General features: G+C 40.7%; 61 protein-coding genes (2 of these 61 cut by a window edge). 49 read left to right on the forward strand and 12 right to left on the reverse strand.

The features are described from left to right. A protein-coding gene (locus MHB38_RS07470) for an aminotransferase class I/II-fold pyridoxal phosphate-dependent enzyme (RefSeq protein WP_017367175.1) crosses the window boundary here: on the reverse strand, positions 1–453 show its 5' end (the start). Its footprint begins 1,020 nt before the window's first position; the window shows 453 of its 1,473 coding nt (coding positions 1–453); it begins with the start codon at positions 451–453; the stop codon falls past the left edge of the window. Positions 454–643: 190 nt separating this feature from the next. On the opposite strand from MHB38_RS07470, the gene MHB38_RS07475 reads away from it, so the two are divergent. Continuing rightward, complete coding sequence (locus MHB38_RS07475; protein ID WP_008345089.1) at positions 644–913, forward strand: UPF0223 family protein; 270 nt, start codon at positions 644–646, stop codon at positions 911–913. Between the two features lie 30 nt (positions 914–943). On the opposite strand, the gene MHB38_RS07480 is transcribed toward MHB38_RS07475, so the two are convergent. Further along, positions 944–1,579, reverse strand: coding sequence for a DUF1054 domain-containing protein (locus MHB38_RS07480; RefSeq protein ID WP_008345087.1), 636 nt, complete (start codon positions 1,577–1,579; stop codon positions 944–946). A gap of 287 nt (positions 1,580–1,866) precedes the next feature. On the opposite strand from MHB38_RS07480, the gene MHB38_RS07485 reads away from it, so the two are divergent. The 6 genes from MHB38_RS07485 (at position 1,867) to MHB38_RS07510 (ending at position 6,093) form a co-directional block, all read left to right on the forward strand. Next, the gene (locus tag MHB38_RS07485; RefSeq protein WP_008345085.1) at positions 1,867–2,055 is read left to right on the forward strand and encodes a hypothetical protein; all 189 of its coding nucleotides are present in this window, start codon (positions 1,867–1,869) and stop codon (positions 2,053–2,055) included. A gap of 133 nt (positions 2,056–2,188) precedes the next feature. After that, entirely contained in the window at positions 2,189–2,995 is an 807-nt protein-coding gene (locus MHB38_RS07490) for an inositol monophosphatase family protein (protein WP_224563282.1), read from the forward strand. Between the two features lie 183 nt (positions 2,996–3,178). Beyond that, a complete protein-coding gene (locus MHB38_RS07495) occupies positions 3,179–5,032 on the forward strand; it encodes a hypothetical protein (RefSeq protein ID WP_341003008.1) in 1,854 nt (617 codons plus the stop codon). After that, positions 5,022–5,285 carry a hypothetical protein gene (locus tag MHB38_RS07500; protein ID WP_008345079.1) on the forward strand — a complete coding sequence of 88 codons (264 nt, stop codon included), beginning with the start codon at positions 5,022–5,024 and terminating at the stop codon, positions 5,283–5,285. The genes MHB38_RS07495 and MHB38_RS07500 overlap by 11 nt, the downstream gene beginning before the upstream one ends. Continuing rightward, positions 5,285–5,803 carry a sigma-70 family RNA polymerase sigma factor gene (locus tag MHB38_RS07505; RefSeq protein ID WP_029575466.1) on the forward strand — a complete coding sequence of 173 codons (519 nt, stop codon included), beginning with the start codon at positions 5,285–5,287 and terminating at the stop codon, positions 5,801–5,803. The genes MHB38_RS07500 and MHB38_RS07505 overlap by 1 nt, the downstream gene beginning before the upstream one ends. Next, complete coding sequence (locus MHB38_RS07510; RefSeq protein ID WP_008345075.1) at positions 5,800–6,093, forward strand: anti-sigma factor family protein; 294 nt, start codon at positions 5,800–5,802, stop codon at positions 6,091–6,093. The genes MHB38_RS07505 and MHB38_RS07510 overlap by 4 nt, the downstream gene beginning before the upstream one ends. Before the next feature lie 44 nt (positions 6,094–6,137). Here the strand turns inward: MHB38_RS07510 and MHB38_RS07515 are convergent, their stop codons facing one another. Beyond that, positions 6,138–6,773, reverse strand: coding sequence for a hypothetical protein (locus MHB38_RS07515; RefSeq protein ID WP_017359387.1), 636 nt, complete (start codon positions 6,771–6,773; stop codon positions 6,138–6,140). A gap of 273 nt (positions 6,774–7,046) precedes the next feature. Continuing rightward, positions 7,047–7,226, reverse strand: a complete 180-nt coding sequence (locus MHB38_RS07520) for a DUF5325 family protein (protein WP_008345070.1) — start codon at positions 7,224–7,226, stop codon at positions 7,047–7,049. Between the two features lie 113 nt (positions 7,227–7,339). Between MHB38_RS07520 and typA the strand changes: the two genes are divergently transcribed. Next, on the forward strand, positions 7,340–9,178 hold the full coding sequence (gene typA / locus MHB38_RS07525) for a translational GTPase TypA (protein WP_008345068.1): 1,839 nt from the start codon (positions 7,340–7,342) through the stop codon (positions 9,176–9,178). Positions 9,179–9,274: 96 nt separating this feature from the next. Continuing rightward, on the forward strand, positions 9,275–9,556 hold the full coding sequence (locus MHB38_RS07530) for a YlaH-like family protein (protein ID WP_045034298.1): 282 nt from the start codon (positions 9,275–9,277) through the stop codon (positions 9,554–9,556). A 29-nt stretch (positions 9,557–9,585) separates the two neighbouring features. Here the strand turns inward: MHB38_RS07530 and MHB38_RS07535 are convergent, their stop codons facing one another. Continuing rightward, positions 9,586–9,816, reverse strand: coding sequence for a YlaI family protein (locus MHB38_RS07535; protein WP_008345063.1), 231 nt, complete (start codon positions 9,814–9,816; stop codon positions 9,586–9,588). A 308-nt stretch (positions 9,817–10,124) separates the two neighbouring features. Further along, positions 10,125–10,742, reverse strand: coding sequence for a YhcN/YlaJ family sporulation lipoprotein (locus MHB38_RS07540; protein ID WP_008345059.1), 618 nt, complete (start codon positions 10,740–10,742; stop codon positions 10,125–10,127). Positions 10,743–10,882: 140 nt separating this feature from the next. On the opposite strand from MHB38_RS07540, the gene MHB38_RS07545 reads away from it, so the two are divergent. Continuing rightward, entirely contained in the window at positions 10,883–12,205 is a 1,323-nt protein-coding gene (locus tag MHB38_RS07545) for a PhoH family protein (protein ID WP_025207279.1), read from the forward strand. Positions 12,206–12,220: 15 nt separating this feature from the next. Here MHB38_RS07545 and MHB38_RS07550 read toward each other — a convergent pair whose 3' ends face one another. Then, a complete protein-coding gene (locus MHB38_RS07550) occupies positions 12,221–12,703 on the reverse strand; it encodes a hypothetical protein (protein ID WP_025207280.1) in 483 nt (160 codons plus the stop codon). A gap of 120 nt (positions 12,704–12,823) precedes the next feature. Here MHB38_RS07550 and glsA point away from each other — a divergent pair, with 120 nt between their 5' ends. The 5 genes from glsA (at position 12,824) to MHB38_RS07575 (ending at position 20,823) form a co-directional block, all read left to right on the forward strand. Beyond that, the gene (gene glsA, locus MHB38_RS07555; RefSeq protein WP_202734517.1) at positions 12,824–13,753 is read left to right on the forward strand and encodes a glutaminase A; all 930 of its coding nucleotides are present in this window, start codon (positions 12,824–12,826) and stop codon (positions 13,751–13,753) included. Between the two features lie 122 nt (positions 13,754–13,875). After that, positions 13,876–14,157: a YlaN family protein gene (locus MHB38_RS07560; protein WP_003212509.1), complete on the forward strand. Its 282-nt coding sequence runs from the start codon at positions 13,876–13,878 to the stop codon at positions 14,155–14,157. A gap of 205 nt (positions 14,158–14,362) precedes the next feature. Next, positions 14,363–15,574, forward strand: coding sequence for a putative lipid II flippase FtsW (ftsW, locus tag MHB38_RS07565; protein WP_007499829.1), 1,212 nt, complete (start codon positions 14,363–14,365; stop codon positions 15,572–15,574). A 79-nt stretch (positions 15,575–15,653) separates the two neighbouring features. Next, entirely contained in the window at positions 15,654–19,100 is a 3,447-nt protein-coding gene (gene pyc, locus MHB38_RS07570) for a pyruvate carboxylase (protein WP_283931319.1), read from the forward strand. 289 nt (positions 19,101–19,389) lie between these two features. Then, positions 19,390–20,823 (forward strand): cryptochrome/photolyase family protein, encoded by a 1,434-nt coding sequence (locus MHB38_RS07575; RefSeq protein WP_341003012.1) that lies wholly within the window; start codon positions 19,390–19,392, stop codon positions 20,821–20,823. Between the two features lie 39 nt (positions 20,824–20,862). Here MHB38_RS07575 and MHB38_RS07580 read toward each other — a convergent pair whose 3' ends face one another. Further along, positions 20,863–21,786 (reverse strand): COX15/CtaA family protein, encoded by a 924-nt coding sequence (locus tag MHB38_RS07580; RefSeq protein WP_008345045.1) that lies wholly within the window; start codon positions 21,784–21,786, stop codon positions 20,863–20,865. 389 nt (positions 21,787–22,175) lie between these two features. Here MHB38_RS07580 and cyoE point away from each other — a divergent pair, with 389 nt between their 5' ends. The 6 genes from cyoE to ctaG all read left to right on the forward strand — a co-directional run bounded on the left by cyoE (position 22,176) and on the right by ctaG (position 28,361). Beyond that, complete coding sequence (cyoE, locus tag MHB38_RS07585; protein WP_024720296.1) at positions 22,176–23,093, forward strand: heme o synthase; 918 nt, start codon at positions 22,176–22,178, stop codon at positions 23,091–23,093. Between the two features lie 279 nt (positions 23,094–23,372). Further along, entirely contained in the window at positions 23,373–24,440 is a 1,068-nt protein-coding gene (gene coxB, locus MHB38_RS07590) for a cytochrome c oxidase subunit II (RefSeq protein WP_024720297.1), read from the forward strand. Between the two features lie 188 nt (positions 24,441–24,628). Then, positions 24,629–26,500: a cytochrome c oxidase subunit I gene (ctaD, locus tag MHB38_RS07595; RefSeq protein ID WP_007499823.1), complete on the forward strand. Its 1,872-nt coding sequence runs from the start codon at positions 24,629–24,631 to the stop codon at positions 26,498–26,500. Next, positions 26,500–27,120 carry a cytochrome c oxidase subunit III gene (gene ctaE, locus MHB38_RS07600; RefSeq protein WP_007499822.1) on the forward strand — a complete coding sequence of 207 codons (621 nt, stop codon included), beginning with the start codon at positions 26,500–26,502 and terminating at the stop codon, positions 27,118–27,120. Before ctaD ends, ctaE begins: the two co-directional genes overlap by 1 nt. A 2-nt stretch (positions 27,121–27,122) precedes the next feature. Next, positions 27,123–27,452 carry a cytochrome c oxidase subunit IVB gene (gene ctaF, locus MHB38_RS07605; protein WP_003211520.1) on the forward strand — a complete coding sequence of 110 codons (330 nt, stop codon included), beginning with the start codon at positions 27,123–27,125 and terminating at the stop codon, positions 27,450–27,452. 30 nt (positions 27,453–27,482) lie between these two features. After that, complete coding sequence (gene ctaG, locus MHB38_RS07610) at positions 27,483–28,361, forward strand: cytochrome c oxidase assembly factor CtaG (protein ID WP_008345036.1); 879 nt, start codon at positions 27,483–27,485, stop codon at positions 28,359–28,361. 235 nt (positions 28,362–28,596) lie between these two features. On the opposite strand, the gene MHB38_RS07615 is transcribed toward ctaG, so the two are convergent. Then, a complete protein-coding gene (locus tag MHB38_RS07615) occupies positions 28,597–28,962 on the reverse strand; it encodes a YugN family protein (protein WP_008345035.1) in 366 nt (121 codons plus the stop codon). A 161-nt stretch (positions 28,963–29,123) separates the two neighbouring features. Between MHB38_RS07615 and MHB38_RS07620 the strand changes: the two genes are divergently transcribed. The 9 genes from MHB38_RS07620 to coaD all read left to right on the forward strand — a co-directional run bounded on the left by MHB38_RS07620 (position 29,124) and on the right by coaD (position 34,185). Continuing rightward, on the forward strand, positions 29,124–29,546 hold the full coding sequence (locus tag MHB38_RS07620; RefSeq protein ID WP_034646433.1) for a CBS domain-containing protein: 423 nt from the start codon (positions 29,124–29,126) through the stop codon (positions 29,544–29,546). Positions 29,547–29,668: 122 nt separating this feature from the next. Continuing rightward, positions 29,669–30,712, forward strand: a complete 1,044-nt coding sequence (locus MHB38_RS07625; protein ID WP_008345031.1) for a CAP domain-containing protein — start codon at positions 29,669–29,671, stop codon at positions 30,710–30,712. 109 nt (positions 30,713–30,821) lie between these two features. Next, positions 30,822–31,235, forward strand: coding sequence for a YlbD family protein (locus tag MHB38_RS07630; protein ID WP_046343473.1), 414 nt, complete (start codon positions 30,822–30,824; stop codon positions 31,233–31,235). A 19-nt stretch (positions 31,236–31,254) separates the two neighbouring features. After that, a complete protein-coding gene (locus MHB38_RS07635; protein WP_017359376.1) occupies positions 31,255–31,503 on the forward strand; it encodes a YlbE-like family protein in 249 nt (82 codons plus the stop codon). A 73-nt stretch (positions 31,504–31,576) separates the two neighbouring features. Next, positions 31,577–31,984, forward strand: coding sequence for a hypothetical protein (locus MHB38_RS07640; RefSeq protein ID WP_035392159.1), 408 nt, complete (start codon positions 31,577–31,579; stop codon positions 31,982–31,984). Positions 31,985–32,041: 57 nt separating this feature from the next. Beyond that, entirely contained in the window at positions 32,042–32,491 is a 450-nt protein-coding gene (locus tag MHB38_RS07645; protein WP_007499807.1) for a YlbF family regulator, read from the forward strand. A 65-nt stretch (positions 32,492–32,556) separates the two neighbouring features. Beyond that, entirely contained in the window at positions 32,557–32,829 is a 273-nt protein-coding gene (locus MHB38_RS07650; protein ID WP_008345023.1) for a YlbG family protein, read from the forward strand. Positions 32,830–33,141: 312 nt separating this feature from the next. Continuing rightward, on the forward strand, positions 33,142–33,699 hold the full coding sequence (gene rsmD / locus MHB38_RS07655) for a 16S rRNA (guanine(966)-N(2))-methyltransferase RsmD (RefSeq protein ID WP_007499805.1): 558 nt from the start codon (positions 33,142–33,144) through the stop codon (positions 33,697–33,699). Positions 33,700–33,702: 3 nt separating this feature from the next. After that, complete coding sequence (gene coaD / locus MHB38_RS07660) at positions 33,703–34,185, forward strand: pantetheine-phosphate adenylyltransferase (protein ID WP_007499803.1); 483 nt, start codon at positions 33,703–33,705, stop codon at positions 34,183–34,185. Between the two features lie 13 nt (positions 34,186–34,198). Here coaD and ylbJ read toward each other — a convergent pair whose 3' ends face one another. Next, positions 34,199–35,407 carry a sporulation integral membrane protein YlbJ gene (ylbJ, locus tag MHB38_RS07665; RefSeq protein ID WP_273544503.1) on the reverse strand — a complete coding sequence of 403 codons (1,209 nt, stop codon included), beginning with the start codon at positions 35,405–35,407 and terminating at the stop codon, positions 34,199–34,201. Positions 35,408–35,563: 156 nt separating this feature from the next. Between ylbJ and MHB38_RS07670 the strand changes: the two genes are divergently transcribed. Both MHB38_RS07670 and MHB38_RS07675 read left to right on the forward strand, forming a co-directional pair. Then, positions 35,564–36,343 (forward strand): patatin-like phospholipase family protein, encoded by a 780-nt coding sequence (locus MHB38_RS07670; protein ID WP_017367186.1) that lies wholly within the window; start codon positions 35,564–35,566, stop codon positions 36,341–36,343. Positions 36,344–36,347: 4 nt separating this feature from the next. Then, entirely contained in the window at positions 36,348–37,376 is a 1,029-nt protein-coding gene (locus tag MHB38_RS07675; protein WP_041092195.1) for a SepM family pheromone-processing serine protease, read from the forward strand. 33 nt (positions 37,377–37,409) lie between these two features. On the opposite strand, the gene MHB38_RS07680 is transcribed toward MHB38_RS07675, so the two are convergent. Then, a complete protein-coding gene (locus tag MHB38_RS07680) occupies positions 37,410–38,657 on the reverse strand; it encodes a nucleotidyltransferase (RefSeq protein ID WP_445661571.1) in 1,248 nt (415 codons plus the stop codon). 206 nt (positions 38,658–38,863) lie between these two features. Between MHB38_RS07680 and MHB38_RS07685 the strand changes: the two genes are divergently transcribed. The 3 genes from MHB38_RS07685 to gerR all read left to right on the forward strand — a co-directional run bounded on the left by MHB38_RS07685 (position 38,864) and on the right by gerR (position 40,255). Continuing rightward, positions 38,864–39,382, forward strand: coding sequence for a YceD family protein (locus tag MHB38_RS07685; RefSeq protein ID WP_008345010.1), 519 nt, complete (start codon positions 38,864–38,866; stop codon positions 39,380–39,382). 21 nt (positions 39,383–39,403) lie between these two features. Then, entirely contained in the window at positions 39,404–39,577 is a 174-nt protein-coding gene (rpmF, locus tag MHB38_RS07690; protein ID WP_008354700.1) for a 50S ribosomal protein L32, read from the forward strand. A gap of 138 nt (positions 39,578–39,715) precedes the next feature. Then, positions 39,716–40,255, forward strand: a complete 540-nt coding sequence (gerR, locus tag MHB38_RS07695) for a sporulation-specific transcriptional regulator GerR (RefSeq protein ID WP_017359370.1) — start codon at positions 39,716–39,718, stop codon at positions 40,253–40,255. A gap of 53 nt (positions 40,256–40,308) precedes the next feature. Here the strand turns inward: gerR and MHB38_RS07700 are convergent, their stop codons facing one another. Then, a complete protein-coding gene (locus MHB38_RS07700) occupies positions 40,309–40,788 on the reverse strand; it encodes an N-acetyltransferase (protein WP_007499784.1) in 480 nt (159 codons plus the stop codon). A 210-nt stretch (positions 40,789–40,998) separates the two neighbouring features. Here MHB38_RS07700 and MHB38_RS07705 point away from each other — a divergent pair, with 210 nt between their 5' ends. The 14 genes from MHB38_RS07705 to MHB38_RS07770 all read left to right on the forward strand — a co-directional run. Then, the gene (locus MHB38_RS07705; RefSeq protein ID WP_341003020.1) at positions 40,999–41,892 is read left to right on the forward strand and encodes a 2-dehydropantoate 2-reductase; all 894 of its coding nucleotides are present in this window, start codon (positions 40,999–41,001) and stop codon (positions 41,890–41,892) included. Between the two features lie 65 nt (positions 41,893–41,957). Further along, positions 41,958–43,577 (forward strand): bacillithiol biosynthesis cysteine-adding enzyme BshC, encoded by a 1,620-nt coding sequence (gene bshC, locus MHB38_RS07710; RefSeq protein ID WP_048002855.1) that lies wholly within the window; start codon positions 41,958–41,960, stop codon positions 43,575–43,577. A 127-nt stretch (positions 43,578–43,704) separates the two neighbouring features. Then, positions 43,705–44,136, forward strand: a complete 432-nt coding sequence (mraZ, locus tag MHB38_RS07715) for a division/cell wall cluster transcriptional repressor MraZ (protein ID WP_003211163.1) — start codon at positions 43,705–43,707, stop codon at positions 44,134–44,136. Between the two features lie 66 nt (positions 44,137–44,202). Continuing rightward, positions 44,203–45,135, forward strand: a complete 933-nt coding sequence (gene rsmH, locus MHB38_RS07720; protein WP_341003022.1) for a 16S rRNA (cytosine(1402)-N(4))-methyltransferase RsmH — start codon at positions 44,203–44,205, stop codon at positions 45,133–45,135. Positions 45,136–45,171: 36 nt separating this feature from the next. Further along, positions 45,172–45,519 (forward strand): cell division protein FtsL, encoded by a 348-nt coding sequence (gene ftsL / locus MHB38_RS07725; protein WP_008344998.1) that lies wholly within the window; start codon positions 45,172–45,174, stop codon positions 45,517–45,519. A gap of 7 nt (positions 45,520–45,526) precedes the next feature. Next, positions 45,527–47,677, forward strand: a complete 2,151-nt coding sequence (locus MHB38_RS07730; RefSeq protein ID WP_024720306.1) for a penicillin-binding protein — start codon at positions 45,527–45,529, stop codon at positions 47,675–47,677. A gap of 125 nt (positions 47,678–47,802) precedes the next feature. Beyond that, the gene (locus tag MHB38_RS07735) at positions 47,803–49,722 is read left to right on the forward strand and encodes a stage V sporulation protein D (RefSeq protein WP_017359366.1); all 1,920 of its coding nucleotides are present in this window, start codon (positions 47,803–47,805) and stop codon (positions 49,720–49,722) included. A gap of 211 nt (positions 49,723–49,933) precedes the next feature. Then, a complete protein-coding gene (locus tag MHB38_RS07740) occupies positions 49,934–51,409 on the forward strand; it encodes a UDP-N-acetylmuramoyl-L-alanyl-D-glutamate--2,6-diaminopimelate ligase (protein WP_048002854.1) in 1,476 nt (491 codons plus the stop codon). A gap of 136 nt (positions 51,410–51,545) precedes the next feature. Then, positions 51,546–52,520 (forward strand): phospho-N-acetylmuramoyl-pentapeptide-transferase, encoded by a 975-nt coding sequence (mraY, locus tag MHB38_RS07745; RefSeq protein WP_007499771.1) that lies wholly within the window; start codon positions 51,546–51,548, stop codon positions 52,518–52,520. 9 nt (positions 52,521–52,529) lie between these two features. Next, the gene (murD, locus tag MHB38_RS07750) at positions 52,530–53,876 is read left to right on the forward strand and encodes a UDP-N-acetylmuramoyl-L-alanine--D-glutamate ligase (protein ID WP_370648319.1); all 1,347 of its coding nucleotides are present in this window, start codon (positions 52,530–52,532) and stop codon (positions 53,874–53,876) included. A 59-nt stretch (positions 53,877–53,935) separates the two neighbouring features. Further along, positions 53,936–55,036 carry a stage V sporulation protein E gene (gene spoVE / locus MHB38_RS07755; protein WP_007499768.1) on the forward strand — a complete coding sequence of 367 codons (1,101 nt, stop codon included), beginning with the start codon at positions 53,936–53,938 and terminating at the stop codon, positions 55,034–55,036. Between the two features lie 198 nt (positions 55,037–55,234). After that, positions 55,235–56,329 (forward strand): undecaprenyldiphospho-muramoylpentapeptide beta-N-acetylglucosaminyltransferase, encoded by a 1,095-nt coding sequence (murG, locus tag MHB38_RS07760; protein ID WP_008344982.1) that lies wholly within the window; start codon positions 55,235–55,237, stop codon positions 56,327–56,329. Positions 56,330–56,359: 30 nt separating this feature from the next. Next, positions 56,360–57,271 carry a UDP-N-acetylmuramate dehydrogenase gene (murB, locus tag MHB38_RS07765; RefSeq protein WP_216895046.1) on the forward strand — a complete coding sequence of 304 codons (912 nt, stop codon included), beginning with the start codon at positions 56,360–56,362 and terminating at the stop codon, positions 57,269–57,271. Positions 57,272–57,407: 136 nt separating this feature from the next. Continuing rightward, positions 57,408–57,671 carry the beginning of a cell division protein FtsQ/DivIB gene (locus tag MHB38_RS07770; protein ID WP_035392138.1) on the forward strand. It continues 516 nt past the right edge of the window, so only the first 264 of its 780 coding nucleotides appear in the window; it begins with the start codon at positions 57,408–57,410; its stop codon lies beyond the right edge, outside the window.

A 57,671-nucleotide genomic window follows, 5' to 3' on the forward strand; every position in this document is an offset into this window, starting at 1 on the left:
AGCTGACTCTGGCGTGATGCCATGAGAGATGCCAAGCTCTTTGTCAATTTCCGGGTGAATAAAAACAGGTACTGCACCAGAAAATACAATAGCAGACATAATCGACTTATGGACATTACGTGGAACAATAATTTTGTCTCCAGGACCACAGACGGTCATCACCATTGTCATGATCGCGCCGCTTGTTCCTTGTATAGAGAAAAACGTATGGTCGGCACCAAATGCTTCTGCTGCAAGCTCCTGTGCTTCTTTGATCATTCCTCGAGGCGAATGTAAATCATCAAGAGGTTCTATATTAATAAGGTCAATGCTTAATGCATTGTCTCCAATGAATGCTCTAAATTCAGGGTCCATTCCGGCTCCTTTTTTATGGCCTGGAATGTGAAATTGGACTGGATTGGTTGAAGCGTGTTTTTTTAGTCCAGTGTATAAGGGTGTATCATGTTGTGACAATTGCTTTCCCACCTTCATCGAAATACCTGCTATTATTATCCCAATAACAGCAGATTTCATTGCATAAAACAAAAGAATTATATTATGAACTGATCGGAATGTAAAGCATAAAATCAATCGGATTCTGATCAAACAGATGCTATAATAAAAGTTCAAATAAGAAATGTGGATTAAAGTGAGGGACAAGTAAATGGAATATCAATATCCAATGGACGTCGACTGGACAACTGAAGAAAAGATGGCGGTCATTTCATTTTTTCAAGCCGTTGAAAAAGCCTATGAAACAGGAATTGCGAAACAAGCGTTACTAGAGGCTTATAAACGATTTAAAGAAGTTGTACCATCAAAAGCAGAAGAAAAGACGCATTGTGCGGCGTTTGAAAAGGGAAGTGGGTATTCCCCTTATCGAACAGTAAAAAGCGCAAGAGAGGCTGAAGAAACAGCTATGATACGGATGTAAAAAACGAGCCTATCTATATAGGCTCGTTTTTTATACAGATTCTTTTTGTGTAAAGCGGTATAGATAAGTTACTGTGCGGAAGGCATCTTCAATTTTTGATAAGAATTCTTCATTATTCATTTGAACAACTTCTTCTCTAGGAAGCTGGATGCCGCAAAGGAGTTCGGCCTTTTTGACTGTTTGAACACGTTCAAATAGTGTTCTCAGCTGTTCAGCATCAAGTTCGCTGTGGCGGAGGACGTCCGGTTTCATATGATCCTTAGACCAAACAAAGTCTTGCGGTATTTTCTTTTGGATCGTGTCCAGCTCTTTTTCGAATAGTTGCCCATATTCACCTTTTACTGGAGATTCATAAATGAGCGCAAACCATACAAATACATGAGTTTTCCAAAGCCCAATTTGAAAATGAGGGAGCTTTTTATACCCACGCTTACTGTTAGCGAAAGCCACCCAAGTGTCATTTGGCGGGTTGACTGATCTTCTTGCATGTTTTGCCACGTGGACAAACATTTCGTCTCCTGTAATAGAAGAAAGAAGCGGTGCAAAATGTTCACCAAGTGCTTCAAGCTTTGGTCGGACTCTCTCTTTTAATACGGTCATACGTTCATCTAAACCGTCTACTGTGAATGTTTCAAAATCTTCATCTCTAAAACGCATTTCACTCATGTTATGCCTCCTGTATCTTTTCGCTGATCATATTTTATCATAGCTTGGGTCAAGCTCAAAAAAAGATGCACTTTAAAGACAAAGATAGCAGGGATCTTGGTTCGGCGTTTAAAAACTTCGATTTTGTGGTACATAACAAATAGGTAAAAACACAATTTTCAGAATGTCGTTGCGGTTATGCGATCGCTTCATACGATATAAGCAAGAACCATTTCTCTTATCGATTGTATTTTTTATCAATGAAAACTGACAAGGAATGAATCATTCTCTGGAAGGGGCGTTGACCAATGAAGCAAATCGTGAAGCATGGGTATAGACAAGAGAAGAAGAATCGCATCGCTGTGTGGAGATTAGAGGTTGATTATGAGCTTTCTACGCTTCATGAAGCCATCGAGCAAAAAGATGATATCCAGGTAGAACGCAGCAAACGAAAGCTTGAGCGCCTAAGAAAAGAATGGGAGCAGCTTCAAGGGTAAAACAAGGTGAGGTAAAAACGAACCAATTCATCGGTTCGTTTTTGTATGAAGCTGCTTTTTTCTTGCTTTTACGTACATAATATCAGTATGCTAATACAAATAGGTACTACATAGAAAAGAGGTTTACAGTCCGATGACAAACTGGGTGGAAATTGACCGACTTGCAAAGCTTTGGGTAAAAGAAGCGGGTAGCCGCATTAAAGCATCCATGCAGGAAGGTCTATCAATTGAAACAAAATCAAATCCAAATGATCTTGTCACAAACATCGATAAAGAAACAGAACGTTTCTTCATTGAAAAGATACAGTCGACATTTTCAGATCATCATATTTTAGGAGAAGAGGGCCAAGGGGAAGAAGTGACCTCTCTTGACGGGATAGTATGGATCATTGATCCAATTGATGGCACCATGAACTTTGTCCATCAAAAACGAAATTTTGCCATTTCAATTGGGATATTTGAACATGGTGTGGGGAAAATCGGTCTTATTTATGACGTCATCCATGACGAGCTCTATCATGCAGTCAAAGGAGAAGGGGCGTATATGAACGATACCTTACTCCCGCCTCTAAAAGATGTCGCCATTGAAAAAGCCATTGTCGGCATTAACCCAACATGGGCGATTGAAAGCCCTCATTTTGACGCTAAGCCGTTTGCCCGTCTCGTACGCGATGTGAGAGGAACACGAACGATTGGGTCAGCTGCACTTGAACTAGCTTATATTGCAAGCGGAAGAAGCGACGCATATGTCACGTTAAGGTTAGCGCCTTGGGATTATGCGGCTGGATGTGTGTTACTTGATGAAGTAGGCGCTGTTTACTCGAATATTCACGGAGAACGCTTGACGTTTCTAGAGAAAAATAGCATTGTTGCTGGAAATCGATCCGTCTGTGAAAAAATCTTGCATGATTACATAAAGGGAAGCGGAAATAAACAATAAACAACATCACTTCATGAGAATGAAGTGATTTTTTGTATTTGATGAAACTTTTTGACAAGTCAAATGTCTATACGAACGAGGCCTTAATTTGAAGTAAAGGATTGTGTAGCGATGTTTGATTTGTTTAGTGATTTATCCCTCCATTTTGAAAGGTTTTTTATTTTAAATGAGTACAGTATCCACATGATTCAATGGTGTGTGCTTGGACTATTTGTCCTTTTTATTACACTTCCCATATGGAAAGAAAAGAAGAGTCGTTATGTATTTTATGCTGGAATCATATTAAGAGTAGTTCTGCTAGGGAGTATGACACTTGAGATGATCCACCAAGTGCTAGCTAGACAGTATACGATCGAAACATTTGAAGTGCTGACAGATTTCATGCAATTTCTCATCTATGGATATGTCTTGCTTGCATCACTTTTCTATGTGATTTCTCTTCCTTATTTAAAAAATAGGGGCATGTTTTTTGCGTTTGATTTATCTGTGTTACTTCTGCCTTTATGTCAAACGGTATTTATTGTGTTAGTTGAAAGCAAAAAGTTCTTTCTCAGCGGTGATACGGAGCTGGTATGGAGAGATTTAATCATCATTTTGCTTATGATTGGCTTTGCCGCTTTGGTACTTCACCTATTCTTTCGTTTGTTTTGGCATCAGAAGTGGAAAGAATTGCTGTTTTTCTATGGCCTGATTTTCGCTGCGCTGCTGTATATTTTTTATCCTTCTATCTCGAAGCATGAGCTGCAATCTTCGTTTAAATCCATTGTGATTTTAGTAGCGGCCGCAGGAAGCTTTATGACCTTACATTTGTTATGTGCGTTACTACAAAACAAGGTGAAGTTGAGACAGTGGGGTGCTTGGGGAATTGTCGTCTTTTTTATGCTGATGCTGAACCCGATCCTAAATCTCCCACATATCATGTTTCAATTTACTAAAACGGAACTGACAGATACTTTCTCAGAAGAATATCGCCCTTTATCTGAAGCAAGTGCAAAAGCATTCGCTTCAAAGTTTGTACCAGCGGATACTTCATTATATTCAACGGCTAGTCAACAGCCGATCTCTTATTACTACATGTTTGCAGCCGATCAGTATGAAGTGAATGTTTCTGCGTTTACAGGTGAATTAAACAGCTATTTTTATCATGGTCGCGCAAAGGGTCAGCATTTGACCGATAAAGAATATAGGGAAAAAACCATTGAATTTTTTGAAAGAAGCGGCCGATCCGTTGATCTAGACCGTATTCATGTAGTGATTGAAAAAGAAGACGGGGAGACAAGCGTTCTTCTTTTGCCAAAAATGTCTCAGAATAAAGATGAGAGCTTAGCGTTTGCCACCTGGCAAAAAGAGACGCTTCGACAAGCACAATATGGGAACGCCATCTTTCAATTGAAGGATGTAGACGGGATCAATTTAACAAACAAAGAAATGAAAACGAAAATTAATCGTATTTATAAAAAGTTAAATTTACAGCCACCAGCTTACCAGATCACAGACGTTGATGCTTTTTATTTTGAATGGCAGCATGAAGTGACGGTAAAGACAGCCGATCAATCTGAATTTCTGTTTAATGGTTCAACGAAAGAATTGCTGAAAATACAGCTATCAAAAGCGATTCTTCAACAGAAAAAAGGAAATATCAGTGACGAAGATTTGTTTGAAATGATAGGGGAACAGTCAAAAGACGTGAAGACAGAAACAGGAACTCGTGAACACAAACAATATACTTTTCACGGGTCATCAAATTTACTTCATGTGACGAGAGATGCCGATGGAATTGAGTTGAATTGGCAATCAGACTCTTCTTTACCGCATACGGTATCGAATCAAGAACGTGATGAAGTCTATCAGCAAGTTCTCAAAAAGTATGAACCTTATACCATCTATAAAAAACAAATCAAGCCGGTGAGAATGATCGACAAAGAGGGAAAAATGGGCATTTCGTGGTTTGTGATCATTCAAACCTTCGGATCGAATGAGCGGAAAATATATGAAGTAAATGAACGAACAAAAGAGGTGCAACGTTTTGACAGATAAAGAAAAACAAGCCATCTTTCAAGACTTATATGAATTGTATCAGGAAGGGGAGCTTGGAGAAGAGGCTTCTAACTGGATGAAGACGCATGAAAAGCAGTTTCAGCATTCTGTTAAGGGAAATGAGTTTGCTCCTGCCCACACTGAGGATCAGAACGATTATCTCGAATTAAAACGCATGAAGTGGTTTATTTCTTCGTTATACTTCTTTTTTATCGTTTTATCAATTTGGATGACTGTGTGGTTTTATTTTTGATGTCTAGACCGACCAATCAAATTGAAAAAATATATGAAGAATATTTTCAGGAAATCACCAAATATTTATATCGCAGAACGGGAAATGTCGAAACAGCCAAGGACCTTGCGCAGGATGTATTTATCAAGGCACTGCATGGATTATCCTCTTTTAAAGGACATTCAAGCATTAAAACATGGCTTTACACCATTGCTTATCATACATTTGTCAACGACTATCGCCGAAAAATAAAACGAACTTTTACGGATGTAGAAAATGCTGATTTTTTAGAGCAACAGATATTCATGACACCTGAAGACCATTTAGAAACTCAAGCTGATATTCAAAGGCTCTGGAGCCAGATCAATCAATTGAAGGATTCTTACCGAGAAGTCCTCATTTTAAGAGATATTCAGGAATTATCGTATGAAGAAGTAGCGGAAATTTTGAATTGGACTTTACCTAAAGTAAAGACAACCCTTCATCGAGCAAGATTAGAGCTGAAACGAAAGCTACATTGTGAGGAGTTCAACAAATGAGCTGTTATTTGATTGAAGAACTATTACCACTTTATATAGAAGGGGACACGAGTGAAGAAACAAATCAATTAGTGAATGAGCACTTACGTTCATGCAAAAAATGCCTTCATCTATATGAAGAAATGAAAGAACCAGTCTCTATTGCAAAGTCAACAGATTTCATACCGTTCATAGATGAAAAAGAAGAAAAAAGAAAGTTTGAAAAGCGCTACTATGGAAAACTGTTATTAAGGGCAAGTATCGTTTTTAGTATCGTCTATCTCATCATGCTCTTGATCTATTGGATATAAGAAAGAACCCCCATCTGGATGAACCGGATGGGGGTTTTTTGAGCTTAGTTCAATTTTTCTTTAGCAATTTGAACTGCATCATAGAACGTTTTTAATTGCTCTTGAGGAATTTTCTTAAGCAATTGGTTGAAAACAAGTAATTCAGTAGAGCTGAATCCAAGACCTTTAGCGATTTTAGAATCAATTACAACGTTTCCTTTTTTGTCTAGAACAAGTGCATCACCAGCAAGATCAGCAATTCTGATCACTGATTTGAAAAGCTTTTCGAATTTAGTTGCTTCTTCTTTAGTAAGACCAAGTTCAACAGCTTTTTCTGCATCAAAAACTAATTTTCCTTTTTCGTTTTTAGTGATGCTTTCACTGAAAACGATTGTAAGAACAGCTGCGCGATCTAAGAATTTCTCAGCAGTCGCCGCTTCTTCTTCAGTCAGACCGAGCTCAACAGCTTTTTTCACATCAAATGTGTAGTTGTTGTCTTCCTCAACAAATGAATTGATGAGAATGCTGATAACACGCTCGTTTTTCTCCAATAAATCTTTAATAATTTGTTGCTGCTCAAAAGGAATCCCTTTGAAAGTTGCAGCACTTGCTTGCCCAGGAGCTACTGTTGTGAAAGTAAAAATGATAGCTAAAGCGAAAAATACAACAGAGCTGAGCGATTTGCTCAAAAACTTCTTCATGCTTCTTTTCTCTCCCTTTTCTGTTAAATTTTGTTGCAATAACAGCATACCATGAGAAACTTTGTGGAAGAATAGGAAAAATGTAACTTTGTGTTTGATTTTGGAGAACTATAAAAGTTCTTGTCGAAAAATGGAGGAGTTCAGATTGCTTAGATTTGCCAACACTATATGAAATTTTTAGTTGAATCATTAGTGTTACATAGGTGGTTGGTCTTGTTTTTACCCAAAATAAAAGCCTTCTACATGTAAAATGTAAAAGGCTTTTCATAAATTTTATGATTGCACGTTTAATTTTCGTTTTAATGTAAATCCTGTACCCATGAAAATCATGGCGAACACAATACTTAAGCATGTTCCCAGTATGCTTTTTTCTGCAACAGACACTCCAATAAACGCCATACTGACGACGGCAAGTAATGCACATAATAATAGAAGCCATTTGATTTGTTTCATTTGTCTCCATCCCTTTTTTTAGAGTTAATATAAGTTTACAGAAAAACGATCGGCATTTAAAGGGGATTGTGATATAATATGAAAGTTATCTAATTATTTTAGGAGATGAAAATGTGAAACTTCGAAAAGACCTTCGCAACATCGCAATTATTGCCCACGTTGACCATGGTAAAACGACGCTTGTTGACCAATTGCTCCATCAAGCTGGTACTTTCCGTGCGAATGAAAATATCGCTGAGAGAGCCATGGATTCAAATGATTTAGAGCGAGAGCGCGGTATTACGATCTTAGCTAAAAATACTGCGATCCATTATAAAGATACACGCATTAATATTTTAGATACACCAGGACACGCCGATTTCGGTGGTGAAGTTGAGCGTATCATGAAAATGGTAGATGGTGTACTTCTCGTTGTGGATGCATATGAAGGTTGTATGCCTCAAACACGATTCGTGCTAAAAAAAGCACTTGAGCAAAACTTAACACCAATTGTTGTTGTCAATAAAATTGACCGTGACTTTGCTCGTCCAGCTGAAGTAGTTGATGAAGTCATTGACTTGTTCATTGAATTGGATGCAACAGAAGAACAGCTTGAATTCCCAGTTGTATATGCATCAGCAATCAATGGTACAGCAAGTAACGATGCTAGTAAGCAAGATGAAAACATGGAATCGTTGTTTGAAGCGATTGTCAACCATATCCCATGCCCAGTCGACAACCATGAAGAGCCGCTTCAATTCCAAGTGGCGCTACTTGATTACAATGATTATGTTGGAAGAATTGGAATTGGCCGTGTATTTAGAGGAACGATGCAAGTAGGACAGCAAGTTGCTCTAATGAAAGTGGATGGCAGTGTAAAACAATTCCGCGTGACGAAGATTTTTGGTTTCCAAGGGTTAAAACGAGTGGAAATCAATGAAGCGAAAGCTGGAGATCTTGTCGCAGTATCTGGTATGGAAGACATCAACGTAGGAGAAACAGTCTGCCCGGTAGAACACCAAGAGGCTTTGCCGATCCTTCGTATTGATGAGCCGACACTTCAAATGACATTTGTTGTGAATAACAGCCCATTTGCAGGCCGTGAAGGAAAGTACGTGACATCACGTAAAATTGAAGAGCGTTTAGAACAGCAGCTTCAAACAGACGTAAGTCTTCGTGTAGATCCAACGGATTCACCTGATGCTTGGGTCGTATCAGGACGCGGTGAGCTTCACTTATCAATTCTGATTGAGAATATGAGACGTGAAGGATTTGAACTGCAAGTATCGAAGCCAGAAGTTATTGTAAAAGAAGTAGATGGTGTTCGATGTGAGCCTGTAGAGCGTGTTCAAATTGATGTACCTGAAGAGCATACTGGCTCTGTTATGGAATCAATGGGTGCAAGAAAAGGTGAAATGATTGACATGATCAATAATGGTAATGGTCAAGTTCGCCTGATCTTTACAGTTCCATCACGTGGTTTAATCGGATATACAACTGAATTTCTTTCATTAACTCGTGGTTTTGGTATTTTGAACCATACGTTTGACAGCTACCAGCCGATGCAGTCTGGTCAAGTTGGCGGACGCCGTCAAGGTGTACTTGTTTCAATGGAAACAGGTAAAGCAACTGCTTACGGAATCCAAGGCGTTGAAGAGCGCGGTGTGATTTTCGTTGAGCCGGGTGTTGAAGTATACCAAGGAATGATTGTTGGTGAGCATAACCGTGAAAACGATCTTGTTGTCAACGTGAGCCGTATGAAACAACAAACAAACGTACGTTCAGCGACAAAAGATCAAACGGTTAGCATGAAAAAACCACGTATTATGTCACTTGAGGAATCTCTTGAGTACTTAAATGAAGACGAATACTGTGAGGTTACACCGGAATCGATCCGTTTAAGAAAGAAAATTTTAGATAAAAACGAACGTGAGAAAGCTGCGAAGAAGAAAAAGCTAGCAGGATTATCTTAATTCCATGAAGAATTAAAAAGATAGAACCCTGAAAGATAAGGGGAGGGAATCTTTTTGAATGATCAGGAAGTAAGTGAGAATCTATCCTTTTTCGCGATGCTGTTTCGTGTCGATGAAAATCCGCAAACAGGGATGTGGCTCCTATATGGCACCATCCTTGTTTTAGCGATTATTGTTTTTAAACTCGGCTTTGCTAGACGTTTACCGATTTTAAAAGCACTTGTCATTTATTTGTTTTTGATTTTTGGCTGCACGTTTCTCACATTTCTAGGAATCTTCTTGCCAGTAGCAGAAGGCCTGGTTGTGGCAGCTGTCATTTTGATTATTTATAAAATACGGCTGCATCGTGCGAAAAAAGAAGGAACAGTGAGTACGTAAAAAAGACCTGAACTTGTGTCAGGTCTTTTTTATGTCTTCTGTTCTTTTTTTCCTTTTTTCTTCTTTTTCTCTTTCGTCGCAGGATCTTGATAAAGAGAGAATCTGCCAGTTTTGATGCGTGCCTCTGTCTTTACTTTAATTCTTTCTTGGCAGTCATCGCACATATATGTATGAATCGGTCGATTTCTTAACCGTTTAGCAACAAGTGTATCATCATTAATGGTTTCAAGCTTTTCACATAATGAGCACTTCACTCTCATCATTTTCACCTCACTTTGGTCATGCCTTCATTATAGCATGTTTTTTGAACCACTTAAAATCAGCATAAAAAAGGCTTATATCACAAGAGATATAAGCCGCAGCGTGTAGGCAAACCCTCGCATTCGGTGTCAGTCCTGCGCTTCGGTGCTCACGAATGTCAAATTCGCTCCGCGCCGATGCTCGTCCTTCCTGGACTGCAAAGGTTTTCTATCACGCTGAAAAGAAGACAAAGAGCCAAAATAAAGTTCATTTTAGCCCTTTGTCAACAATCTAAAGCTTATATCACAAGAGATATAAGCCGTTCTCATTATTTCTTCTGATTCATATGATGGTTTGATTGATCGTTTTGGTTTTTTTCTAATTGCTTTTGATCTTGTTGTTTGAGCTGATGATTCGGATCATTCGTCGGATCTGTTTCGTTACGGTCGATTTCATTTCGAGGCATTTCTGGCATCACACGGCCCACAATGGCTGCTAGTTCGTCCATAATTCCGCTTACTGGCCTGCCAGCTTGTATTTCTTTGCCCATTTCCTTTAAACGGCTCACTGTATCTGGATCAGCGACGACAACAGCATTCGCACCTTCTGGATCATTTTTCAGCGCTTTGGCGACTGAATATTTAATGGTTTCCACTTTGCTTCTATCTAAATCATCTTTTACATCAATGCCGACGACAGCATACTTGCCGATGACGATCGCTGTTGCATCATTTACATCTGCTACATGCTCAGTCACATTCACTAGGTGCTTTGCCACATCTGTTGATGGGCGGGCTTTGTCAGTGTTTTTCTTGGATGAGTCTGATACTCTTACTAAATGCTTGTTTCCGTCTTGATGTTCTTGTGCCAAAGGCTTCTCTTGATGCTGGCAAGCGCCTAATAAAAGAATGGTTTGAACCATGAATAACGTCAAAAATAGTCGCATGTGTATTCCCTCCTTCACAAACTGCATGATTTGTTTTATTGTTGAATTAACCTTCTAACTTTATTCATGAAAACATATATTTTAACAATCGTTTTTGGAAAGACAAGGATGAATGAAACCCCGATCAGGAGGCGAAGGACCTGAGTAAAATTTATGTATTAGACACAAATGTGTTATTACAGGATCCGAATTCAATCTTTTCATTTGAAGACAACGAGGTCGTGATTCCGGCCGTAGTGTTAGAAGAAGTAGACTCGAAAAAAAGATATATGGACGAGGTTGGGCAAAACGCACGACGTGTCTCACGTTTAATCGACGGGTTGAGATCGAAAGGGAAACTGCATGAAAAAATTACGCTGGAGTCAAAAGGAACACTTCGTATTGAGCTGAATCATCGCTCTTTCCATGAACTTCAAGAAATTTTCATCGAAAAAACAAACGATAACCGGATTTTGGCTGTTGCGAAGAATTTGAGCTTAGAGGAAGAAACAAAACCGGATGGCCGGCCTGTTATTTTGGTCAGCAAAGATGTCCTGGTGCGAGTAAAGGCGGATGCCATTGGTCTGCAAGCAGAGGATTTCTTAAGCGATCGAGTGCTACAAAATGAAGACATTGATAACGGCTATCATGAGCTCTATATTCCGACTGAGCAGCTGAATACATTTTATAAGCAAAATCAGTTACCAATAAAAGACGTCACCCAAACGCCATTAAACCCTCATCAATTTGTTATTATGAAGGGAAATGAGGGTGGTTCTGCTTTGGGGATGCTTGATCAAAAAGCAGAGCATGTGAAACGGCTTATTTATGACCAAGAACATATTTGGGGAATTCGCCCAAAAAATGTCCAGCAAACGATGGCGCTTGAGTTACTTTTACGCCGCGATATTCCGCTTGTGACACTTATCGGAAAAGCGGGAACAGGAAAGACACTGCTTGCACTTGCTGCTGGATTAATGCAGACAGAGGACCTCGGCATGTTTAAAAAGCTCATCGTGGCGCGCTCCATTGTTCCTGTCGGTAAGGACTTAGGGTATTTGCCAGGCGAAAAAGAAGAGAAGCTCAGACCGTGGATGCAGCCGATCTATGACAACCTAGAATTTTTATTTAACACAAAAAAACCTGGTGAACTTGATGCGATACTAGCGGGCATCGGTTCAATTCAAGTGGAAGCTTTAACGTATATTCGCGGGAGAAGTATCCCTGATCAATTTATCATTATCGATGAGGCGCAAAACTTAACAAAACACGAAGTAAAAACATTATTAACGCGGGTTGGTGAGGGAAGTAAAATTGTGCTGATGGGAGACCCAGAGCAGATTGATCACCCTTATTTAGACAGCTTAAATAATGGGCTCACATATGTCATTGAGCGTTTCAAAGGGCAGCAAATATCTGGACATGTCAAGCTTGTCAAAGGAGAAAGGTCTGGACTTGCACAGCTTGCAGCTGATTTATTATAGTCCAGACCCGTCATCTTATGTAATGATTAACTCTTTGACGCCTTTAATCGGCTGAGTGATGTTGGACTGATCCTCGAAATAAACGTGGATTGGTCCTTCTTCTGTTATAGGCTTTCCATTTTGGCTGAAATGGGCAATGCTATCCATCGCCTTAGAGAGCGGAACAGCAATTGTTTCTGTTTCTGTGACAAATTCACACGTCTCCGCTTGTTCGAGCGGTTCTGCATTTTTTATCATATCGCCAAGTTTCATCCCGAAGCTGCCTGTGACAAGTCTTTCTTTTTCGTACTTTTTCTCTGTTTTTAATGTGGGTGGAAGTGTTTGACCTTCTCTTATGACCCGCTCTTGATCGAGTTCCTGATCTAGCTGCTGCTCTTCGTTTGTTGCACTTTTCTCAAAAAATGAATCCATTAAAAATTTACGGTCATCAAAAATCCATACACTCGGATCAATGGTGATCTTGTATTGTACGTTCCCCTTGATTTGAATAATGCTCATGTTCAAGACAACCCCTTTCCAACATAAATTATAGAAGTTTTCGCCCGCTTTGTCACTTTCATAAACATGCACTTCCTTGTACACACTACGATTAGACGAAAAATAGGGAGGATTTTGGGCATGGCATGTCGTGACAATAAAGAGCTTCAGCGATTTGTAGAAGAGGCAAAAAAGGTGGCCAAAAATGGAAAGGTAGCATCCTATATTCCGGCACTCGGTAAAGCGGATCAATCGGATTTATCTGTCGCTGTATACCATGTGAGTAATACGTGCCACTCAGCGGGAGATGTTGATAAACGATTCACCCTGCAAAGTATTTCAAAAGTATTAGCACTGGCGCTCGTGCTCTCAGAAGAAGGACCGAAAAAAGTGTTTCAATATGTTGGACAAGAACCGACTGGCGACCCGTTTAATTCGATGATTAAACTAGAGACAGCAAGCCCAAATAAGCCGCTTAACCCAATGATTAATGCAGGAGCGCTTGCCGTTACAAGTTTAATAAGAGGGGCAACGCCGCAAGATCAGCTGAACCGGCTGCTTGGTTTTATTAGAGAGCTTGCCAATGACACCACCATTACATATTGCAAAGAAACCGCTGCATCCGAATTTGAAACATCAATGATTAACCGCGCAATGTGCTATTATATGAAGCAATATCATATCATTAAAGGGAATGTAGAAGAGGTGATGGACGTCTATACGAAGCAGTGCGCCGTCATGATGAATAGCCTGGATTTGGCGAAGATCGCGTGTGTTTTTTCATTAGATGGCAGGCATCCAGAGACAGGAAAGCAAATCCTTTCGAAAGATGTTGCTAGAATTTGTAAAACGTTTATGGTCACATGCGGTATGTACAATGCGAGCGGGGAATTTGCGATCAATATCGGAATCCCTGCTAAAAGTGGTGTTTCAGGCGGAATTATGGGGGCGGCGCCATACGACTTTGGGATAGGTATATTCGGGCCTGCTTTGGATGAAAAAGGGAATAGTATTGCGGGTATTAAGCTGCTTGAGCTCATGAGTGAAAAATATGAGATGAGTATCTTTTAATGACGAATGGCTTCTTTTTATTTTTACAGAGCGAACTGTACAAATCTGCTTGCAATTTTGGGCGTTTCGCTTTATGATAAATAGAAGAATTAGGTACTCGCCTGGGGAACGGAGGGATACTTTTGGCGTCAGAAATTTTAGTCGATCATCGGCAAAAAGCACTGGCTTTATTAAAATTGGATGCAGATAAAATTTTAAAATTGATCCAAGTGCAAATGGACAACTTAACGATGCCGCAATGTCCTCTTTATGAAGAGGTTTTAGATACTCAAATGTTCGGATTATCGAGAGAAATTGATTTCGCTGTCCGGCTTGGATTAGTTGATCAACATGAAGGCAAAAAACTACTCGATAAACTTGAGAGAGAATTATCCGCACTTCATGATGCGTTCACAAAAAAATAATGATTGAAAACTCAAACTTCCACAACATAAGTTTGAGTTTTTTTGTCCGCCTTTTTATTTGATGCCAAACGGACTTGATTGTCTCATGAAAGACGAACAATATAAAGAGGTAAAACGGGATCAAACGGAGAAAATGTAGTAGAATAAGAACAGCTAAGAGAAGAGAATGTCAAGCAGTAGAAATAGACGTTAGGAAGAGGATTATATGTTAAAGAGAATGCTAAAATCGTATGACTACTCATTATTGTTCGCCATTATATTAATTAGCGCATTCGGCTTGGTGATGGTGTATAGCTCAAGTATGATTACATCTGTGATCAGATATGATGCTGCGCCAGATAATTTTTTCAAGAAACAGCTTTTATTTATGATTGTCGGGGCGGTCATCTTGATGTTTACAGCCCTCATTCCGTATCAGCTGCTCTTAAATAAAAGATTCCAAATTGTGATGCTTTTGCTATCTGTGTTTTCTCTCATTTATGTGTACTTTGGCGGTCACATTGCAGGGAATGCTAGAAGCTGGATCAAATTTGGGCCTTTTAGTCTTCAGCCAGCGGAATTCGTGAAGATCGTTGTCATCATTTATCTTGCTGCTGTCTATGCAAAGAAGCAGCATTATATTGACCATATTTTAAGAGGGGTTACACCTCCAATTGTGGTTGTCTCCATCCTATGCGGATTTATTATTTTGCAGCCAGATTATGGGACAGCTTTTATCATTGGTATGATTGCCCTTGCGATGATTTTATGCTCAGGGTTTAGCGGTAAAACGCTGGCCAAGCTGCTCGCTTTATTTAGTGCGGTGATGGTTGTTGTGACACCGTTTATTATTCTTTTTTGGGATAAAATTTTCACGCAGAATCGTCTTGGACGTTTTGAGAGTTTCCAAGATCCATTTAAAGACGCAGGCGCTTCTGGGCATCAATTGATTAATTCATATTATGCGATTGGATCAGGCGGCTTTTTTGGGCTTGGTCTTGGAGAGAGTGTACAAAAGTATGGATACCTTCCAGAACCGCATACAGATTTTATCATGGCAATTATCTCGGAAGAGCTTGGTTTTTTCGGTGTATTTTTTGTCCTTGCTCTCCTTGGTTTTATTGTCGTGAAAGGTTTTTACATTGCGAGAAAGTGTGAAGATCCGTTTGGAAGTTTGCTTGCAATAGGAATTTCTTCAATGATTGCCATCCAAACGTGTATTAATTTGGGCGGTGTTTCAGGTCTCATTCCGATTACTGGGGTCACACTTCCGTTTATCAGCTACGGGGGATCCTCTATCATTTTACTGAGTGGATGTATGGGAATATTGCTGAATATCAGCATGTTCACTGAATATAAAGAGCGTTATAAAAAGAAAAAATCAATCAGCAAACCATCGATTCAAAAAAATGGATTGCAGAAAACTTTGAATCTTTAGAAAACAAAAGTGTACAGTTTTCATTTCTTCCTTTATTATAGAGTACATATAAAATTTTAAGGGATATGGAGGAGTGAGAATGTCACAGAGAACAATTCAAAAGGTTCTAGTTGCAAACAGAGGGGAAATCGCTATCAGAGTCTTTAGGGCCTGTACGGAGCTCAACTTACGTACAGTGGCCATTTACTCCAAAGAAGACTCGGGCTCTTATCATCGCTATAAAGCCGATGAAGCATATCTAGTTGGAGAAGGGAAAAAGCCGATTGATGCCTACCTTGATATCGAGGGGATCATCGAAATTGCAAAACGAAATGACGTGGATGCGATTCATCCAGGATACGGATTTTTATCTGAAAACATTCATTTTGCAAGACGATGCGAAGAGGAAGGCATCCAATTCATCGGCCCAACTTCTCAACATTTAGATATGTTTGGAGATAAAGTAAAAGCGAGAGATGAAGCGAAAAAAGCTGGGATTCCAGTCATTCCAGGAAGTGACGGGCCGGTTGATTCGGTCAAAGAAGTCGAAAAATTCGGTGAAGAATACGGTTACCCGTTTATTATTAAAGCTTCACTTGGAGGCGGCGGCCGAGGTATGCGGATTGTCAGATCAAAAGAGGAGCTGAACGAAGCCTACGACCGTGCAAAGTCAGAGGCGAAAGCGGCTTTTGGAAATGACGAAGTATATGTTGAAAAGCTGATTGAAAATCCGAAGCATATTGAAGTGCAGGTGATTGGAGACAATCACGGCAATATCATTCATTTATATGAGCGTGACTGCTCTGTTCAAAGGCGTCATCAAAAAGTCATTGAGGTTGCACCAAGTGTGTCTCTTTCAGATCAATTGCGTGAAGACATCTGTGAAGCGGCTGTTCAGCTGGCCCAGAATGTATCGTATATCAATGCAGGGACTGTAGAATTCCTAGTGGCAAATGGGGAGTTTTATTTTATTGAAGTCAATCCTAGGGTCCAAGTGGAACACACGATCACAGAAATGATCACAGGGGTCGATATCGTCCAAACCCAAATTCTTGTCGCAAAAGGACATGACCTCCACAGCAAAGAAGTCGGGATACCAAAACAAGAAGATATCTTTACACATGGATTTGCCATTCAATCAAGGGTCACAACAGAAGATCCTTTGAATGATTTTATGCCAGATACAGGAAAAATCATGGCTTACCGTTCAGGCGGTGGTTTTGGTGTACGTCTTGATACAGGAAACAGCTTCCAAGGTGCGGTGATTACACCTTATTACGATTCACTGTTGGTCAAGCTGTCTACTTGGGCACTTACATTCGATCAAGCTGCGGCTAAAATGGTCCGAAATTTACAAGAATTCAGGATTCGTGGCATTAAAACAAATATCCCGTTTCTTGAAAACGTCGCAAAGCACGAGAAGTTTCTAAGAGGGGAATATGATACATCGTTTATTGATTCAACACCAGAGCTATTTAACTTCCCTAAGCAAAAAGACCGCGGAACGAAAATGCTTACTTATATTGGTAACGTTACCATTAATGGGTTCCCTGGTATTTCGGAAAATAAGAAGCCTCATTTTGATAAACCAAATGTGCCGAGACTTGCTGTCCATGAAACGATTCCTTCTGGAACAAAACAATTGTTAGACAAGCATGGACCTGAGGGGCTCGCCAATTGGGTGAAAGAGCAAAGCAGTGTACTTTTAACGGATACAACTTTTAGAGACGCACATCAATCCCTGCTTGCAACACGCTTTAGAACACACGACTTAAAGAAAGTTGCGCAGCCAACAGCAGGTTTATGGCCAGAGTTATTCAGTATGGAAATGTGGGGCGGCGCTACATTTGATGTGGCATATCGTTTCTTGAAAGAAGATCCTTGGGAAAGATTGAAAGAGCTTCGTCAAGAAGTGCCAAACACTTTGTTCCAAATGCTATTAAGATCATCAAACGCTGTCGGATATACAAACTATGCGGATAATGTGATTAAAGCATTTGTAAAGGAATCGGCAGAGGCAGGCATTGACGTCTTCCGTATTTTTGACAGCCTAAACTGGGTCAAAGGCATGACGCTTGCCATTGATTCTGTTCGTGAATCAGGCAAAGTGGCAGAGGCAGCGATTTGTTATACAGGTGATATTCTTGATCCATCACGTCCGAAATATGATTTGAAATATTATGTCTCTCTTGCGAAGGAGCTTGAATCCGCAGGCGCTCATATTTTAGGCATTAAAGATATGGCGGGATTATTAAAACCGCAGGCGGCTTATGAACTTGTATCTGCTCTAAAAGACGAGCTCACGATTCCAATCCACCTTCATACACACGATACGAGTGGAAATGGACTCTTCACCTATGCAAGAGCGATTGATGCAGGTGTTGATATTGTTGATGTTGCGGTCAGCTCTATGGCGGGGCTCACATCACAACCAAGTGCGAGCTCATTATATTATGCTTTAGACGGACATGAAAGAAAGCCCGAAATGAATGTTCAAGCGGTTGAACGTCTTTCTCAATATTGGGATTCCGTCAGAAAATATTACCATGAGTTTGAAAGCGGAATGAATTCACCGCATACAGAAATTTATGAGCATGAAATGCCTGGTGGCCAGTATAGTAACCTGCAACAGCAGGCGAAAGGAGTCGGCCTTGGCGACCGCTGGAATGAAGTAAAAGAAATGTACAGACGTGTAAATGACATGTTTGGTGACATTGTGAAAGTGACACCGTCTTCTAAAGTAGTCGGAGATATGGCACTTTATATGGTGCAAAACGATCTGACAGAAGAGGATGTTTATGAAAAAGGAGCAACACTGGATTTCCCAGATTCGGTTGTTGAATTGTTTAAAGGTTATTTAGGACAGCCTCATGGCGGATTCCCAGAAAAATTGCAAAAGCTGATTTTAAAAGGGGAGGAGCCGCTTACTGTCAGACCAGGTGAGAAACTGAAACCAGTGGACTTTGAAGAAATCAAAAAGCAGTTCAAAGAATCACATGACTTGACGTTAACAGAACAAGATGCCATTGCATATGCTTTATACCCGAAAGTCTTTTCTGAATTTGTTCAAACAGCAGAAAGTTATGGAGACATCTCTGTTCTTGACACACCAACCTTCTTCTACGGCATGAGACTTGGTGAAGAAATTGAGGTAGAAATTGAAAAAGGGAAAACCCTCATTGTCAAACTCGTGTCCATTGGAGAACCGAATCCAGATGCTACAAGAGTGCTTTACTTTGAGCTGAATGGACAGCCGCGTGAAGTGGTCATTAAGGATGAAAGCATCAAATCCTCCGTTCAAGAAAAAATGAAGGCAGATCGCTCAAATCCAAATCACATTGCGGCATCGATGCCAGGCACTGTGATCAAAGTGCTTGTTGAAAAAGGACAGAAAATTTCTCAAGGTGAGCATTTGATGATCAATGAAGCGATGAAAATGGAAACGACGGTACAAGCACCGTTCTCAGCAGTCGTGGATGAAATTCATGTCACGAATGGAGAAGGGATTCAAACTGGAGATCTGTTGATTGTCTTAAAACCTGAATAATGAGTGAGACACATCCACTGCGATGTGTCTCAGCGTGTAGACAAACCCTTGCATTCTTTGTCAGTCCTGCGTGCTGGTGCTCACGAATGTCACATTCGCTCCGCTCCAGTCCTAGACTTCAAGGGCTTTCTATCACGCTGAAAAGAAGACAAAGGGCTAAAATAAAGAGCGTTTTAGCCCTTTGTCAACAATCCAAGACACATCCACTGTGATGTGTCTTTTTTTGAGCGCATTAAAATGTGCAGCCGCCCGCTAGAGTGATTACACTATAGAATGAGGTGAAGAAAGAGTGGAAATTGTCGTGATTTGGTTTCGCCGAGATATGCGATTGGATGATCATATCGCCTTATCAAAAGCGATCACATATGCAAAAAAACATCAGTACCGATTATTTGCTTTTTATCATCTAGATCCGTTTTTTACAGAAATGGAACTGGATTTGAACAACGAACATTTCTTTCAAAACTTGGCCAATTTCGTCAAGGAAGCGAGAGAATCTCACATGTATGTTCATCTCATTCATGATGATATTTTGTCCGCTTTTCAAAAGCTCATGAATGCTTATGACATCAATGCGGTCTTTTTTAATGAGGACGAAGTAGGAAATGGTCGAACACGTGATGAGCAAGTGACCCGTTTCTTAGAAGAAAAGGGTATTCATGTGTCAAAGTGGCAAGATACGCATCTGCATGGGGCGAGAGATATTTTAAAAGCGGATGGGTCTCATTATCAAGTGTTTACTCCATACTATCAAGCGTGGCGGAAGCAGGAGAAGCAGTCTGTGATAAAAGTTGACAAATCATTTCTGAGCAGCAAGCATACGATTTGTGATGAGTCACTTTCTGAAAAGGGAGATGAGAAACTAAGGGACATCATCAAGAAATGTACAAGGAAATTCGATCAGATTGGGTCAGACAAAGCGAGAAGCACGCTAGACGGCTTTATTAAAGAAAGATTGACGCGTTATCACGAGAAACGAGATATTCCGTCTGTTTTTGGGACGAGCAAGCTGTCTCGGTTCTTAAAAACCGGGACCATTTCTATTCGCACGATCTTTCATGCTGTCAATGAGGAAGAACTTTTTGAAGATAAGGGCAAGGAAACATTTATCAAAGAGCTGGCATGGCGTGATTTTTATCATATGATCTTTGCGCATTATCCAGAGATGAAAGAAAAAGAAATCAACGCCTCCTTTCAACATATAAAATGGAATGATGATGAGACACTTTTTGAAGCTTGGTGTAAAGGACAAACAGGCTTCCCGCTCGTTGACGCTGGGATGAGACAGTTAAATGAAGAAGGCTGGATGCATAACCGTTTGAGAATGGTGACGGCTTCATTCCTGACAAAAGATTATTTCATCGATTGGAGAAAGGGCGAAGCGTATTTTGCGAGAAAACTTGTCGACTATGATGAGGCTTCGAATATTGGGGGATTTCAGTGGGCGGCCTCTGTTGGAACGGATGCGGTTCCTTACTTCCGTATTTTTAACCCAACGACCCAGTCGAAACGATTTGATCCAAGTGGAGAATATATTAGAAGGTATGTACCAGAACTAAAGCATGTGAATGAAAAATGGATTCATGAACCGAGTAAAATGCCGATAGATGAGCAGATGAAATCGGGGTGTGTGCTGGGGGATACATATCCTCTGCCTACAGTCGATCATCAAGAAAGACGAAAAAGAGCCATTTCGACATTTGAAGAAGCGAAACAAACATAAAAGAAATCCCCCTTTTCGGATGAAAGGGGGATTGTATGTTTATCTGAAAGGCTCTCTATTTTCATATTTAAACCGGGCAATGAGTAAGCAGAAGTAGCATAGTACCCCAAACAAACAAGAAATAAAGAATGAATGAGCAAGCGCATAACCGAGTGCGAGCTGAGAATAAACAGACATCACACCAGAGATCGCTTGAAGTGTAATCAAAATGGCTGAAATGATCCATCCATAATACAGCTGCTTTTGTTCTTTATAATGTTTAAGGGCATGGAACATCGCAACAAATATCCAAACGAATAAAAGAAGGGCTGCTGCTCGGTGAGACATTTGAACCCATTGATTAAAATACGCTGGAAGTGCGCCGTCTTTTGAACAAAATGGGAAGACAGAGCATGCAAGACTTGATTTTGTATGTCTCACATAGGCGCCCGTATACACCACAATATACGTATATGTGATCAACCCATAAATATGGAACTGCATTCTTTTGCCGATATGAAGCGGCTTCACAAGCTTTGTTTCAGATCTGGTGGCTTCAAACACAAGCAGTGCCAGCAGTAAAATGGAAGCAAAAGAAATCAGTGAAATACCGAAGTGCAGTGCCATGACAAGTGCGTTAGAACCAAACACAACGGCGAGTGCCCCTAACAGCGCTTGAAGCAGTAAGAATATAATGGACATGATGACCAAAAATTTGGTTTCACGGAATACTGGACTGATTTTTTTCCAGCATAAGACCGCCAGTGCCAATACAAGAATGGTGGAAACTCCTGTTGACATGCGGTGGCTCCATTCGATAATGGAAGCAGGGTTCATTTCTGGAAAGAAACGACCGTGGCAAAGGGGCCACTGTCTGCCGCAGCCAAGACCGGAGCCAGTTTTCGTCACAAGCGCACCGCCAATCAGAACGATCAGCATCACAAATGTTGTGACAACGCTCAATAACCTTAAAGCAAATTTCATCAAATGATTTCACCTTCTCTAAATAACTTCTGATCTAAATGAAAACCTCACATGCTCTCAAGTTTAAGCCAAATGCGTGTTCTGTTGCAATTCATAATGACCAAAGTTCACAAAAAAATGATATGTTAGTTCACAAAGTTTACAGATTTAGAGTGCTTGATCTTTCTTTGACAGTCTGATAGAAATAGAGGAGAGAATATTTCATTTTGCACCGCCTTCTGAAACGCACATCCTAATAAATTCACGAAAAGTTCACAAATAACTTCAAGTTTGTCGTTTATTATTTAATAGGATGTTTTTTTACAGCTCTTTATCTTGTATGATAGAGTTGTAACGATTTTACGTTTTATTCGTTCGTTTGAAGGTTTGGGCAAGGGAGGTTATACACATTGGCAAATTCCAAAACAGCCGCGGAAGCAGCTATTCATGGACAAATAGAAGAAACAACCGCTTTAAAAGATTTTCTTGCTCTTATTAAAATGGGCATCGTCAATTCCAATTTCATTACAACATTTACTGGAATGTGGCTTGCTTTTTATTTTACAGGTATGAGTTTCCTTGGGAATCTTGATATTGTGCTGTTAACAATGATTGGTTCTTCTCTTATTATTGCCGGTTCATGCGCCATTAATAATGCGTTTGACCGTGATATTGATATACTAATGGAAAGAACAAAAACAAGACCGACGGTGACAGGTAAAGTTCAGCCAGGTCAAGCGTATGCATTTGGTATTCTGCTTGTTGTACTTGGACTGATTATGCTTCTGATGACAACTGTTACATCAGCAGTGATTGGATTTATCGGTGTCTTTACTTATGCAGTTCTATACACGATGTGGTCTAAACGCCATTACACCATTAATACAGTCATTGGGAGTGTATCTGGTGCGGTTCCGCCATTAATTGGCTGGACAGCTGTTACAGGTACCATCGACACAACGGCTTGGGTCCTGTTTATGATTATGTTCATCTGGCAAATTCCACATTTCTTATCACTTGCGATTAAGAAAACGGAAGATTACCGCAAAGCAGGTATTCCAATGCTGCCAGTTGTTTACGGCTTTGAAGTCACAAAACGCCAAATCATCATTTGGACAGCATGTCTTCTTCCGCTTCCATTTTTCTTAGGTGGATTAGGATGGCCGATTGTCGCACTTGGCACATTGCTGAACATTGGATGGCTCGTCATTGGTCTTATGGGCTTTAAAATGAAAGATATCATGAAGTGGTCAACACTCATGTTCGTTTATTCATTAAACTACTTAACAATCTTTTTCGTTGCGATGATTATTATTACACTATTCTAGAGTGAAATACACTTTGATCACATCAAAACAATGGCTATATCTTATAACACAACATTTTCTTACAACTATGAAAGTCGCCTGATATTCAGTTCTATTTAGGCGGCTTTCTGTTTATACATAGATGGTATTTTGAGTAAAAACATCATTTTTTTATGAAAAGAGGAAATGTAAGTGCTTTTATAAGAGGCGGGGGTTATGGATGGGTGAAAGGTGATTTTATAAATAAGAGGTAAAAAGCGAAAGGCAAAGGAGATCAAGCAAAAGGGGTTGGGACAAATTATGATAAGAAAATGGCGTGTTTATTCACTGTTTCTTTTACTGACGCTCGTTTTGGCGGGCTGCGGTGAACCATACTTATCAACACTCAAGCCAGTTGGGGAAGTAGCAGATAAACAGTTTTTCCTAACGGTACTGAGTACACTTATTATGGTTCTTGTCGTTATTGTTGTATCGATCATTTTCTTTTACGTCATCATTAAATTCAAACGTTCTAAAGTGGGAGAAGATACGATTCCTAAACAGGTAGAAGGGAACCGTAACCTCGAAATTACGTGGACAGCGATTCCGATACTTCTACTCATTATTCTCGTTGTACCTGTTGTGGCATACACGCTTGAGCTAGGGGATACAAGCGCTATGGATAAGAAAAAACGAGATCCTGAAAAAACACTTGTTGTGAATGTAAGAGCCAGCTTATATTGGTGGGAATTTGAATACCCTGATTATGGGATTGTGACAAGTCAGGAATTGATTGTTCCAACTGATCAAAAGGTTTATTTTAAGCTGAAAGCATCTGATGTGAAACACTCATTCTGGATTCCATCAGCTGGGGGTAAAATTGATACAAATACAGACAACGAGAACAAGTTCTATTTAACATTTGACTCAAAACGAACGAAAGATGCTGGAGAATATTTCTATGGGAAATGTGCGGAGCTTTGCGGTCCATCACATGCTTTAATGGACTTTAAAGTTAAAACGCTTTCTCAAGATGAGTTTTTAGGCTGGACGAAAAAGATGGCAGATTATAAGAAGCCTGCATCTACGTCAGATCTAGCCCTTGAGGGTGAAAAACTCTTTAAAGAGAAAAACTGTTTAAGCTGTCACGCGGTAGAGCCTGGAGATGAACGGCCAGAGGCGGCAAGGACTGCACCAAACCTTGCAACCTTCGGAGAGCGGACAAAAGTAGCTGGAATTAAAGACATGAACAAAGAAAATGTCAAAGCATGGCTGAAAGATCCAGAGAGCTTTAAACCAGGTAATAAGATGACAGGGACGTACCCTAAACTAAATGATTCAGAAGCAGATGCACTCTACGAGTATTTAAAAGGTCTTAAAATACAGTAAATGCCTTGAGCAGCTTGAAGTTGCGCACATTCAAAAGGGTATACGATCTATGTGAAGTTTTTGTTAAGAGCTCCCGAATAAGTCTCTACATCCAAGAATAAGTCATCTGTCAGATATAGTCTGTTTTTAGAACGTGAAGATAGACATTGATATGAAAAGGAGCAAATGGGAGATAAGAGGGGGATTTCATGGTGAGTACAATAGCTAAAAAGCGGGGGTTTGGCGCTGTCTTATGGGATTACTTAACGACGGTTGACCACAAAAAAATTGCCATACTATATTTAGTGGCAGGGGGATTTTTCTTTTTAATTGGTGGCCTGGAAGCGATGATTATCCGTATTCAGCTAGCCATCCCTGAAAATGATTTTGTGAGTGCAGGGTTTTACAATGAAGTCATGACGATGCATGGAACAACGATGATTTTCCTTGCAGCAATGCCGCTTTTATTTGCATTAATGAACGCGGTTGTACCCATTCAAATTGGTGCACGTGACGTAGCGTTTCCATTTGTGAATTCACTTGGTTTTTGGTTGTTCTTTTTCGGAGGAATTTTCTTAAACCTTGGATGGTTTATGGGCGGAGCACCTGATGCAGGCTGGACTGCCTATGCGTCGCTCACGCTGAATTCAGAAGGGCACGGCATGGATTTCTATATTTTAGGGTTGCAGATAGCGGGTATTGGTACGCTAATTGCCGGAATCAACTTTCTTGCAACAATTATTAATATGAGAGCGCCAGGTATGACGTATATGAGAATGCCGCTCTTTACCTGGACGACGTTTGTGGCATCCGCACTAATTTTATTCGCATTCCCGCCGCTGACAGCAGGGCTTGCGATGCTGATGCTTGATCGAATGTTTGATACGAGCTTTTTTAATCCAGAGCTCGGCGGAAATACAATCATCTGGGAGCATTTGTTCTGGATTTTTGGACACCCAGAAGTGTATATCTTGATTTTGCCGGCATTTGGGATTTTCTCTGAGATCATTCCGGTGTTTGCAAGAAAAAGATTGTTTGGTTATTCGTCCATGGTGTTTGCGACTGTATTAATTGGTTTCCTTGGATTCATGGTGTGGGCGCATCACATGTTCACAACAGGACTTGGTCCAATTGCCAATGCGATCTTTGCCGTAGCCACAATGGCGATTGCGGTGCCAACTGGAATTAAAGTATTTAACTGGTTGCTCACCATATGGGGCGGTAATGTGAAGTTTACAACGCCGATGCTATATTCAGTTGCGTTCATTCCGTCATTCTTACTTGGCGGTGTAACCGGCGTCATGCTTGCAGCAGCAGCAGCGGATTATCAGTTCCATGACACGTACTTCGTTGTGGCGCATTTCCACTATGTCATTATCGGTGGTGTGGTCTTCGGTATTTTAGCTGGTGTGCATTATTGGTGGCCGAAGATGTTTGGGAAAATACTGAATGAGAAGCTTGGGAAAATTGGCTTTGTGCTGTTTTTCGTCGGTTTCCATTTAACGTTCTTTATCCAGCATTTTCTCGGTCTTTGGGGCATGCCGCGCCGAGTCTTTACATTCTTGCCAGGTCAGGGTCTAGACCTTGGGAACTTGGTCAGTACGATTGGGGCACTGTTCATGTTTGTAGCAGTTGTGATCATGCTGATTAATATTATCTGGACGACAGCAAAAGGAGAGCGTGTATCGGGCGATCCTTGGGGAGATGGAAGAACGCTTGAATGGGCAGTATCTTCACCTCCGCCAGAATATAACTTTAAGCAGCTGCCTCTTGTACGGGGACTTGATCCATTATGGATTGAGAAAATGGATGGTAAAAAAGGAATGACAGCATCTGAACCGCTCGATGATATTCACATGCCGAATAATTCCATCTTGCCTATCATTATCTCATTCGGTCTATTTGTGTCAGCGTTTGGTTTTATGTATCGTCAAGAACACAGCTGGGGTCTACCGGTGATCTTCATTGGTCTTGGGATCACGTTTGCGACCATGCTCGTTCGCTCTCTTAAAGATGATCATGGATACCATATTCACAAAGAAGATTTGACGGATGACGATGACAAAGGGGTGAAAGCATAATGGAACCACAAAAAATGACAGCGGAAACCTTTCCGGCTTCTCCTGAGAAAGCCACGTTAGAAGGAAAGAATAAGTTCGTCGGGTTCTGGTTGTTTCTTGGGGGAGAAACGGTCCTGTTTGCATCTTTGTTTGCCACTTATTTGGCGCTGAAAAATTCAAATGCAGGCGGCGCAACAACAACTGAAATGTTTGACCTCACACTTGTCTTTATTGCCACAATGCTTCTGTTAACGAGCAGTTTAACGAGTGTGTATGCTATGTATCATATGAAAAACTTTGCCTTTAAAAAAATGCAGCTTTGGTTAGGTGTAACCGTTCTTTTAGGTGCTGGATTTTTAGGGGTAGAAATTTATGAATTTTATCATTATGTGCATGCGTATGAATTTACCATTACGAGCTCTGCACTTGGCTCTTCCTTCTATACGCTTGTTGGAACACACGGGGCTCACGTCGCATTTGGACTTTGCTGGATCACCGCTCTGATGATTCGGAATATGAGACGCGGACTCGATTTATACAATGCACCAAAATATTATGTGGCAAGCCTTTATTGGCACTTCATTGATGTTGTGTGGGTCTTCATCTTTACCGTTGTATATTTAATGGGAATGGTGGGATAAGAATGGGAAATAAAAACACAAATCAGTCCAAAGTCGATCTTGTCTATCGGAAAAAGAAAAATGCCGAAGAAATGAAGCATCAGCTCATTTCTTTCGGCTTGATGATTGGTTTAACGTTTGTTGCCTTTTTAACAATCGCCTCTGAAGACGTCGGAAATTGGTTCGCTGTCCCTTTTATTTTACTGCTTGCAGTGATTCAGGTGGCTTTTCAGCTTTATTATTTTATGCACATGAACCAAAAAGGGCATGAAACACCCGCGTTGTTTCTTTACTCAGGTGTGTTTGTCGCGTTTATTACCGTTTTAGCCTTTTTGACCATTATTTGGTGGTAAGCTCGCTTTGCCCTTGAAGGAGGCGCAGCAATGGAAAACTTAGAGATATTTGGATTTCGTGCATTATGGAGTCCTTACTATTTGACATGTATTGTAGTAGCAGCCGCTTTTTATCTGCTTCTCGTGACGAAGGGCAAGCACCGTGCGACGGTGAAAGAGAAAACGCTATTTCTCACGGGGCTTGTGTTGCTTTACGCAGTGAAGGGAAGCCCGATTGATTTAATGGGGCATATTATGTTCAGTGCGCATATGGCGCAAATGGCAGTGCTCTATTTGGTCATCCCGCCGCTTCTTATTACAGGTTTACCTGCGGCGATTTGGGAGCGGATCATTCAAACACGGGGTATTCAGCCGATTTTCCGCTTGTTTTCTAAGCCGTTGATTGCCTTGCTCGGATTTAACGGGTTGTTTTCGCTGTATCATATTCCGCTTGTGTTCGATTTTGTTAAAACAGATCCGTTTTATCACGCATTGATGACGGTTGTCATTTTTATCGCTGCCTTTTTCATGTGGTGGCCGCTTGTCCATAAAGTGCAAAGTCAGCCGCAGATTACGGGCATTTTAAAGCTTGGATATATTATGGCAGATGGGATTTTAATGACACCTGCCTGCGCACTCATTATGTTTAGTGAAGCGCCTATCTATGCCACTTATTCAGATGCCGGCGCATGGATACAAGCACTGCACCTATGCGTACCGAGTGATATGCTTGCTGGTCTTGCGCTTACGGGACCTGACATGTTTCATACATTGCCGCTGCTAGAAGATCAGCAACTAGGTGCTATTTTGATGAAAATCATTCAAGAGATTGTATACGGATCTATTCTTGCTGTTGTCTTCTTTGACTGGGCAAGAAAAGAAAGAGCGAAAGATGCCGTACCAGATGCGCTCATTCCGAAATATGAATAAATGAAAAACACAGCCGCAGGGGCTGTGCTTCCAGATTGTTGGCAAAGGGCTAAAATGAACTTTATTTTAGCCCTTTGTCTTCTTTTCAGCGTGATAGAAAACCTTTGCAGTCTAGGAAGGACGAGCACTGGAGCGGAGCGAATTTGGCATTCGTGAGCACCAGCGCACAGGACTGACAACGAATGCGAGGGTTTGTCTACACGCTGAAAGCACAGCCGTAGGGGCTGTGCTTCTTTTATGCTTCAGCAGTTATCGCTTCTAGTTTTTCTTTTAATTGGTTCAGCGTTTTTTTGCTTGATTGAATAAGAGATTTAGGGAAGTCTTCGCCTTCTCCATATTCAACACCATGTGGATAATAGTGTTTTCCAAGTAAAGGTGTCAGCAGCTGGATGTGGGCTTTTTTGGAGCCAACATCTCCCTCAGTGGCGTAGCCAGAGATCCGTAAGTAAAACGTCCCCTCTACCATGTTATACTTCCTGTCGTACGTCACACGCTCATAATCCCATTGATCGGCTCGTACAAATCCTTCACTTTCCATAATGAAATCCAATTTATTTAAGTCAGCTGATACCTTTTCAATCCCCGTACCTTCAAACTTCACCCAAAACCCCTCCTTATAAAAATTCCCTTTACTGACAATCATAGTATGAAAGCGTTAAACTTTCAACTGTGAAAGGTATGTTCTTTTATAAGCTGGTTACAGTAATAAAGAAAATAACGGATGGAGGAATCAACGTGAAAACGAAAAAAATCAAAGATATCATGACGAAAAAAGTAGTGACGTTGCAAAAGGACGACAATGCGTATGAAGCGGCAGTCAAAATGAAAGATGCTGACATTGGTGCCATTCCAGTAGTCGACGGAGATCAGCTTGTTGGTATTGTCACAGACCGCGACCTTGTACTTAGAGGTATTGCTGAGAAAAAGCCGAACTCACAAGAGGTTGGTGCCATCATGACGAAGGAAGTTTTGACAGCTGAAGAAGATGCAACCCTAGAAGAAATTGTCCGGTTGATGTCAGAACATCAGCTCCGTCGTATCCCGGTTGTCAAAAACGGGGCACTAACTGGAATCGTAGCCCTTGGGGATTTATCAGTTGAAGATTTATCAAACGATCGTGCAGGTGATGCTCTGACGGAAATCTCTCAACAAGACCAGGATCATGGCCAAGGATTTCTTCATTAGGAGGGGCATATTTTAAATTCGTGTTAAATAGGCTGTATTGTCGTTGATAAATGGAGCAAGTTTTGTTTAAATGACAATAGAAGGTACTTTTTGTACCTTGCCAATTTAACGGAGGTGTTTATTTGAAAACTGTGCTGAAAACACTCTTCATCCTCCTGATTATATCTGGAACGTACGTTCTGTTTATTCAATATGGATCTTCACCAGAAAAAGAAAACAGCAATGAGCCGAAGGTGTCTAATGAAGAAACATCTAGCGATAAGCCGATCAACATTCCGAAAAAAGGTCTCATGTCCTTTATGGGGAAGTCTTCAAACGAAGTGCTTAAACAGCTAGGGGAACCAGATCGCATTGATCCTTCCGCATATGATTATGACTGGTGGATATACAATCAATCGAAGAAACACTATATTCAAGTAGGGGTAAAGGACAGTAAAGTGGTGACCTTGTTTGCAACAGGGGATGGGCTGAATGTTGAGCCGTTTAAAATCGGTCAAGCCACAAGTGAAGTATTTAAAAAAACACAAATCGCTCCTTACATTCATGTAGAGGACGAGGGAAATTCATATCGCTTTGAATTCTCAGAAGATGATATGAATACCAGGCCGACGGTGAAAGTGGGAGATGATGTGTATGTCCAGCTCTACATGGATAAGTTTGAAAGCACTCTTTCGAGCATTCGAGCCTTTAACGCAGATACATTTGTCAAACAAAAGCCGTATGAAGTCGTTTATCGAGGTCAATTAATTGAACCTGAGGCGATATCAGGCGAAAAGTGGAAGGATATTGAAGCGTCCAGTCAAAAACAAATTTTTGATATGACCAATATTATCCGCCATAAGTACAAACTGCCGACCTTAAAGTGGGACGATGAAACCTCTGAAGTGGCATTCATGCATAGTGAGGACATGAAAGATCATCATTATTTCTCCCATGAATCTAAAAAATACGGCACGCTGAAAGACCGGTTAGAAAGAGGCGAGGTCGCATTTCAGCTTGCGGGGGAAAACATTGCATATAATTATGTTGATGGCCCTGCAGCTGTAGAAGGCTGGCTGAATAGCGAAGGTCACCGGAAGGCATTGTTAAATCAAGATTACACGCACCTTGGCGTTGGTGTGAAAGAAAAGTACTATACACAAAACTTCATTAAGAAAACGTCTTAATCCTCTAAACAGCTGCGCACAGATAGCGGCTGTTTTTTTATGAAAAGGGCTCACCAAAATAGATCCAGATGTATATAGTATAGTAGGCATTTGTATGGGGGGTGAGGATATGACAAATAAGCAAAAGCAAACATCCATTGATGAATTTAAACAGTTCGTCAGACGCCATCCGAAATTAATTCAAGAAGTGCAGACGCAAGAAAAAAGCTGGCAAAGTTTATACGAGAATTGGGTCATGTTTGGTGAGGAAGATGACATGTGGTCTCCTTACCGGCAAACACAAACGGAAGAAGCAAAAGAAGAAAAAGCCACTAAGCAAAGTGAACCGGGAAAAGCAGATTTTATGTCTAAAATGGTTTCTGCAGTGAAAAAAATGGACGCTGATCAAATGAATGAACAAATTAATAAAATGAGCCAGTCTATTTCCTCTTTACAAAGCTTACTCGGTCAATTTTCATCAAATGGCTCAAAGAAGGGTTCATCTGGAGGCAGCCAGCACCCATTCTCCTTCAGGAAAGATTAATTGAAAGGGGATGCTTTTGGTGCGGAGAGAAGTACAAGAGTTTGTCATGGCCGAAGAGGATCGAATCAAATTCATCAGGCAGCGCCCACTCTGGTATAGACAGTTAACGCGGCATCCTGAAAATGTCACTTCGTTTGAATTAGATAAAATGAACTTTTACGAAAAAACCATTCCTCATCGTGTAAGCCAGTTGAGCAATAGTGTCCAAATGGCTGAAATGATGATCCAGATGTTCCAAGCAATGCGCAATCAAAATGGAGCCGGGTGAGGCTTTTTTTGAGTTGATTAAGATGTCTATTTCATGAGCATCCTATGAAAGTAGACGAAAGGAGAATCAGAACATGAAATGGATGCTGTCAATATGCGCATTGCTTTTTCTTCTCACCGGATGTCAAAGTCAACATGATCAAGAGCAAGTAACTAGGCAAGAACCAGCAATACCAGTCATGCAGCAGACGCAAAGTGAAATGAAGCAGCAAGGCTTTTTAAAATACAAAGTGCAGGGATCTGTTGTGTATATAGAAAGTACACTTCAAGATTTTCACCTTGAACCTTCACCCTTGAAAAAGGATAAGAAGGCGGGGTATTTTACTGTGTATGTAGACGGGAAACGGGCAGGCAATGAGTATACTGCGGCGTTTGTGGTCAAGCACCTTTCAAAAGGAAAGCATAAAATGACCGTTGTGTTAAATTCTCGTCACCCTGAATATAAGCAGAAAAGAGAGACATGGGATGTATTTGTCACGTAAAAGCATTTTCTGATCCATAGGTTTCGTGGTAAACTATGAATTGGAGGTGCAACATTTATGTATGCGACAATCGAATCTGTGGAGCTCCAAGAGGAAGCAAATCAATTGGCTGCCATGATTCTTCAGTCGGAGGAGGCTGAACATTACCGCAACTGCTTTAAGCGTCTCCAGCAAGACGAAGAAGCCCAACAAATTATTGCCCATTTTACAAAAGTAAAAGAGCAATATGAAGATGTGCAGCGGTTCGGCAAATACCATCCGGACTATAGAACGATCTCAAAAGAAATGCGTGAGGTCAAAAGAAAGCTAGATCTTCACGATACAGTGGTTGATTTCAAAAAAGCAGAAACAGCGATTCAATCCATCTTAGATGAGATTAGTATTGAAATCGGTCAAGCTGTATCAGCATATATTAAAGTTCCAACAGGGAACCCATATTTTGATGGTCTATCATCATGCGGCGGTGGCTGTGGATCAGGAGGCAGCTGTGGCTGTAAAGTATCTTGACGAGACTTGAACGTCTCGTCTTTTACATAATGAACGGAAAGAATTGAAAAGCGGCAGGTGAAAAGATGGATACCAAACGTCAAGGGATGGTCGTTTGGCTGCATTCGTTAAAGCAGTCAAAAGCGCTAAGGAAATTTGGGAATGTTCACTATATTTCAAGGAAAATGAAATATGCAGTGATTTATTGTGATATGAATGATCTTGAGCGCCACATGGCAAAGCTCAGTTCATTGCCATTTGTGAAACGTGTTGAGCCTTCCTATAAACCTTTTATTAAATTAGAGTACGAATCGAAATTGGACAAAGCAAAAGAGTATGACTATAAGGTGGGCTTTTAAAGACACAAAAAAACCCCCGCGGCATCACCCGCGGGGTCCTTCTATTCTTAATGATTCATTAAGGAGAAGGCAAAGGGAGAGGAGAAACCGGAGGAAGAACTTATGGGGAAACGTAAGTCTTCTCCGCGGTTGGCAACAGCACCACATCAGATGCTGTTAACAGTAGTATGACCCTCTCTTTTGTGATCTATACATAGAAAATGAATGGAATTCAGTGCATTGTCCCATGTGGAGTGGATATGGTAAGATAATGTTGAATTTTTTGTCATCAAACAATATTCAATAGATGCAAGCAGAAAAAGTGGTGGAAAAATGAGAGTGATTTCTGGAACAAAAAAAGGCCGCACGCTGAAAGCCGTACCCGGCCAATCAACAAGACCAACAACAGATAAAGTAAAAGAATCCATTTTTAATATGATTGGACCGTATTTTGATGGGGGATGGGCCCTTGATTTATTTGCTGGAAGTGGTGGTTTAGGTATTGAAGCGCTTTCTAGAGGGTTCGATCATTGTATATTTGTGGATCGAGATATGAAGGCGATTCAGACGATTAAAGGCAACTTGAATCAATTGTCGCTGATGGATCAAAGTGAAGTGTTTCGAAATGATGCAAACCGTGCACTCGCTGCTGTAGTGAAGCGAGAAGAATCTTTTCAAGCCATCTTCCTTGATCCGCCGTATAAAGATCAAAAGTTGAAAGCACTTCTTGATACGATTGATGAGCATTCCTTATTAGCAGATGATGGCGTCATTGTGTGTGAGCACGATAAAGATGTGACACTGCCAGAGGAAGCAGGACAGCTACATATCTCAAGGCAGGAAATGTACGGAATGACTGGCATTACGATCTATAGAAAGCGGGGAAATTAAAGCATGGGGAATATAGCCGTTTGTCCGGGTAGCTTCGATCCAGTCACATTGGGCCATTTGGATATTATCAAAAGAGGGGCAAAGATTTTTGATGAAGTATATGTGTGCGTCCTTAATAACTCGTCAAAAAAGCCGCTTTTTACTGTTGAAGAGCGATGTGAACTCATTCGTCAAGCAACAAAGGAGCTACCAAATATCAAAGTGGAATCCTTTCATGGACTGCTCGTTGATTATGCGAAACAAAAAGAGGCGAAAGTCATTTTGCGCGGACTTAGAGCGGTGACGGACTTTGAATACGAGATGCAAGGGACATCAATGAACAAAGTGTTGAATGATGACATTGAAACGTTCTTTATGATGACAAATAATCAATACTCCTTCTTAAGTTCAAGCATTGTTAAAGAAGTAGCGAAGTATCATGGATCAGTCAAAGAGCTTGTACCGCAAGAGGTCGAAGCTGCGCTGAAAGAAAAATTTAATGGATGAGTGCATTGTGCACTCATCCATTTTTTAATTTCTGATAATAGAGCGCAATATACACGATCAGACTGAACAAGGTGATGAGAGGACCAGCAGATACAAGCTGATTCCATAAAACGCTGCTAAACATCACGACTTGCTCGCTTGCTTCAAATGCCCCTGCTGGAAGCGCCATTTCTGCTTTAGAGACATAAAGGGGTTTGAATAACAGAAAGGCAAAGACGGCTGCGTAAATACCGTGAAGCAAACGGGCGAAGAAAAACGGTTTAAAGCGTATATCGGTTGCTGCCAAAATGCCGGCTACCTGAGCTTGAACGGAGAATCCGCTAAATCCTAAAATAAAGCTGACCACAATTGTTTTAGCGAGCAGGGAAACCTCTTGTGATCCTGTGAGCTGACTTCCTAATGTGATTTCAAATAGACCCGCAATCATGGCTAGATCTAATTCCGGCGGAAGGTGCATCGTTTTCAGTATAGAGCCGATCCCGATAGAGAGAAGATCTGTTACATGAACGACAGCGAGCATTTTACTAAAGACAGAAAATAAAATGATAAAGCCGCCAATCATAAAGAGCGTTTGAACAGATGACATGACAGCGTCACTTAATATTTGGCCAAGTGGTCTTTTTTCTGCGAGTCTTGCCGTATGAAGAGCGCTGAATGCTTCTCGAATTGGAGGCAATAAAAATCCTTTTCGGCTTCTGAGGTGCGCATCATGACGTGCTTTATATCCGCGCATCGTCACCCCAACCGCGAGATTTCCTAAATAATGTGCACAGGCTAACACAATGCCTAAAGCTGGGTGATGAAAAAATCCTACAGCCACTGCTCCAAAAATGAACAAAGGGTTTGAAGAATTGGTAAATGACACAAGGCGTTCTGCTTCAATTCTTGTCAGCTGTCCTTCCTGCCGAAGTCTTGTCGTCAATTTAGCGCCAGAAGGAAAACCAGAGGCCATTCCCATCGCTAGTACAAATCCGCCGACACCAGGCACCCGAAAGATAGGCCGCATAAATGGCTCTAATAATACGCCGACAAATCTGACAATCCCGAAACTGATTAATAGCTCGGACAAAATAAAAAAAGGTAGCAGCGATGGAAAAACCACTTCCCACCACATTGCAAGTCCATTTTTCGATGCTTGCAAAGAGGCTTGTGGATGTGTAATCACAGTGGCTGTTAAAAAGATAAAAAAAGCAGCGATGAACAGAGTGTTCCATTTTTTCATGGAGATGTCGCCCCTTGCCGTTATAATCTATTGGCGAGCTCGTGATTAAAGAAAAAGAGATGCTAGCCGAGCCTGTCTTCTATTACTATACGATGAGAAGGGGCATGTTTAGACCTATAGATTCGTATATATGCATAGAAAGAGGAGGGTGGATTCATGAAACGACCGATTATCGGGCTTGCGCTGGGCTCCGGGGGTGCCAGAGGGATGGCGCATATCGGGGTTTTATCTAGTCTTGAGAAACAAGGAATTCAGGTGGATATGATCGCAGGAAGCAGTATTGGTGCTCTTGTGGGGAGCTTTTATGCAGCAGGACAAGACGTAGAAAAAATGAAAAAACTTGCACTTGTCTTCAGAAGAAAGTATTATGCTGACTATACACTGCCAAAAATCGGTCTGTTAAAAGGAAATCGAATTTTGCAGCTGATTCACACGTTTACATATGGGAAGAATATTGAAGAAATGCGCGTGCCTCTTGCGATTGTCGCCTGTGACCTTCAGACAGGGGAGAAGGTTGTGTTCAAAGAAGGGTCTGTCTCACAAGCAGTCAGGGCAAGCATTAGCATTCCGGGTGTGTTTGTTCCGCATGAAATAGGCGGCAGGCAATTGGTGGATGGAGCGGTAGTGGACCGCATTCCAGTCTCTGTTCTCAAAGAAATGGGAGCAGATCTCATTATCGCCTCTGATGTATCAAGGGTGAAAAAAACAGAAAAGGCAACGAGATTATCGGATGTCATTATGCAAAGTTTGGACATCCTTCAAAATGAATTGGTTCGTCACCAAACCATTCATGCAGATCTCATGATTCGGCCGAAGCTCGAGACCTTTAGCTCTAGTGCGTTTACACAGGTTCAAGAAATGATTGAAGCAGGTGAACTCGCCGCCGACCAACTAAAAGGAAAACTGAAAGATGTCATTGATAAATGGGAGTGTTAATCGAATGAAAAAATTAAATATTCGCTGGCTCAGCTTTTTTGCTGTTGTTCTAGTCTTATTTGGCTTAACTTTTGTGAAACTGCCCTATTACGTCACAAAGCCAGGTGATGCAACAGAAATTGCGCCACACATTCAAGTAGACGGAGGATATGGCGAGAAGGGGAGCTTTTCTCTTATGACCATTAAAGTAGGTCCAGCCAATCCATATACGTATTTGCTTGCAAAAATGAACAAGTATGACGAAATCGTTCCAGAAGAAAATATTAAAGCGGACGGAGAGTCTGATGAGGATTATATGAAACGGCAGCTGCAGCTCATGAAAAGTTCTCAAGAAAATGCGATGATTGCCGCTTATACAAAAGCAGGGAAAAAAGTAGATTATACGTTTAATGGGGTATATGCGAGCTATGTGATGAAAGGAATGCCTGCATATGGGAAGATTGAAGTGGGCGATAAGATCAAAAGCGTCGACGGCCATACATATGAGTCAGCAGATAAAATGGTTTCGTATATTAGCAGTAAAAAAGCAGGCACTGCTGTCCGTTTTGTACTTGAACGTAATGGCAAAGAAATCACGCAGAACGTGACGTTAAAACCATTTAAAGAAGAGCCAAAACGAGTGGGAATTGGCGTATCATTATTTACAGACCGTCATGTGAAAGTGTCTCCTTCTGTGAAAGTGGATATTGAAAACATCGGCGGTCCATCAGCTGGTTTAATGATGTCACTTGAAATTTACAATCAGCTGACAAAAGAAGATGAAACACACGGCTATGCGATCGCAGGAACTGGAACGATTGATGCAGATGGTACAGTCGGACCGATTGGTGGAATTGATCAAAAGGTTGTTGCAGCAGACAAAGCAGGGAAAGACATCTTCTTTGCACCGAATGATAAAGGTGACCCAAACTCTGACTACAAAAATGCAGTCAAAACAGCAAAAGATATTAAAAGTGATATGAAAATCGTTCCTGTGGATACCATGCAGGACGCACTAAACTATTTAAACAAATTAAAAGAGAAAGCATCATAAAAAAGAGCAGCCTGCAAATCAGGCTGCTTTTTTTTATCGAGATGAAAAGAGTCCGCTCTCTTCATCATATCGAATCGGTGATGTTTTAAACTCTGCTTTTGTTAACTCTGTTTGCATGGGTTCACAGATGGGAAGGCTGAACACCCTTGAAGCGCGAATATCAAGATCAAGGGCGGGATGTGAAAAGGAAGACAGTTTACTCACAAGTGGTACATCCAACTCTTTTTTTACAAGAGACAAGTACTGTTGTCCTTTCCTTGTCATTCCAAGTAAACGAATATAGGGCGCTTTTTTCTCTTCAAGCAGCGCGTGCATCGTCTTTTTCTTCACGTTCATTAATAGATGCGTATTCATCCGCTGTAACCTTGTCCACGTATATCGTTTTGTTTTGACAAGTGATAGATACTCTTCGTAGGAAGACGCATGTGTCATGGCTTTTTGCATGCGGTGTTCAATGCCTTCTTCAATTTCATAGATGCCCTCTAGTTCACTCGTATCCATTGTATGAAAAACATGTTTCAGAAAGCGAAAATAGGCTTCTTGCGTATGTAAAAGATCATATGAAGAATGATAGTCGTGTAATTGCTTTAAAGTAGCGTCTGGGAGGTAGGGCGTGACTTCTTGAAATGAGCTCTGTTCTTTTAATGCTTTTCGGATACTTGTGGCGCTTGCGATTTTTTGGTTGTCAGGCAGTTCTTCATCATGATAATCAGATGCAATTCTTTGAGACGTAAAAGGCTGCATGTGAGGAGCTCTCTCTAAGATGGCTTTAACATAATGAAAGCCTAAAATGTTATTTGGTTTGGACAAATCCAGTAAGTGTTCAGAATGAATGGCCTCTTGAAACGCACTTGCTGCTGCTGCGGGATAACTAAGACCTTCTTTCACCTTTTCTTTTGTTAAAAGATCAATCTCTGCCTTTTTTTCATGCCAAGCGTGTGCTGTGCGCTCAAATGCGTTGATTTCTCCATCCTCACTGCCGAAAAAAAGAGAATGGCATTTTAATGCATCGAGGATGGACACAGCGCCATTGGCGAAGGTTTCTGCCTTTTGTACGGCATATATGTATGGAAGCTCACACACAATGTCTACACCGTTTTGCAGTGCCATTTTTGTACGTGCCCATTTTGAGACGATGGCAGGCTCCCCGCGCTGGAGGAAAGAACCGCTCATAACGGCAATGGCAACATCTGAGGAGGTTTGTTTTTTCGCCTGATTCACATGATAGGCATGCCCATAATGAAATGGATTGTACTCGACAACGACTCCCACTGCTTTCAATAGATGTTCCGCCTTTCTTGCTATGGTTAAATGGTCTGTGCTACAGTAGCATAAGGGAAAAATGAAGACCATTTTTTTCAGTGTAGGCATTCCGAGAACTGATGTCAAACAGCCCTTTGACATCATGAAGGACTGTAAAGAAAAAATATTGACAAATAGCATGATGAAAGCTATAATCATGTTTGTTGCTCTTAGAGGTGATACAATTGAAATGGACAGTTTATCAGTTACATCAAAAAGCTAAAAACAGCTTCGATTTTCATGAGACGGTTGACTTAAATGAACTTACTAGCCTTCATTCAGATATACGTCGTATTTCACCAGTAGAGGTGAAAGGGACTGGAGTGATCGAATCAAAGCAAGTCGCATTTGATTTAACCATCACAGGTGAAATGACATTGCCTTGTTCAAGAACGCTTGTTGATGTAAATTATCCATTTGCGATTTCAACAAAAGAACTATTTGTACTTCATAAGACAGACGATATAGAAGATGAAGACGTATCTGTTGTAGAAGACGATATCATCGACTTAACGCCTATAGTCAAGGAAGAAATTCTTCTTGAAGTGCCCATGCAAATCTTTTGCGACCAAGCTGACGTAAAAGGTGCTGCACCACAGGAAGGGAATGACTGGGCGGTCATTTCGGAAGATGCACATCAAAACCGAATTGATCCTCGTCTGGAAGGCTTGAAGAAGCTCTTAGAAGAAAATAATGAATCTTAACTCTTTAAGGAGGTGGGAATAATGGCTGTACCTTTTAGAAGAACTTCTAAAATGAAAAAAAGATTGCGTCGTACGCATTTCAAACTACAAGTACCTGGTATGGTAGCTTGCCCAGAATGCGGTGAAATGAAAATTTCTCATCGTGTCTGCAAATCTTGCGGAACATACAAAGGCAAAGACGTAAAAAGCAACTAATGCTTGATAAAAAAACGTGAGGGAATCTTCCCTTGCGTTTTTTTATTGATCTATTTTTTAGGTTTCTCTCCTGCAAATAGTCTATCTACTCTAGTAAGCGCATATGATGTGGTATTCAGATTCAGGGGGGATGATGAGTTGACGATTACACGGCAGGACGCATGGACACAAGATGAAGATTTACTTTTAGCAGAAGTTGTCTTAAGGCATATCCGAGATGGCGGTACCCAGCTTTCAGCATTTGAAGAGGTTGGAAAAGCATTGTCAAGAACAGCAGCAGCATGTGGATTCAGGTGGAATTCTTACGTCAGAAAGCAGTACCAGGCGGGCATTGAGCTTGCCAAAAAACAGCGAAAAGAACTGCGTAAAAAAATTGGTATCCATTCTTCGGGTTTACCGCAGCATGCGTTCACCATAGAGGAGAAGGCATCTTCTGATCAGACTGAACTGACGCTTCGAGAAGTAATTCGGTTTCTAGAGCAGCTTGAGAAAGAACCATCTGGTCCAGCTTATTTACGGGAGGAGCTTAAAGATGCACAGCATCAATTAAAATCACTCACCGAAGAAAATGAACAGCTGAAACGTCAATTAAAAATGACAGAAGAAGATTACCGGGCACTTATTGGTATTGTTGAAAGAGTCAAACAGAATATCAGCTTAAAAGATTACGCAAAATAAGAAAACGCCCCTCACAGATGGAAAGAGGGGCGTTTTCTTAATGATTAAAATGATTAAGCGGACTCACCTGTGTTCTTTTGAATATGTGCAGGCTCCCAAATGAGTGGGTTTTCTCCTTTATCGCGTTCCATATCATATTTCACCGCTTCAAAGCCCATTTTATCCCAAAAACCGGCAGATTTGACGCGTGGATTCGTTCGAATTGGAAGGCCAAAAGATTTTGCGAAATCAACAAGTGCTTCGCCGTAACCTTTACGCTGATATCCTGGCAACACTTCTAGCTTCCACAGCTCTAGATAATCATGATTATGGTCAAAATACGTCGTCGTCGAGCCATCTACTTGATAGAGGCTCATACGTGCCACAAGCTTATCTCCAAAGTAAATCCCATAAAATGGAGAGTTGCTGTCATTTTCAATCATATTACTTTCTAGGTCTTCAAGCATGGAAAGTTCTTGTATGCCATATTCCTTAAATTGTTTAAATTCCTCTAATGTTTTGTAGTTAATCAGAAGACGTTTTACTTGTGTCATGTGATCTTCCCCCTTACACACATAATGTCGACAGTGATGTCATTGAAGGCGTTTTCATCCCATCCGCCTAAAAAAGTTTTTACACTTATTATTATAGTTTTTTAATTAAAAAAATTCAATCATAGCGCGTTATCTGCTTTTTGCATCGTAGCACGAAACTGGTAAAATAGTTGATAACATGAAGTAAACAGAAAAAGGGAAGTGCGGCAATTGAAAATTGGAATCATTGGCGGTGGTGCGATTGGTCTGCTTTGTGCCAGTTATTTATCAGAACATCATGACATCACCGTCTTTACAAGAAGGAAACAGCAGGCAGAAGAAATTCGAGCATTAGGCATTGACCGAATGGTAAGAGGGGAAACCATTCAATCAGCTGTTGGGGCCGATACGGGGGTCAAAGGAATATTTGATTTGCTGATTGTGACAGTGAAGTATCATCATCTGCAAGATGTTCTAGGGGAATTATCGGGACTGCCTCGTCAGCGGATCTTATTTTTGCAGAACGGAATGGCCCACTTATTCGATTTAAAGAACTGGAAAGCGGCACATCAGTTATATATTGGTGTAGTAGAGCATGGCGCAATGAAGGTGTCTGATCGCGCAGTAAATCATACAGGAATTGGTGTCATCAAGTGGGGAGCATTTCTGCATGAGGAAAAAGGACCTATGAGTAGTGAACTGTCAACGGGCGATTTTCAAATGGTTTATACAGATGAATGGAAGAAAGTACTGGAGGAAAAACTGCTCGTCAATGTGTGTATTAATCCGTTGACGGCTTTATTACATGTGAATAATGGGGAATTGGTATCGAACCCGTCATATGAACATATGATGACATGTGCATTTGAAGAAGCGGTTTCCATTCTAGGGTTGCTTGAGAAAGATCGTCTATGGGCTCATGTGAAATCAATTTGTCATCAAACGGCTGCCAATCAATCGTCGATGCTGCAAGATATCGTCAAAGGCCGCCAAACTGAAAGAAAAGCAATCATTGGCTACCTTTTAAAAAAAGCTCAAGGTCAAGGGATGACGCCGCCATTCCTCACTTTCTTGAATAGAAGCTTGGAAGTATTGGAAAAAAAGCAAACAAAATCTTTTGAGTGAGCTCATTTACATGCTATACTTTTTTCGGGAAACTAACTATTTATTGAAGAAAGGAAGTTCTAAACATGCAATTGACTGAACTTTCCATCCGAAGTCAGAATTTATTCATACGTGATTATATAGAAGAAAAAAAAGAGATGACTGCTTTTTTTGATTATGATATACATTCTGAGCACACATGGAAAAAGAGATACGACGATCTCATGGAAAGGAGCTTCCCGCGCGAGGCTTTAGCGGATTATATGAGCGCATATCATGCGAAATTTGATTCGGCTGCGATGCGTGAGAATATTGAGAAGATCCGTGATGAACGGAGCGTCATGGTGGTTGGAGGACAGCAGGCAGGCTTACTGGCAGGTCCGCTTTATACCATACATAAAATCATTTCCATTATTCAGTTTGCCAAAGAAAAAGAATCAGCGCTTGGCGTTCCTGTTATTCCGGTCTTTTGGGTAGCGGGTGAAGATCACGACGTAGACGAAATTAACTTTGTGTACACGTCTGGCGAAAAAGGCCCAGTCAAACAAAAGCTTCCATTACATCATGTGAAAAAAACAGCTGCGAAAAGAACACCTCTCCACCAAGAGAAAACAGAGAGATGGCTTCGTGATGTATTTTCAACCTATGAGGAATCTGCTTACACCAATGACTTGTTTGATCAGCTTCTTCGATGTTTACGCAAATCAGAAACGTTTACTGATTTCTTTGAGTGGATTGTTTGCGATCTATTTGAAGAAGATGGACTCCTGTTATTGAATTCAGGAGACCTCGGCGTGAAGCCACTTGAACGTACGTTATTCAAGCAAATTGTGGAGTCGAGTGATGCGATCGTGGCTCGCTTAAATAACACGCAGGCTGCCATGAAACAAGCGGGGTATCAGCCGATTATTGAAGCTGGTGACCATCAAGCCAACTTGTTTTACGAATATGATGATGAACGTTTCCTCATTGAACAAGAGAATGGCCAATTTTCTATATCTGAAGTGGGGCTTACTTGGACAAAAGATGAGCTTTTGCAGGAAGTCGAGGAGCACCCAGAGCGGTTTAGCAATAATGTGGTGACACGTCCATTGATGCAGGAAGCCCTTCTTCCAACGCTTGCTTTTATGGCTGGACACGGTGAAGTGAACTATTGGGGTGAGCTGAAAGGCATCTTCGAGTACTTCGATGTCAAAATGGCACCCGTTCTTCCAAGACTGCACGTCACCATTCTTGAAAGGCATATTGATAAGAAGCTGCCGATAAGAGAATTGTCGGTTGAAGAGGTGCTGACAAAAGGCGTGAAAGAAAAGAAGGATGCGCACTTTCAGCAAAGTCTTCCAGACAGCTTCGTTCAATCAGTTCAACATGCCAAACGTGAATTAGCGAATGTTCACGAGGCAATGAGACAAGAAGCGCTAGAGATCGAACCAAGCTTTGAACAGCTATTAGATAAAAATGCCAAATTTATAGAAGACCAGCTTCAATTTGTTTATCAAAAGGTTGCAAAGCGTGTGGAAGAGAAGGAAGGATACATCCTTCGAGATTTTGAAAGGATTGAAAATAGTTTAAAACCACTCGAAGCACCACAAGAAAGAATTTGGAATATCATGTACTTTTTAAACAAATATGGTCCAGAATTCTTCAAAACGTTCAAAAATCTGCCATTTTCATTTCAAAACAAGCAACAAATTGTCAAACTTTGAAATAAAGTTTTAATGAACCCTGACTAGTTCAGGGTTTTTTTTTATGTAGAAACAGTGTAAAATAAGTTTTGTGGAGAGAAGTGGTGGATAGTGGAGAGTATGGGTGAGAAAGTGGGGCTCTGATATCATGTTCATGGGTGAATACCAACATACGATTGATACAAAAGGGCGCATGATCATCCCTGCTAAATTTAGAGACGGTCTCGGAGAACAGTTTGTGCTGACGAGAGGGCTTGATCAATGTTTATTTGGCTACCCTATGAGTGAGTGGAAACTAATTGAAGAGAAACTCAAAGCACTGCCGCTAACGAAAAAAGATGCACGTGCGTTTACCCGGTTCTTCTTCTCCGGCGCAGTTGAATGTGATCTGGACAAGCAGGGGCGCATTAACATCGCATCCAACCTACTCCAATATGCAAAACTCGAAAAAGAATGTGTGGTCATCGGCGTTTCAAATCGAATTGAGTTGTGGAGTAAGTCGATCTGGGAACAATATACAGAAGAGCAAGAAGATTCTTTTGCTGAAATTGCTGAAAACATGATTGGATTTGATATATAATAATCCCTTGTGCAGCAAGCTTTCTACACATTCATTTCTATTTGAAAAAGGTGGGACCATATCATCATGTTTCAACATGAGACAGTATTATTAAAAGAAACAGTTGACGGTTTAAACGTCAAAGAAGACGGTACATATGTGGACTGCACGCTAGGCGGCGCAGGTCATAGCTCATATTTACTATCTCAATTATCAGAAAAAGGTGCATTGATTGGGTTTGATCAAGACGATGCTGCACTGGATCATGCACGAGAGAAGCTCGCACATGTTAAAGCGAACATTCTTTTCATAAAAAGCAACTTCCGATATTTAAAAGAACGTCTGAATGAACAAGGAATTACAAGCGTAGACGGTGTGATTTTTGATCTTGGGGTTTCATCACCTCAGCTTGACACACCAGAGAGAGGCTTTAGTTATCACCATGATGCACCTCTTGACATGCGAATGGATCAAACCGCTGCTTTGTCAGCAAAACAAGTGGTGAATGAATGGCCATTTGAAGATCTAGTTCGGATTTTCTACAAATATGGGGAAGAAAAATTCAGCAAGCAAATCGCACGCAAAATTGAAGAAGCCAGAAAAAAAGCGCCAATTGAAACAACAGGTGAGCTTGTCGACATTATTAAAGAAGGAATTCCCGCACCTGCAAGACGAAAAGGCGGACATCCAGCGAAAAGAGTATTTCAAGCGATCCGAATTGCCGTAAATGACGAATTGAAAGTATTTGAAGAAGCACTAGAACAAGCAATAGAGTTACTCAATCCGAAGGGGAGAATTTCTGTCATTACATTCCATTCACTTGAAGATCGGATCTGTAAAAGTACATTTAAAGAAATGTCTTCTCTTCCAGAACTTCCGCACGGACTACCAGTGATTCCAGAAGGACTTGAACCAAAACTGAAGCTGATCACGAGAAAACCAATCGTTGCATCAGAACAAGAGCTGGAACATAACAACCGTGCCCGTTCAGCGAAGCTCCGAATTGCAGAAAAAAAGTAAACGACACCATAGATGATGATAAAAAGGAGGTTTCTTATGAGTAATTTGGCTTACCAAAGAGAAGTAAAGCAACATCAAACCGAGCAGCAAGGTCAATCGGTTGTGATTAGAAGAAGAGGTTCTATTACACTTGGTGAAAAAATCTTACTTGTCATGTTTGTCATGGCTCTCATGTGCAGCTCGATCCTCATCATTTCGAAAGCCTTTGCTGTTTATCACGCAAATATCGAAGTGCAGAAGCTAGAACAGCAAGTGTCTTTAGAATCGAAAAAGATCACTGAACTGCAAAAGGAAAAAGACTTACTAAGTGAACCAGAGAGAATCATTGAAGCCGCTAAAAAAGCGGGCTTAAGCATATCGAAAGATGTTAAGAAGGTCGATTAACATGGCGATGCCTAAAAAGAATAAAATGATGAACAGAGGCGCGGCAATTGCGAGTATTTGCTTCGCCCTGTTTTTCTTTATCATCCTTGCACGTTTTATTTATATTCAGATTACGGGAACCGTCGATGGACAAGTGTTAGCTGCAAAAGCCAATGAACAATATCAATCGAAAAAAACACTTGAAGCCAAAAGAGGGTCCATTTTAGACAGAAACGGAAATGTGATTGCAGAAGATACATCTGTGTATAAGCTGATTGCGATCATGAGCAAGAAAATGACGGTCGATCCAAAACATCCGATGCATGTCGTTGACAAAGAAAAAACAGCAAAAGAGCTGTCAAAGGTCATTGATATGAGTGAGAGTGAAATTTTAAAGCGTCTGAATACAAAGGATGCATTCCAAGTCGAGTTTGGTAAAGCCGGAAAGGATATTAGTTTTTCAACAAAGGAAAAAATTGAAAAGCTAAAACTTCCTGGGATCGCCTTTGAAAAAGATACAAAGAGGTATTATCCAAACGGCATGTTTGCTTCGAACTTAATCGGTTATGCTAGATTAGATGAAGCAACGAAGGACATGTCAGGCGCAATGGGTCTAGAAAAGGCGCTGAATAAATATTTAAAAGAAAAAGATGGCTATGTAACGTATAACAGCGACAGAAGCGGATGGGCACTTCCGAATAGTAAAGAAGACATCGTTGCCCCGAAAGACGGGAAAAACGTCACTCTGACCATCGACCAAAAAATTCAAGCATTTCTTGAAGAAAGTATGACGCAGGTCGCTAAAAAATATAAGCCGAAGAAAATCATTGCGACAGTCGTTGATCCGAAAACTGGAAGAGTTCTTGCAATGGGACAGCGGCCAAGCTTTAATTTAAATGAACTCGACATTACGAATTATAACAACGATGTCATTTCCTACGCATTTGAACCAGGTTCAACGATGAAAATTTTCACACTCGCTGCTGCTATCCAAGAAGGAGTGTACCAAGGCAGTGACAAGTATCAGTCTGGTACTTATAAAGTAGGCGGCGGTCTTGTAAGAGACCATAACAACGGAAATGGCTGGGGAAAAATTGATTTTCATGAAGGTGTTCTACGTTCTTCAAACGTAGCTTTTGCGAAACTGGCAAAAGAAAAGCTAGGTTTCACACGCTACGAACAATACTTGCAAAAATTCCATTTCTATGACAAAACAGGTATAGACTTGCCGAACGAAGCGTCTAGTAAAATCAATTTCAGATACGAATATGACAAAGCATCGACTGCTTATGGTCAGGCGTCAGCGATTACCCCAATTCAGCAAATTGAAGCGGCGACAGCCATTGCCAACGGTGGAACGATGATGAAGCCATATGTAATCGATCATATTACAGACCCGAACACAAACAAAACAATTTTACAGCACGAACCAACAGTGGCAGGAAAACCAATTTCTTCTGATACAGCGAAGCAAGTCCGTGACATTTTAGGTGAGGTCGTTTCCTCAAAAATTGGCACAGGACAGCCATATCAAATCAAAGGTTTTGATGTCGCTGGGAAAACGGGCACAGGACAAATTGGCGGTGCTGGCGGCTACCTTCAAGGGAGAAACGATTACGTCTTTTCATTTATGGGAATGGCACCAAAAGATGATCCGAAGCTACTCGTTTATGTGGCTGTCCAACAGCCTCAGCTATCTGAAACACAAACAGGCTCTGCCCCTGTTTCAGAAATCTTTAACCCTGTGATGAAAAATAGTTTGCTTTATTTAAATATCGCACCAACAAAAACAGATGATAAAAAATCTGGCAAACAGAAAATAAAACAAGAAACAATGCCATCATTCCTAGATTTAGAAGTGAAACAGGCAGAAACAGAAGCAAAAAACAAAAAGTTATCACCTGTTGTCATTGGTGACGGTCTATCCATTAAACGCCAATGGCCCAATGCGGGGTCTGAATTCTCTGAAAGCCAGAAAGTCTTTTTGAAAACAGCAGGGAAAACCATTAAAATGCCTGATATGACAGGCTGGTCCAGAAGGGAAGTTCTTCAATATGCGTCTATTTCGGGTGTGCATATTGAAACAAATGGACAGGGATATGCTGTCAAACAAAGCGTGAAAAGTGGAGCGGAGATTTCAGATAAAGTCGTCACAGTGACCTTCAAAAGTCCAAATTAACTTGAAAACCTAGCAAATCATTTGCTAGGTTTTTTTCTTTTGCTTGAGCGATGGACGAGATCGTTCTATAAAAAGACGAGCCTGCATATGATGAAAACAAGCCATATGTAAGGAGTGAACCGGGCGTGCGAGTGTCAAGTGTAACAGTGAGAAAACGATTGCTTTTCGTTCTGCTGTTTGGGGTGATCATTTTTTTCATCATAGATACTAGATTAGGATATGTGCAGTTTATTATGGGCGAGAAGCTGACAAGTTTAGCGAAAGATTCATGGAGCCGTAACCTCCCATTTGAACCAGAACGAGGAGATATTTTGGATCGAAATGGAGTGGAGCTTGCGACGAACAAAAGTGCTCCCTCTATTTTAGTCGTGCCGCGGCAGGTGAAAGACCCAGCAGAAACAAGCAAGAAATTAGCAGCAGTGCTGAATATGTCTGAGGAGAAAGCGTACAAGCATGTCACCAAGAAAACGTCTATAGAGCGGATTTCCCCAGAGGGGAGAAAAGTATCTCATGAAAAAGCAAAAGAAGTCAGAGAGCTTGATTTAGATGGAGTCTATGTAGCAGAGGACAGCATCAGACATTACCCGTTTGGAAGTTTCTTATCTCATGTATTAGGTTTTGCTGGAATTGATAATCAAGGCTTACTTGGGCTAGAAGCGTACTATGATGATGACCTAAAAGGTGAAAAAGGCTCTGTGAAATTTTATTCTGATGCAAAAGGGCAGAAAATGCCAGATGAAGCAGATGATTATACACCGCCTAAAGATGGGCTTGATATGAAATTAACCGTTGATTCAAAAGTACAAACCATCATCGAACGAGAACTAGACAATGCCCAAGCAAAATATAACCCAGATGGCATGATTGCCATTGCCATGAATCCGAAAAATGGTGAGGTGCTGGGAATGTCGAGCAGACCTGACTTTGATCCGGCTGACTATCAATCAGTTGATTCAAAAGTATTTAACCGAAACTTACCGGTGTGGAGCACATATGAGCCAGGATCGACGTTTAAAATCATTACACTGGCAGCTGCCCTGGAAGAAAATAAAGTAAATTTAAAACGTGATCATTTTTTTGATAGCGGATCTGTGACAGTGGATGGCGCAAGGCTCAGATGCTGGAAAAAGGGAGGACATGGATCACAGTCGTTTCTAGAAGTGGTACAAAACTCTTGTAACCCAGGATTCGTCGAGCTAGGCGACCGTCTTGGAAAAGATAAATTATTTTCTTATATAAAAAATTTCGGCTTTGGTCAAAAGACAGGAATCGACCTTCAAGGAGAAGGTAGAGGAATTTTGTTCCCGCTTGATCGTGTTGGTCCTGTAGAACAGGCAACAACAGCCTTTGGTCAAGGTGTATCTGTTACGCCGATTCAACAAGTGGCTGCAGTGGCAGCCGCAGTAAATGGAGGAACGCTTTACACGCCGTATATTGCAAAAGAATGGATCGATCCAATTACAAAAGAGGTAGTGAAAAAGCAATCACCAATTGCTAAGAAGAAAGTCATTTCAGCGGAGACGTCTAAAGAAATCAGGTATGCCCTTGAAAGTGTAGTCGCTCAAGGAACTGGCCGGAATGCATTCGTTGAAGGATATCGGGTGGGCGGAAAAACAGGAACAGCACAGAAAGTAAAAGACGGAAAGTACATGGAAAATAACCACATTGTGTCATTTATCGGGTTTGCACCTGCGGATGATCCAAGCATTGTTGTATATGTAGCAGTAGATAACCCAAAAGGCACGATTCAATTTGGTGGGACAGTAGCAGCACCTATTGTGGGCCATATTATGCGAGACAGTCTGCCTGAAATGGGCGTGAAAAAAAGAAAAGGACAAATTGAAAAGAAGTATCAATGGCTGGACACAAAAACCATTGAGGTACCGAATCTTGTAGGAGGATCTGTTTCTGACCTTGAATCACTCCTGATTAATTTAAAGATTGATGCTTCAGGAACTGGCAGTAAAGTGGTGAAGCAATCGCCTGCTGCCGGCACAAAGGTCAAAGAAGGTTCCACGATCCGATTATACTTAAATGATGAATAATAAAGAATGAACAGAGGGTAGCCGCACTCATTCGGCTGCCTCTTTTTGTTGAAAGAGAAGGGTCGCTTTAAAAAAAGAGCATAAAGTGTGCTTTTTCCAAGAGAAACTTAAGGAATACGCTGGATGTATCCTTTTTTTTACGATAAAATATAGACTGTGTGTTTTTTTCACAAGACATGCACGTGAACGAATTTGAGAGGTTTGATATGAAATGAAATTACAAGAACTCCTTACATACTTTAAAAGTGAAAACAGTGAACTGATAAACGAAAATCCGGAGATTACTTCCATTGAAATGGATTCAAGAGAAGTGAAAAAAGGGAGTCTTTTTGTCTGTATAAAAGGCTATACAGTAGATGGACATGATTATGCTGAAAAAGCAGTGAAAAGCGGGGCTGCAGCGATTGTAGCAGAACACCCACTTCACATAACAGATGTACCAGTCATTATTGTAAAACACTCTCAAAGAGCACTTGCAAGAATAGCAGATGCTTTTTACGAACAGCCAACTCATCAACTCAATCTAATTGGTATTACAGGAACGAACGGGAAGACGTCCACAACACACATGATTGAGCAAATCATGAGAAAAGCCGATAAAAAAACAGGTTTAATCGGTACGATGTATATGAAGGTAAACGATGAAATTCTCGAAGTGAAAAACACAACACCTGAGAGTGTCACCCTTCAGAAGACCTTTAAGCAGATGCTTGATCAAGACGTAGATACGGCCATTATGGAAGTATCATCACATGCTTTGCATCTTGGGCGTGTTCATGGATGTGATTATGATATTGCCGTCTTTACAAATCTTACCCAAGATCATTTGGACTACCACAACACAATGGAAGAATATAAACATGCAAAAAGCTTGCTCTTTTCCCAGCTCGGAAGTGCCTTTCAGCACGATAAGCCGAAGCATGCCATTTTAAATGCAGATGATGAAGCGTCTAGTTATTTTGAAAAAGTCACAGCTGCTGAAATTATGACGTATGGCTTAGAGCAAGAATCAGATGTAATGGCAAAGAACATTCAAATCAAACCAAAGGGAACACAATTTGATTTGATTACCCCAATCGGCACAAAAAACGTGACGGTTGCCCTTATTGGGAAATTCAATGTGTATAACATTCTAGCAGCTGTATCAGTAGGAATTGTATCAGGCTTAACGTTTGAAACGATCGTTAGTGCCATTGAAGAACTTGAGGGAGTCAAAGGAAGATTCGAACTTGTGAATTTTGATCAAGACTTCCCAGTCATCGTTGATTATGCGCACACACCTGACAGTTTAGAAAATGTACTGACTACGTGCAGAGAATTAACAGAAGGTAGAATTTTCTGTGTAGTTGGCTGCGGGGGCGACCGTGATAAAACCAAGCGCCCTCAGATGGCCCAAATCGCTGTGAAATATGCAGATGAGCCTGTTTTCACATCAGATAATCCAAGAAGTGAAGATCCATCAGCCATTTTGAAAGACATGGAAAATGGCGTGCCAAACGCCTATTACCACAGCTTTGTGAACCGGAAACAGGCCATCTTTTTTGCCATTGCTAATGCAAAAAAGGGCGATACAGTCTTAATAGCTGGAAAAGGCCATGAGACGTACCAAATCATTGGTGATCAAGTCTATGACTTTGATGATGCCAAGGTGGCAGCGGACGCTATTTTAGATCTAAACAAATCTTAAAAATGATGAAAAGAGTGTAATGAAATGAAGCATTTTGTACAAAAACAACATACGAAAGACACGAATGAATATCATAATAATGAATGCTATTTTCTAATGGAAAACGGCTTTGGAAATTCGGAAGGAGTAAAGAACAATGCTTGAACAGGTGATATTGTTTACAATCATAATGGGATTTTTAATCAGTGTTCTTTTATCCCCGATTTTTATTCCGTTTTTAAGAAGGCTTAAATTTGGTCAAAGTATTAGAGAAGAAGGACCTCAGTCTCACCAAAAGAAATCTGGTACCCCAACAATGGGTGGAATTATGATTATCTTTTCTATTACAATTACAACGATCGTGATGATTAACAAATTCTCTGAGATTAGTCCAGAAATGTTTTTATTGTTATTTGTCACCCTTGGCTACGGATTATTAGGATTTTTAGATGATTATATTAAAGTAGCGATGAAACGAAATCTTGGCTTAACATCGAAACAAAAACTGATCGGGCAAATTGTGATTGCTGTGATTTTCTATGCAGTCTTCCATTATTATGAGTTTGCAACGACTATTCGCATTCCAGGAACAGATGTCAGCTTTGACTTAGGATGGGCATACTTTATCCTCGTCGTTTTCATGCTTGTCGGTGGTTCTAATGCGGTAAACCTTACGGATGGACTTGATGGTTTATTATCTGGAACAGCTGCTATTGCATTCGGAGCTTTTGCTATATTGGCTTGGAATCAATCTCAGTATGATGTTGCGATCTTTTCGGTAGCAGTAGCAGGCGCTGTCCTTGGGTTCCTTGTCTTTAATGCGCATCCTGCAAAAGTATTTATGGGTGATACGGGATCGCTTGCTTTAGGCGGTGCCATCGTGGCCATTGCCATTTTAACGAAACTTGAGATTTTACTCGTCATTATTGGAGGAGTATTTGTTGTTGAAACGTTATCCGTTATCCTTCAAGTCATCTCCTTCAAAACAACTGGAAAAAGAATCTTTAAGATGAGCCCGCTTCACCACCACTATGAGTTAGTTGGCTGGTCTGAGTGGAGAGTAGTTGTCACCTTCTGGACAGCTGGTTTATTGCTTGCTGTTTTAGGAATTTACATCGAGGTGTGGTTATAATTGAATAGGATGCAAATGTTAAAAGACGAACATGTACTAGTACTAGGCCTTGCAAAAAGCGGATATGCGGCAGCCTCAATTCTTCACGAGCACGGAATAAACGTGACGGTCAATGACCAAAAAGCTTTTGAAGAAAACGAGCCTGCTCAGTTACTTTCTGAAAAGGGGATTGATGTCATTTGTGGCAGTCATCCTCTTCGTGTGTTCGACGATAAAGAAATTACGATTTTAATTAAGAACCCTGGAATTCCTTATGAGAATGTGATGGTCCAAGAGGCGCTTCGCCGAAAAATTCCAGTTTGGACTGAAATAGAATTGGCGTATCATTTGACCTCATCTCCTTTTATTGGGATTACCGGATCAAATGGAAAAACGACCACGACTACTTTGATTTATGAAATGTTGAAAAAAGACAGCCAAAAAACATTGGTAGCAGGTAATATCGGAACGGTCGCAAGTGAAGTTGCCGCGCGTGCAGCGGGCGATGAATGGATCGTAACTGAGCTCTCTTCATTTCAGTTAATGGGAACCGTTGAATTCAGACCTAAAATCAGCTTAATATTAAATATTTTTGACGCACATTTAGACTATCATCACACGCGTGAAGAATACGAAAAAGCAAAACAGAAAGTGTATGCACATCAACTGGAAGATGACATAGCTGTGGTTAACCTAGATGATCCATCTGTTGTCAAACTAGCAGAAGATTCGAAAGCGCAAAAAGTGTTTTTCTCAGTTAAAGAGCCGGTAGCACATGGAGCGTTTATTAAAGATGGTGCCATCTACTATATGAATGAACATGTCATTGACCTAAAGGATGTTGTTCTTCCTGGTGAGCATAACCAAGAAAATATTCTAGCAGCTATTTGTGTTGTAAAAAATGCAGGCTGCTCAAACGAAGCGATTGCACAAGTTCTTACTACATTTAGTGGAGTGAAGCATCGTTTGCAATTTGTGGAGACGATTCAAAATAGAAAATTTTATAATGACAGTAAAGCGACCAATATACTGGCAACAAGTAAAGCTTTGTCTGCCTTCAAGCAGCCGACCATTTTACTAGCAGGTGGACTGGATCGTGGCAATGAATTTGATGAATTAAAACCTTTTATGAAGAATGTAAAAGGAATGATTACATTTGGTGAGACTGCGCCTAAGTTTGTGAAGCTTGGTGAAGAGCTGGGAATACATCACGTAAAACATGTCGATAATGTTGAACAAGCAGTACCTGCGGCGTTTAGCATATCTGAAGAAGAAGACGTGATTTTATTGTCTCCGGCTTGTGCAAGTTGGGATCAGCATAAAACATTTGAAGAACGTGGAGACATGTTTGTAAACGCCGTGCATATGCTTAAATAAGGGCTTGTCTCTCATATGACTGACAGCCCAAATGAAATTATGCTTGGGGTGTCGGTCTCTTGACGAATAAGAAAACTTCTCCGGATTTTTTGCTTGTTGTCATTACGTTACTTTTATTGACGATTGGTTTAATTATGGTGTACAGCGCAAGTGCTGTGTGGGCATCGTATAAATTTGATGATTCGTTTTATTTTGCAAAAAGACAGCTTTTGTTTGCCGGAATCGGAGTTATCGCAATGTTTTTCATTATGCGGGTCGATTATTGGACGTGGCGGACTTGGTCAAAGATACTGATTGCAGTGTGTTTTCTCCTCCTCGTGCTTGTCTTGATTCCTGGTATCGGTATGGAGAGAAATGGTTCAAGAAGCTGGATTGGTGTCGGTGCGTTTAGTATTCAGCCCTCTGAATTTATGAAGCTTGCGATGATTGCGTTTCTTGCAAAATTCTTATCTGAAAAACAAAAGAATATCACATCCTTTCGTAAAGGTTTCGCCCCAGCACTAGGCATTGTGTTTTCTGCATTTGCCATCATTATGCTGCAGCCGGACCTAGGTACAGGAACGGTTATGGTTGGAACCTGTATTATTATGATATTTGTTTCAGGTGCGAGAATCGCTCACTTTATCTTTCTCGGTCTTTTAGGGCTTAGCGGATTTGCCGCACTTGTCTTATCAGCACCCTATCGAATAAAACGAATTACATCTTATTTAAATCCTTGGGAGGATCCACTTGGCAGCGGGTTTCAAATTATTCAATCCTTATACGCTGTCGGTCCAGGCGGTCTGTTTGGAATGGGGCTAGGTCAGAGTAGACAAAAATTCTTCTATTTGCCTGAGCCTCAAACAGACTTTATCTTTGCTATATTGTCTGAAGAACTTGGATTTATAGGTGGATCACTCATTTTGCTGCTCTTTAGTGTTCTATTGTGGAGAGGCATTAGAATAGCCCTCGGGGCACCAGATTTATATGGAAGTTTCTTGGCAGTGGGTATCATCTCAATGGTTGCCATTCAAGTAATGATTAATATCGCAGTTGTCACTGGTCTCATCCCTGTGACGGGCATCACACTCCCATTCTTAAGTTATGGCGGTTCATCACTGACATTAATGCTGATGGCAATTGGCGTACTTTTGAATGTAAGCAGGTATGCTAGATATTAATGTGCTGATAGTTCATGAAACCATATAGACTTTTATTTTGCAAAAGTATGAAAAAATGATTTGAAGAGTGAAAATGGCAGTTTCTGTTTCGAAAACATGATGATTGACTCTTCTTTACAGGTTTTGACGGAGCCCTGTTGTTTAAAACAGGGTTTATACTTTGTTCAGAGCAGAAAAAAATTGAGGGGAAATGGTATAATGCGTATAGTTATTAGTGGAGGCGGAACAGGCGGGCATATTTATCCTGCTCTAGCTTTTATTAAAGAAGTGAAAAGACTGCATCCTGATGTGGAATTTTTATATATTGGCACTGAGAACGGGCTTGAAAAGAAAATTGTAGAAAGAGAAAATATCCCATTTAAATCAATTGAAATTTCAGGTTTTAAAAGAAAGCTTTCCTTTGATAATGTAAAAACAGTGATGAGGTTTCTAAAGGGCGTCCAAAAAAGTAAATCTTATTTAAAAGAATTTAAGCCGGATGCTGTTATTGGAACAGGTGGTTATGTGTGTGGTCCTGTTGTTTATGCTGCGTCTAAGCTAAAAATCCCGACGATCATTCACGAACAAAATAGCCTGCCAGGCATCACAAATAAGTTTCTGGCACGATATGTGAATAAAGTAGCCATCTGTTTTGAAGAAGCAAAGGAACACTTTCCTTCAGAAAAGGTTGTTTTTACGGGAAACCCAAGAGCCTCTGAAGTCGTCTCTATTAAAGAGGGAAAATCTCTTAAAGAGTTCGGGCTGGATGAGAAGAAAAAAACGGTTCTCATTTTTGGCGGGAGCAGAGGTGCAGCTCCAATCAATAAAGCAGTGATTGACATGCAAGATGAATTAAAGGCAAAGAACTATCAGCTTTTATATATTACAGGTGAGGTTCATTATGAAAAAGTGCTGAACGAATTAAAAGAAAAAGGTGAAGCGCCGAATATGATCACAAAGCCTTTCTTGCATCAAATGCCGGAGTATTTAAAATCAATTGATGTCATTGTTGCAAGAGCGGGAGCCACAACGATTGCTGAAGTGACGGCACTTGGAATTCCGACCATCTTCATTCCGAGTCCATACGTGACCGCAAATCATCAGGAAATTAACGCAAGATCACTTGAAAAACATGATGCTGCGATCGTTTTAAGAGAATCAGAGCTTTCTGGAGATCGCTTGCTTCATGCAATTGATGAAATTGCTGGTAATGACGAGAAACTACATCAAATGAGCCGTTTAACAAAAGAACTCGGAGTACCAGATGCGGCCACACGTTTATATAATGTGTTAAAAGAAATTACGACTTCATGATGAATGATATGAGGTAAGGCGGAGGGTAATATGGAGAACTTGAAGAATGAATTATTAGAAGCGCAAGTTGGTAAAGTACTTGAAAACGAACCGCTTGCAAATCATACGACAATGAAAATAGGCGGACCGGCCGATCTATTAGTCATCCCTAAAGATGTCGATGCTGTCAAAACAATTATGGATCTGGTGAAAAAACATGATACTCAATGGACGGTCATTGGGAGAGGGTCCAATTTACTTGTTCTTGATAAAGGAATTCGTGGGGTCGTTTTAAAGCTGGGCGCTGGGCTTGATCACTTAACTGTCAATGATGAAGAGATTACAGTTGGCGGAGGCTATTCAGTTGTAAGACTCGCGACGTCTCTTAGTAAGCAGGGATTGTCAGGATTGGAATTCGCAGCTGGTATTCCAGGTTCTATTGGTGGCGCTGTTTATATGAACGCAGGGGCACATGGATCTGACATCAGCAAGATTCTTGTGAAAGCGAGAGTCTTATTTGAAGATGGAACGATCGAGTGGTTAACTAATGAGCAAATGAACTTTAGCTATCGAACTTCTGTGCTTCAAAAGGAACGCCCTGGAATTGTTCTCGAAGCAGTGTTCAAGCTTAAACAGGACGAACGTGAGAAAATCACAAAGAAAATGCAGCAAAATAAAGATTATCGTAAGGAAACACAACCGTATAATAAACCATGCGCCGGCAGTATTTTTCGAAATCCATTACCTGAATATGCAGGACAGCTTGTAGAAAAGGCGAATTTAAAAGGATATCAGATTGGTGGCGCTAGAATTTCTGATATGCACGGAAACTTTATTGTCAACGCTGGTGGGGCGAAGGCTCAAGATGTGCTCGACTTAATTCAGTACATTCAAAAGAAAATCAAAGATGACTACAATGTAGAGATGCATACAGAAGTAGAAATTATTGGTGAAGCAAATTAAAGGCTACTACTTATGAATGATGGTATCACAGGAAAACAAACGGCATTTTTTCATGCCGTTTGTTTTCTAATCAATATGAGATAAAGAATGATCCAAAGGTGCGGACAAGCAGCTTTGAATGAGGTGAAGAGTATATATGCGGCCTGATCATGAAAATGAAAAGATCGTCAATATAGAAGAGCGAATCCCTAAAATTAAAGAACAAAGGAAGCAGAAAGCGAATCGGAGATTAATCTCTTTTATTTTGCTGTTTTTTATCATGGTTTTAATTATTGTCTATTTGCAAACACCAATCAGTAAAATTTCTTCTTTAACCATTACCGGTAATGAACATGTACCAACAAAACAGCTCGTTAAACTTTCGCAAATTAAAGAAGGCGAGACAGAGTTTTGGAATTTA

This window comes from Bacillus sp. FSL K6-3176, assembly GCF_038003325.1.
GTDB lineage: Bacteria > Bacillota > Bacilli > Bacillales > Bacillaceae > Bacillus > Bacillus altitudinis.

What these genes read in the sequence shown, in the direction of transcription:
- MHB38_RS07475 (WP_008345089.1), top strand. Translation starts at nt 644, where the DNA reads ATGGAATATCAATATCCAATGGACGTCGACTGGACAACTGAAGAAAAG.
- MHB38_RS07480 (WP_008345087.1), bottom strand. Translation starts at nt 1,579, where the DNA reads ATGAGTGAAATGCGTTTTAGAGATGAAGATTTTGAAACATTCACAGTA.
- MHB38_RS07485 (WP_008345085.1), top strand. Translation starts at nt 1,867, where the DNA reads ATGAAGCAAATCGTGAAGCATGGGTATAGACAAGAGAAGAAGAATCGC.
- MHB38_RS07490 (WP_224563282.1), top strand. Translation starts at nt 2,189, where the DNA reads ATGACAAACTGGGTGGAAATTGACCGACTTGCAAAGCTTTGGGTAAAA.
- MHB38_RS07495 (WP_341003008.1), top strand. Translation starts at nt 3,179, where the DNA reads ATGATTCAATGGTGTGTGCTTGGACTATTTGTCCTTTTTATTACACTT.
- MHB38_RS07505 (WP_029575466.1), top strand. Translation starts at nt 5,285, where the DNA reads ATGTCTAGACCGACCAATCAAATTGAAAAAATATATGAAGAATATTTT.
- MHB38_RS07510 (WP_008345075.1), top strand. Translation starts at nt 5,800, where the DNA reads ATGAGCTGTTATTTGATTGAAGAACTATTACCACTTTATATAGAAGGG.
- MHB38_RS07515 (WP_017359387.1), bottom strand. Translation starts at nt 6,773, where the DNA reads ATGAAGAAGTTTTTGAGCAAATCGCTCAGCTCTGTTGTATTTTTCGCT.
- MHB38_RS07520 (WP_008345070.1), bottom strand. Translation starts at nt 7,226, where the DNA reads ATGAAACAAATCAAATGGCTTCTATTATTATGTGCATTACTTGCCGTC.
- MHB38_RS07530 (WP_045034298.1), top strand. Translation starts at nt 9,275, where the DNA reads ATGCTGTTTCGTGTCGATGAAAATCCGCAAACAGGGATGTGGCTCCTA.
- MHB38_RS07535 (WP_008345063.1), bottom strand. Translation starts at nt 9,816, where the DNA reads ATGAGAGTGAAGTGCTCATTATGTGAAAAGCTTGAAACCATTAATGAT.
- MHB38_RS07540 (WP_008345059.1), bottom strand. Translation starts at nt 10,742, where the DNA reads ATGCGACTATTTTTGACGTTATTCATGGTTCAAACCATTCTTTTATTA.
- MHB38_RS07550 (WP_025207280.1), bottom strand. Translation starts at nt 12,703, where the DNA reads ATGAGCATTATTCAAATCAAGGGGAACGTACAATACAAGATCACCATT.
- glsA (WP_202734517.1), top strand. Translation starts at nt 12,824, where the DNA reads ATGGCATGTCGTGACAATAAAGAGCTTCAGCGATTTGTAGAAGAGGCA.
- ftsW (WP_007499829.1), top strand. Translation starts at nt 14,363, where the DNA reads ATGTTAAAGAGAATGCTAAAATCGTATGACTACTCATTATTGTTCGCC.
- pyc (WP_283931319.1), top strand. Translation starts at nt 15,654, where the DNA reads ATGTCACAGAGAACAATTCAAAAGGTTCTAGTTGCAAACAGAGGGGAA.
- MHB38_RS07580 (WP_008345045.1), bottom strand. Translation starts at nt 21,786, where the DNA reads ATGAAATTTGCTTTAAGGTTATTGAGCGTTGTCACAACATTTGTGATG.
- coxB (WP_024720297.1), top strand. Translation starts at nt 23,373, where the DNA reads ATGATAAGAAAATGGCGTGTTTATTCACTGTTTCTTTTACTGACGCTC.
- ctaD (WP_007499823.1), top strand. Translation starts at nt 24,629, where the DNA reads ATGGTGAGTACAATAGCTAAAAAGCGGGGGTTTGGCGCTGTCTTATGG.
- ctaE (WP_007499822.1), top strand. Translation starts at nt 26,500, where the DNA reads ATGGAACCACAAAAAATGACAGCGGAAACCTTTCCGGCTTCTCCTGAG.
- ctaF (WP_003211520.1), top strand. Translation starts at nt 27,123, where the DNA reads ATGGGAAATAAAAACACAAATCAGTCCAAAGTCGATCTTGTCTATCGG.
- ctaG (WP_008345036.1), top strand. Translation starts at nt 27,483, where the DNA reads ATGGAAAACTTAGAGATATTTGGATTTCGTGCATTATGGAGTCCTTAC.
- MHB38_RS07620 (WP_034646433.1), top strand. Translation starts at nt 29,124, where the DNA reads ATGACGAAAAAAGTAGTGACGTTGCAAAAGGACGACAATGCGTATGAA.
- MHB38_RS07630 (WP_046343473.1), top strand. Translation starts at nt 30,822, where the DNA reads ATGACAAATAAGCAAAAGCAAACATCCATTGATGAATTTAAACAGTTC.
- MHB38_RS07640 (WP_035392159.1), top strand. Translation starts at nt 31,577, where the DNA reads ATGAAATGGATGCTGTCAATATGCGCATTGCTTTTTCTTCTCACCGGA.
- MHB38_RS07645 (WP_007499807.1), top strand. Translation starts at nt 32,042, where the DNA reads ATGTATGCGACAATCGAATCTGTGGAGCTCCAAGAGGAAGCAAATCAA.
- MHB38_RS07650 (WP_008345023.1), top strand. Translation starts at nt 32,557, where the DNA reads ATGGATACCAAACGTCAAGGGATGGTCGTTTGGCTGCATTCGTTAAAG.
- rsmD (WP_007499805.1), top strand. Translation starts at nt 33,142, where the DNA reads ATGAGAGTGATTTCTGGAACAAAAAAAGGCCGCACGCTGAAAGCCGTA.
- coaD (WP_007499803.1), top strand. Translation starts at nt 33,703, where the DNA reads ATGGGGAATATAGCCGTTTGTCCGGGTAGCTTCGATCCAGTCACATTG.
- ylbJ (WP_273544503.1), bottom strand. Translation starts at nt 35,407, where the DNA reads ATGAAAAAATGGAACACTCTGTTCATCGCTGCTTTTTTTATCTTTTTA.
- MHB38_RS07670 (WP_017367186.1), top strand. Translation starts at nt 35,564, where the DNA reads ATGAAACGACCGATTATCGGGCTTGCGCTGGGCTCCGGGGGTGCCAGA.
- MHB38_RS07675 (WP_041092195.1), top strand. Translation starts at nt 36,348, where the DNA reads ATGAAAAAATTAAATATTCGCTGGCTCAGCTTTTTTGCTGTTGTTCTA.
- rpmF (WP_008354700.1), top strand. Translation starts at nt 39,404, where the DNA reads ATGGCTGTACCTTTTAGAAGAACTTCTAAAATGAAAAAAAGATTGCGT.
- MHB38_RS07700 (WP_007499784.1), bottom strand. Translation starts at nt 40,788, where the DNA reads ATGACACAAGTAAAACGTCTTCTGATTAACTACAAAACATTAGAGGAA.
- bshC (WP_048002855.1), top strand. Translation starts at nt 41,958, where the DNA reads ATGCAATTGACTGAACTTTCCATCCGAAGTCAGAATTTATTCATACGT.
- mraZ (WP_003211163.1), top strand. Translation starts at nt 43,705, where the DNA reads ATGTTCATGGGTGAATACCAACATACGATTGATACAAAAGGGCGCATG.
- rsmH (WP_341003022.1), top strand. Translation starts at nt 44,203, where the DNA reads ATGTTTCAACATGAGACAGTATTATTAAAAGAAACAGTTGACGGTTTA.
- ftsL (WP_008344998.1), top strand. Translation starts at nt 45,172, where the DNA reads ATGAGTAATTTGGCTTACCAAAGAGAAGTAAAGCAACATCAAACCGAG.
- MHB38_RS07730 (WP_024720306.1), top strand. Translation starts at nt 45,527, where the DNA reads ATGCCTAAAAAGAATAAAATGATGAACAGAGGCGCGGCAATTGCGAGT.
- MHB38_RS07740 (WP_048002854.1), top strand. Translation starts at nt 49,934, where the DNA reads ATGAAATTACAAGAACTCCTTACATACTTTAAAAGTGAAAACAGTGAA.
- mraY (WP_007499771.1), top strand. Translation starts at nt 51,546, where the DNA reads ATGCTTGAACAGGTGATATTGTTTACAATCATAATGGGATTTTTAATC.
- murD (WP_370648319.1), top strand. Translation starts at nt 52,530, where the DNA reads ATGCAAATGTTAAAAGACGAACATGTACTAGTACTAGGCCTTGCAAAA.
- murG (WP_008344982.1), top strand. Translation starts at nt 55,235, where the DNA reads ATGCGTATAGTTATTAGTGGAGGCGGAACAGGCGGGCATATTTATCCT.
- murB (WP_216895046.1), top strand. Translation starts at nt 56,360, where the DNA reads ATGGAGAACTTGAAGAATGAATTATTAGAAGCGCAAGTTGGTAAAGTA.